Origin of the sequence: Parasphingomonas puruogangriensis (assembly GCF_036663635.1) — a bacterium.
Classification (GTDB): Bacteria; Pseudomonadota; Alphaproteobacteria; order Sphingomonadales; family Sphingomonadaceae; genus Sphingomonas.
The window spans coordinates 1-55150 of the sequence record NZ_JAXOJI010000007.1; the positions used below are offsets into that span (position 1 = coordinate 1).

62 protein-coding genes (1 of these 62 cut by a window edge) are annotated in these 55150 nt (G+C 64.2%); 45 read left to right on the forward strand and 17 right to left on the reverse strand.

Features of this window, described 5'->3' with window-relative positions; translation table 11 throughout:
* The first annotated feature begins 174 nt into the window (after positions 1–174).
* From trbJ to U1739_RS15765, 7 genes are read left to right on the forward strand one after another with little or no spacing between them, the layout of a single operon-like run.
* Complete coding sequence (gene trbJ, locus U1739_RS15735; RefSeq protein WP_332709779.1) at positions 175–933, forward strand: P-type conjugative transfer protein TrbJ; 759 nt, start codon at positions 175–177, stop codon at positions 931–933.
* 1 nt (position 934) lies between these two features.
* Entirely contained in the window at positions 935–1291 is a 357-nt protein-coding gene (gene trbK-alt, locus U1739_RS15740; RefSeq protein ID WP_332709530.1) for a putative entry exclusion protein TrbK-alt, read from the forward strand.
* A 1-nt stretch (position 1292) separates the two neighbouring features.
* Entirely contained in the window at positions 1293–2699 is a 1407-nt protein-coding gene (gene trbL / locus U1739_RS15745; RefSeq protein WP_332709531.1) for a P-type conjugative transfer protein TrbL, read from the forward strand.
* Positions 2700–2704: 5 nt separating this feature from the next.
* Positions 2705–3388, forward strand: coding sequence for a conjugal transfer protein TrbF (gene trbF, locus U1739_RS15750; RefSeq protein ID WP_332709532.1), 684 nt, complete (start codon positions 2705–2707; stop codon positions 3386–3388).
* Entirely contained in the window at positions 3385–4392 is a 1008-nt protein-coding gene (gene trbG, locus U1739_RS15755; RefSeq protein WP_332709533.1) for a P-type conjugative transfer protein TrbG, read from the forward strand. Before trbF ends, trbG begins: the two co-directional genes overlap by 4 nt.
* The gene (locus U1739_RS15760) at positions 4389–5603 is read left to right on the forward strand and encodes a TraB/TrbI/VirB10 family type IV secretion system protein (RefSeq protein WP_332709534.1); all 1215 of its coding nucleotides are present in this window, start codon (positions 4389–4391) and stop codon (positions 5601–5603) included. Before trbG ends, U1739_RS15760 begins: the two co-directional genes overlap by 4 nt.
* Positions 5600–5827, forward strand: coding sequence for a DUF2274 domain-containing protein (locus U1739_RS15765; protein ID WP_332709535.1), 228 nt, complete (start codon positions 5600–5602; stop codon positions 5825–5827). Before U1739_RS15760 ends, U1739_RS15765 begins: the two co-directional genes overlap by 4 nt.
* A 234-nt stretch (positions 5828–6061) precedes the next feature.
* Here the strand turns inward: U1739_RS15765 and U1739_RS15770 are convergent, their stop codons facing one another.
* Positions 6062–6247 carry a hypothetical protein gene (locus tag U1739_RS15770; RefSeq protein ID WP_332709536.1) on the reverse strand — a complete coding sequence of 62 codons (186 nt, stop codon included), beginning with the start codon at positions 6245–6247 and terminating at the stop codon, positions 6062–6064.
* Positions 6248–6440: 193 nt separating this feature from the next.
* Entirely contained in the window at positions 6441–6740 is a 300-nt protein-coding gene (locus tag U1739_RS15775) for a putative quinol monooxygenase (protein ID WP_332709537.1), read from the reverse strand.
* 120 nt (positions 6741–6860) lie between these two features.
* Here U1739_RS15775 and U1739_RS15780 point away from each other — a divergent pair, with 120 nt between their 5' ends.
* The 4 genes from U1739_RS15780 to U1739_RS15795 are packed head-to-tail and all read left to right on the forward strand — an operon-like array spanning position 6861 to position 11146.
* Positions 6861–8150 (forward strand): Hsp70 family protein, encoded by a 1290-nt coding sequence (locus U1739_RS15780; RefSeq protein ID WP_332709538.1) that lies wholly within the window; start codon positions 6861–6863, stop codon positions 8148–8150.
* A gap of 4 nt (positions 8151–8154) precedes the next feature.
* Positions 8155–9279 (forward strand): 8-amino-7-oxononanoate synthase, encoded by a 1125-nt coding sequence (locus tag U1739_RS15785; protein ID WP_332709539.1) that lies wholly within the window; start codon positions 8155–8157, stop codon positions 9277–9279.
* Positions 9276–9902, forward strand: coding sequence for a dethiobiotin synthase (gene bioD / locus U1739_RS15790; RefSeq protein WP_332709540.1), 627 nt, complete (start codon positions 9276–9278; stop codon positions 9900–9902). The genes U1739_RS15785 and bioD overlap by 4 nt, the downstream gene beginning before the upstream one ends.
* Positions 9899–11146: an adenosylmethionine--8-amino-7-oxononanoate transaminase gene (locus tag U1739_RS15795; RefSeq protein ID WP_332709541.1), complete on the forward strand. Its 1248-nt coding sequence runs from the start codon at positions 9899–9901 to the stop codon at positions 11144–11146. The genes bioD and U1739_RS15795 overlap by 4 nt, the downstream gene beginning before the upstream one ends.
* On the opposite strand, the gene U1739_RS15800 is transcribed toward U1739_RS15795, so the two are convergent.
* Positions 11143–12405 carry a NupC/NupG family nucleoside CNT transporter gene (locus tag U1739_RS15800; protein WP_332709542.1) on the reverse strand — a complete coding sequence of 421 codons (1263 nt, stop codon included), beginning with the start codon at positions 12403–12405 and terminating at the stop codon, positions 11143–11145. The genes U1739_RS15795 and U1739_RS15800 overlap by 4 nt on opposite strands.
* A gap of 138 nt (positions 12406–12543) precedes the next feature.
* Here U1739_RS15800 and U1739_RS15805 point away from each other — a divergent pair, with 138 nt between their 5' ends.
* From U1739_RS15805 to U1739_RS15840, 8 genes are all read left to right on the forward strand, one after another.
* Entirely contained in the window at positions 12544–13218 is a 675-nt protein-coding gene (locus U1739_RS15805) for a queuosine precursor transporter (protein WP_332709543.1), read from the forward strand.
* Between the two features lie 44 nt (positions 13219–13262).
* Complete coding sequence (gene argB / locus U1739_RS15810; RefSeq protein ID WP_332709544.1) at positions 13263–14162, forward strand: acetylglutamate kinase; 900 nt, start codon at positions 13263–13265, stop codon at positions 14160–14162.
* A gap of 107 nt (positions 14163–14269) precedes the next feature.
* Entirely contained in the window at positions 14270–14629 is a 360-nt protein-coding gene (locus U1739_RS15815; protein ID WP_332709545.1) for an energy transducer TonB, read from the forward strand.
* Between the two features lie 92 nt (positions 14630–14721).
* The gene (locus U1739_RS15820) at positions 14722–15030 is read left to right on the forward strand and encodes a YggT family protein (protein WP_332709546.1); all 309 of its coding nucleotides are present in this window, start codon (positions 14722–14724) and stop codon (positions 15028–15030) included.
* A complete protein-coding gene (locus tag U1739_RS15825) occupies positions 15030–15332 on the forward strand; it encodes a DUF167 domain-containing protein (protein ID WP_332709547.1) in 303 nt (100 codons plus the stop codon). The genes U1739_RS15820 and U1739_RS15825 overlap by 1 nt, the downstream gene beginning before the upstream one ends.
* Positions 15329–16204, forward strand: coding sequence for a bifunctional methylenetetrahydrofolate dehydrogenase/methenyltetrahydrofolate cyclohydrolase FolD (gene folD / locus U1739_RS15830; protein ID WP_332709548.1), 876 nt, complete (start codon positions 15329–15331; stop codon positions 16202–16204). Before U1739_RS15825 ends, folD begins: the two co-directional genes overlap by 4 nt.
* Positions 16201–16821: a MarC family protein gene (locus U1739_RS15835; protein ID WP_332709549.1), complete on the forward strand. Its 621-nt coding sequence runs from the start codon at positions 16201–16203 to the stop codon at positions 16819–16821. The genes folD and U1739_RS15835 overlap by 4 nt, the downstream gene beginning before the upstream one ends.
* A 974-nt stretch (positions 16822–17795) precedes the next feature.
* Positions 17796–18890 (forward strand): hemerythrin domain-containing protein, encoded by a 1095-nt coding sequence (locus tag U1739_RS15840; RefSeq protein ID WP_332709550.1) that lies wholly within the window; start codon positions 17796–17798, stop codon positions 18888–18890.
* Between the two features lie 269 nt (positions 18891–19159).
* Here U1739_RS15840 and U1739_RS15845 read toward each other — a convergent pair whose 3' ends face one another.
* Positions 19160–20947 (reverse strand): AcrB/AcrD/AcrF family protein, encoded by a 1788-nt coding sequence (locus U1739_RS15845; protein ID WP_332709551.1) that lies wholly within the window; start codon positions 20945–20947, stop codon positions 19160–19162.
* Between the two features lie 104 nt (positions 20948–21051).
* On the opposite strand from U1739_RS15845, the gene U1739_RS15850 reads away from it, so the two are divergent.
* Both U1739_RS15850 and U1739_RS15855 read left to right on the forward strand, forming a co-directional pair.
* A complete protein-coding gene (locus U1739_RS15850) occupies positions 21052–21435 on the forward strand; it encodes a GtrA family protein (RefSeq protein WP_332709780.1) in 384 nt (127 codons plus the stop codon).
* Entirely contained in the window at positions 21435–22166 is a 732-nt protein-coding gene (locus tag U1739_RS15855; RefSeq protein WP_332709552.1) for a class I SAM-dependent methyltransferase, read from the forward strand. Before U1739_RS15850 ends, U1739_RS15855 begins: the two co-directional genes overlap by 1 nt.
* Positions 22167–22189: 23 nt before the next feature.
* Here U1739_RS15855 and U1739_RS15860 read toward each other — a convergent pair whose 3' ends face one another.
* Together U1739_RS15860 and U1739_RS15865 are read right to left on the reverse strand one after the other, a co-directional pair.
* Positions 22190–22939: a sulfite exporter TauE/SafE family protein gene (locus U1739_RS15860; protein ID WP_332709553.1), complete on the reverse strand. Its 750-nt coding sequence runs from the start codon at positions 22937–22939 to the stop codon at positions 22190–22192.
* A complete protein-coding gene (locus tag U1739_RS15865) occupies positions 22936–23451 on the reverse strand; it encodes a sterol desaturase family protein (RefSeq protein ID WP_332709554.1) in 516 nt (171 codons plus the stop codon). Before U1739_RS15865 ends, U1739_RS15860 begins: the two co-directional genes overlap by 4 nt.
* Before the next feature lie 44 nt (positions 23452–23495).
* Between U1739_RS15865 and U1739_RS15870 the strand changes: the two genes are divergently transcribed.
* The 6 genes from U1739_RS15870 (at position 23496) to U1739_RS15895 (ending at position 27434) form a co-directional block, all read left to right on the forward strand.
* Positions 23496–23810 carry a hypothetical protein gene (locus U1739_RS15870; protein ID WP_332709555.1) on the forward strand — a complete coding sequence of 105 codons (315 nt, stop codon included), beginning with the start codon at positions 23496–23498 and terminating at the stop codon, positions 23808–23810.
* A 74-nt stretch (positions 23811–23884) separates the two neighbouring features.
* Positions 23885–25084, forward strand: coding sequence for an ADP-forming succinate--CoA ligase subunit beta (sucC, locus tag U1739_RS15875; RefSeq protein ID WP_332709556.1), 1200 nt, complete (start codon positions 23885–23887; stop codon positions 25082–25084).
* Positions 25085–25103: 19 nt separating this feature from the next.
* Positions 25104–25343 carry a hypothetical protein gene (locus U1739_RS15880; RefSeq protein ID WP_332709557.1) on the forward strand — a complete coding sequence of 80 codons (240 nt, stop codon included), beginning with the start codon at positions 25104–25106 and terminating at the stop codon, positions 25341–25343.
* Between the two features lie 54 nt (positions 25344–25397).
* A complete protein-coding gene (locus tag U1739_RS15885) occupies positions 25398–26144 on the forward strand; it encodes an electron transfer flavoprotein subunit beta/FixA family protein (RefSeq protein ID WP_332709558.1) in 747 nt (248 codons plus the stop codon).
* A complete protein-coding gene (locus U1739_RS15890; RefSeq protein WP_332709559.1) occupies positions 26141–27070 on the forward strand; it encodes an electron transfer flavoprotein subunit alpha/FixB family protein in 930 nt (309 codons plus the stop codon). Before U1739_RS15885 ends, U1739_RS15890 begins: the two co-directional genes overlap by 4 nt.
* 211 nt (positions 27071–27281) lie before the next feature.
* Entirely contained in the window at positions 27282–27434 is a 153-nt protein-coding gene (locus U1739_RS15895; RefSeq protein ID WP_332709560.1) for a hypothetical protein, read from the forward strand.
* A 44-nt stretch (positions 27435–27478) separates the two neighbouring features.
* Here the strand turns inward: U1739_RS15895 and U1739_RS15900 are convergent, their stop codons facing one another.
* Complete coding sequence (locus tag U1739_RS15900; RefSeq protein ID WP_332709781.1) at positions 27479–28489, reverse strand: histone deacetylase family protein; 1011 nt, start codon at positions 28487–28489, stop codon at positions 27479–27481.
* 121 nt (positions 28490–28610) lie between these two features.
* On the reverse strand, positions 28611–29099 hold the full coding sequence (locus U1739_RS15905; protein WP_332709561.1) for a winged helix-turn-helix transcriptional regulator: 489 nt from the start codon (positions 29097–29099) through the stop codon (positions 28611–28613).
* 132 nt (positions 29100–29231) lie between these two features.
* On the opposite strand from U1739_RS15905, the gene U1739_RS15910 reads away from it, so the two are divergent.
* Genes U1739_RS15910 through U1739_RS15925 form a run of 4 tightly spaced genes read left to right on the forward strand, consistent with a single transcriptional unit; the run spans position 29232 to position 34599 of the window.
* Entirely contained in the window at positions 29232–29531 is a 300-nt protein-coding gene (locus U1739_RS15910; protein ID WP_332709562.1) for a CC_3452 family protein, read from the forward strand.
* Between the two features lie 49 nt (positions 29532–29580).
* The gene (locus U1739_RS15915; RefSeq protein WP_332709782.1) at positions 29581–31674 is read left to right on the forward strand and encodes a RelA/SpoT family protein; all 2094 of its coding nucleotides are present in this window, start codon (positions 29581–29583) and stop codon (positions 31672–31674) included.
* Between the two features lie 59 nt (positions 31675–31733).
* A complete protein-coding gene (locus U1739_RS15920; RefSeq protein WP_332709563.1) occupies positions 31734–33545 on the forward strand; it encodes a DUF885 domain-containing protein in 1812 nt (603 codons plus the stop codon).
* 31 nt (positions 33546–33576) lie between these two features.
* Entirely contained in the window at positions 33577–34599 is a 1023-nt protein-coding gene (locus U1739_RS15925) for a glycosyltransferase family 2 protein (RefSeq protein ID WP_332709564.1), read from the forward strand.
* A 7-nt stretch (positions 34600–34606) separates the two neighbouring features.
* Here the strand turns inward: U1739_RS15925 and U1739_RS15930 are convergent, their stop codons facing one another.
* Positions 34607–35110, reverse strand: coding sequence for a 2'-5' RNA ligase family protein (locus tag U1739_RS15930; RefSeq protein WP_332709565.1), 504 nt, complete (start codon positions 35108–35110; stop codon positions 34607–34609).
* A 23-nt stretch (positions 35111–35133) separates the two neighbouring features.
* Positions 35134–36069 carry a ribose-phosphate pyrophosphokinase gene (locus tag U1739_RS15935; protein WP_332709566.1) on the reverse strand — a complete coding sequence of 312 codons (936 nt, stop codon included), beginning with the start codon at positions 36067–36069 and terminating at the stop codon, positions 35134–35136.
* Positions 36070–36170: 101 nt separating this feature from the next.
* Between U1739_RS15935 and gltX the strand changes: the two genes are divergently transcribed.
* The 8 genes from gltX (at position 36171) to U1739_RS15975 (ending at position 43724) form a co-directional block, all read left to right on the forward strand.
* Entirely contained in the window at positions 36171–37499 is a 1329-nt protein-coding gene (gene gltX, locus U1739_RS15940) for a glutamate--tRNA ligase (protein WP_332709567.1), read from the forward strand.
* Positions 37500–37680: 181 nt separating this feature from the next.
* Positions 37681–38358, forward strand: a complete 678-nt coding sequence (locus U1739_RS15945; protein WP_332709568.1) for an energy transducer TonB — start codon at positions 37681–37683, stop codon at positions 38356–38358.
* A 33-nt stretch (positions 38359–38391) separates the two neighbouring features.
* Entirely contained in the window at positions 38392–38760 is a 369-nt protein-coding gene (locus U1739_RS15950) for a hypothetical protein (protein WP_332709569.1), read from the forward strand.
* 14 nt (positions 38761–38774) lie between these two features.
* A complete protein-coding gene (ribD, locus tag U1739_RS15955) occupies positions 38775–39749 on the forward strand; it encodes a bifunctional diaminohydroxyphosphoribosylaminopyrimidine deaminase/5-amino-6-(5-phosphoribosylamino)uracil reductase RibD (protein WP_332709570.1) in 975 nt (324 codons plus the stop codon).
* A gap of 4 nt (positions 39750–39753) precedes the next feature.
* The gene (locus tag U1739_RS15960) at positions 39754–40371 is read left to right on the forward strand and encodes a riboflavin synthase (RefSeq protein WP_332709571.1); all 618 of its coding nucleotides are present in this window, start codon (positions 39754–39756) and stop codon (positions 40369–40371) included.
* Between the two features lie 49 nt (positions 40372–40420).
* Positions 40421–41722 (forward strand): 3,4-dihydroxy-2-butanone-4-phosphate synthase, encoded by a 1302-nt coding sequence (gene ribB / locus U1739_RS15965; protein WP_332709572.1) that lies wholly within the window; start codon positions 40421–40423, stop codon positions 41720–41722.
* Positions 41723–41800: 78 nt separating this feature from the next.
* Positions 41801–42223 (forward strand): 6,7-dimethyl-8-ribityllumazine synthase, encoded by a 423-nt coding sequence (gene ribH / locus U1739_RS15970; protein WP_332709573.1) that lies wholly within the window; start codon positions 41801–41803, stop codon positions 42221–42223.
* A 127-nt stretch (positions 42224–42350) separates the two neighbouring features.
* Entirely contained in the window at positions 42351–43724 is a 1374-nt protein-coding gene (locus U1739_RS15975) for a cytochrome P450 (RefSeq protein ID WP_332709574.1), read from the forward strand.
* Positions 43725–43742: 18 nt separating this feature from the next.
* On the opposite strand, the gene U1739_RS15980 is transcribed toward U1739_RS15975, so the two are convergent.
* From U1739_RS15980 to U1739_RS15990, 3 genes are all read right to left on the reverse strand, one after another.
* Complete coding sequence (locus tag U1739_RS15980) at positions 43743–44213, reverse strand: hypothetical protein (protein ID WP_332709575.1); 471 nt, start codon at positions 44211–44213, stop codon at positions 43743–43745.
* A 32-nt stretch (positions 44214–44245) separates the two neighbouring features.
* The gene (locus U1739_RS15985) at positions 44246–45187 is read right to left on the reverse strand and encodes a hypothetical protein (protein ID WP_332709576.1); all 942 of its coding nucleotides are present in this window, start codon (positions 45185–45187) and stop codon (positions 44246–44248) included.
* A gap of 166 nt (positions 45188–45353) precedes the next feature.
* Positions 45354–46442: an alkene reductase gene (locus U1739_RS15990; protein ID WP_332709577.1), complete on the reverse strand. Its 1089-nt coding sequence runs from the start codon at positions 46440–46442 to the stop codon at positions 45354–45356.
* Between the two features lie 83 nt (positions 46443–46525).
* On the opposite strand from U1739_RS15990, the gene U1739_RS15995 reads away from it, so the two are divergent.
* From U1739_RS15995 to U1739_RS16020, 6 genes are all read left to right on the forward strand, one after another.
* Complete coding sequence (locus U1739_RS15995) at positions 46526–47449, forward strand: DMT family transporter (protein ID WP_332709578.1); 924 nt, start codon at positions 46526–46528, stop codon at positions 47447–47449.
* Positions 47446–48111: a COQ9 family protein gene (locus U1739_RS16000; protein ID WP_332709579.1), complete on the forward strand. Its 666-nt coding sequence runs from the start codon at positions 47446–47448 to the stop codon at positions 48109–48111. The genes U1739_RS15995 and U1739_RS16000 overlap by 4 nt, the downstream gene beginning before the upstream one ends.
* 191 nt (positions 48112–48302) lie before the next feature.
* Positions 48303–48569 (forward strand): FeoA family protein, encoded by a 267-nt coding sequence (locus U1739_RS16005; protein WP_332709580.1) that lies wholly within the window; start codon positions 48303–48305, stop codon positions 48567–48569.
* A 6-nt stretch (positions 48570–48575) separates the two neighbouring features.
* On the forward strand, positions 48576–50432 hold the full coding sequence (feoB, locus tag U1739_RS16010; protein ID WP_332709581.1) for a ferrous iron transporter B: 1857 nt from the start codon (positions 48576–48578) through the stop codon (positions 50430–50432).
* 26 nt (positions 50433–50458) lie between these two features.
* Positions 50459–51040, forward strand: a complete 582-nt coding sequence (gene ssb, locus U1739_RS16015) for a single-stranded DNA-binding protein (RefSeq protein ID WP_332709582.1) — start codon at positions 50459–50461, stop codon at positions 51038–51040.
* 89 nt (positions 51041–51129) lie between these two features.
* The gene (locus U1739_RS16020; RefSeq protein ID WP_332709783.1) at positions 51130–52608 is read left to right on the forward strand and encodes a sensor histidine kinase; all 1479 of its coding nucleotides are present in this window, start codon (positions 51130–51132) and stop codon (positions 52606–52608) included.
* 51 nt (positions 52609–52659) lie between these two features.
* Here U1739_RS16020 and U1739_RS16025 read toward each other — a convergent pair whose 3' ends face one another.
* From U1739_RS16025 to metX, 4 genes are all read right to left on the reverse strand, one after another.
* Complete coding sequence (locus U1739_RS16025) at positions 52660–53061, reverse strand: response regulator (protein WP_332709583.1); 402 nt, start codon at positions 53059–53061, stop codon at positions 52660–52662.
* A 64-nt stretch (positions 53062–53125) separates the two neighbouring features.
* Positions 53126–53713, reverse strand: coding sequence for a methionine biosynthesis protein MetW (metW, locus tag U1739_RS16030; protein ID WP_332709584.1), 588 nt, complete (start codon positions 53711–53713; stop codon positions 53126–53128).
* Positions 53710–54144 carry a GNAT family N-acetyltransferase gene (locus tag U1739_RS16035; protein WP_332709585.1) on the reverse strand — a complete coding sequence of 145 codons (435 nt, stop codon included), beginning with the start codon at positions 54142–54144 and terminating at the stop codon, positions 53710–53712. Before U1739_RS16035 ends, metW begins: the two co-directional genes overlap by 4 nt.
* Positions 54141–55150 carry the 3' portion of a homoserine O-acetyltransferase MetX gene (metX, locus tag U1739_RS16040; protein ID WP_332709586.1) on the reverse strand. It continues 124 nt past the right edge of the window, so the window shows 1010 of its 1134 coding nt (coding positions 125–1134); its start codon lies off the right edge, out of view; it ends in the stop codon at positions 54141–54143. The genes U1739_RS16035 and metX overlap by 4 nt, the downstream gene beginning before the upstream one ends.

Consider the following 55150-nt stretch of genomic DNA (forward strand, 5'->3'; position numbering starts at 1 on the left):
CGCTTCGATCGCTTTTCAAATCCAGCCATCCGGCTGCGGCTCGCTTGGGTCCACATCCCAAGCTTGAATCACGCCAGAGCCGCCGCATCAACACATTCTCAAACGGTCTCTAAGCGCCTGCGGCCTGGAGTGGGCAGCGGGTCTCCTGCCTTTCACGCACCCGGAGTGTTTATCATGACCAGATCGCCGCTTCGCCACTACGCGCTTTCCGGCGCCTCGGCCCTGCTGATCGCCTACGCTACGCCACCTGCGCACGCCCAGTTCGGCGGGATCGTCTACGACCCGACCAACTATGCGCAGAACGTGCTGACCGCGGCGCGCACGCTAGAGCAGATAAACAATCAGATCAGATCGCTGCAGAACGAAGCGGCCTCACTGATCAATGACGCGAAGAATTTGACCTCGCTGCCCACCTCCGCACTCGCCGAGTTCCGGGCGCAGATCCGTCAAACTCAGCACCTCCTCGGCAACGCGAAGCGTATCGCCTATTCTGTCCATTCGATCGATCAGGTTTTTACCGACCGGTATCGTGGCGCCTCCATGTCAGCGACAGACCAAGCTTTGGTCAAAAGCGCCCGCGCCCGCTGGGAAGACACGGTCGCCGGTTTCGAGGATGCCCTTAAGGTCCAGGCCGGCGTGGTCGGCAATATCGATGGTTCCCGCGACGCGATGGACCGGCTGATCGGTTCCAGCCAGTCGGCAGTGGGGGCCTTGCAGGTGGCACAGGCCGGGAACCAGCTCCTCGCTCTTCAGGCAAGACAGCTTGCGGACCTGACCGCCGTTGTGGCGGCCCAAGGCCGTGCCCAGGCGCTCGATGCCGCGCAACGCGCCGCCGCACAGGATCAGGCTCGTGAGCAGCTGCGTCGCTTTCTTGCACCCGGGACTGGCTACCGGCCGGTCCCGGTGCAGATGTTCCACCGCCGAGGCCAGTGAGGTGGACCTGCGGATTCCGGCTCGCATTGGTGCCTTTGCGTGTCTTGGTGTCGCGCTGGCAATGGGCCTGCTCGCCCTGCGCGAGGAACCTAGAACATCATCGCCACTGGACACCTTCTCGACCGTTCCTCCCGTCGACCCGCTCCAGGCAAAGCTTCGGCGCTGCCAGCTGGCCGGGCAGATGGCGGGCTCGGATCAGGGCTGCCTCGCGGCCTGGGCCGAGAATCGCCAGCGGTTCCTCGGACAGCAGCCAAGGCGACCAGAGGCGCCCGACCTACCCGGGGGGGGGGGCGACAAAATCTCCGAACCGGCGATCGTCGCGAACGAAGCCGTGGCTAACTTCCAGCAGGAGCAGTGACGTGGGCGGAACAGGCGTCGTCGATCGATTTCTCCAGGTCTTTACCTCCTACATCGATTCGGGGTTCGGCCTGCTTCAGGGTGAGGTCGCGTTCCTCGCGACTACGTTGATCGTGATCGACGTGACCCTTGCCGCGCTGTTCTGGACGTTCGGGGAGAGCGAAGACATCGTTGCGCGCCTCGTCAAAAAGACGCTTTTCGTCGGCGCGTTTGCCTACATCATCGGCAACTGGAACATGCTTGCGAGGATTGTCTTCGAGAGCTTTGCCGGCCTGGGCCTGAGGGCCTCGGGCACCGGATTTACAACGGCCGAATTGCTGCAGCCCGGCCGCGTCGCGCAGGTCGGCCTCGACGCCGGCCGCCCCATCCTCGACTCGATCTCCGGCCTGATGGGCTACATCAGCTTTTTCGAAAACTTCATCCAGATCATCGTGCTACTGTTCGCCTGGGCATTCGTCCTGCTCGCATTCTTCGTCTTGGCCGTGCAGCTGTTCGTGACGCTGATCGAATTCAAGCTGACCGTGCTGTGCGGGTTCGTGCTGATCCCATTCGGCCTGTTCGGGAAGACCGCGTTCATGGCCGAGCGGGTGCTTGGCAACGTAGTGTCTTCCGGCATCAAAGTTTTGGTGCTCGCCGTGATCGTTGGGATCGGCTCGACGCTCTTTTCAGAGTTCACCAATGCGATCGGCGGCGCGCAGCCGACGATTGAGGATGCCATGGCGATCGTGCTCGCCGCGCTGTGCCTGCTCGGCCTTGGAATTTTTGGGCCCGGCATTGCCAGCGGCATTGTCTCGGGCGGTCCGCAGCTCGGAGCAGGCGCAGCGGCAGGGACGGTACTCGCCGCTGGCGGTGTGATCGCGGCCGGCGCGACGGCTGGCAGTGGTGCCCTCGGGGCCGCTGGTGGTGCGCTGGCTGGCACGGCTCGGACCGTGGGCACCGCGGCCGGCGCCTATCACGCTGGCGCCGCCGGAAAATCGGGCATGTCCGGGGTCGCATCGGGCCTCGGCAATGTCGGCCGCAGCGCCGCCAACAGCGCTATATCGCCACTCCGACGCGATACCGTGGCGTCAGGCGGCAGGGCCGGTCGCGGTACTGCCGGGAGCCAGAGCGCCGATACCGATCGTGCTGGACCTGCTGCGGTCGCCGGGCCGGAAGTCAAAGGGGACTCGCCCGCTGTTACCGATGCCCAAAACGCAGACCGGGTCGGGCAAGACCGTGGGGGCACTGTCCCGCCGTTGCAGGCCAGGCCTGACGGGGGCGAAGTGCCACCAAGCGCGCGACCTGCCTGGGCCCAATCGATGCGTCGCAATCAGGCGATCGTCCACGGACTGAGCGCCGCCACTCACACGCTGCAAGGCGGCGACAGCCGCGGATCCGGAGCCTCCGTCACCGTGACCGACAAGGAGTGAAGAGTATGTTTCGACGATCGACCGTACGCTACGGCGTAAGCCCCGAACCCGAAACACCCTATCAGCGAGCCGGACAGGAATGGGATGACCGCATCGGCTCCGTGAGGGTTCAGGCCCGAAACTGGCGCCTCGCCTGCTTTGCCGCGCTCGCCCTGCTCGCCGGAACGATCGCCGGACTGGTTGGCATGGCCATGCGCGGCACGGTCACGCCGTGGATCGTCCAGGTCGACAAGATCGGGGAGGCGCACGCGGTAGCGCCAGCCGACGCCGATCATCATCCCAGCGACCCGCAGATCGCCTATCATCTAGCCCGCTTTATCGAGAATTTCCGGGGCATTCCCGCCGACCCGGTCGTGCTCCGTCAGAACTGGTTGCGCGCCTATGACTTCACCACCACCCGGGGAGCGCTCGCGCTCAACGACTTTGCGCGCAACAATGACCCGTTTGCCCAAGTGGGCAGGGTTCAGGTCGCCATCGACGTCTCGACCGTGATCCGTGCGTCCGACAACAGCTTTCGCATCTCATGGGCCGAACGGCGTTATCAGGACGGCAGCCTCGCTGCGACTGAACGATGGTCAGCGATCGCCACCGTGGTGATCCAGACGCCGCGCACTGCCGAGGCCCTCCGCAAAAACCCGCTTGGCGTGTTCGTCAACGCTCTCAACTGGTCGAAGGAGCTCGCGCAATGACCCCCAGCAGCACGGCGATCTTGCCAACTTTGGTCGCGCTTGCGGTGTGGCCGCTCGTTCTACCCGGTTCCTCGCATGCTCAAGGCCGCGAGGTGGGGTCGGACACCGCCCCCGCCACAGTTCCGGTCCTGGAACGGCCCAAGGCCATTGAGATCATCCGCATCCCCGAGCCATTGCCGCTTCCCGGACAGCTGAAGCGCATCTCGGCCCGGGCTTTGCCCCAGTTGATTGATCCAAAGGCCCTCGTCGGAAGCGCCAATGCCGCGGCACGCACGCAACCCGTTCGTGACGGTTTCCTCAACGCGATCCAGCTCTATCCCTGGGCTGAAGGCGCGCTCTACCAACTTTACGCCGCGCCTGGGCAGGTCACCGACATAGCGCTGCAGGAAGGCGAGCAGTTGGTGGGTCCCGGACCCGTTGCTGCCGGCGATACCGTTCGGTGGATCATCGGCGACACGGTCAGCGGATCCGGGCCATCGCAGCGCGTCCACCTCCTGATCAAGCCGACGAGGACCGGCCTCGTTACCAACCTTGTGATCAATACCGATCGACGTACCTATCATCTCGAGCTGCGTTCCACGCCTGACACGTACATGGCCTCGGTGTCCTGGACCTATCCTCAGAATGCGTTGATCGCTCGTGTTGGGCGCCGTCCCGATGACACGATGACCGCCCCAGTCATGCCAGCTATCGACTTCGATGCGCTCAATTTCCGCTATCGGATCGAAGGGGATCGCCCGGCCTGGCGTCCGCTCCGCGCATTTGATGATGGTCGACAGGTTTTGGTCGAGCTGCCGGCTAGCATCAGCCAGGGCGATCTTCCGCCGCTCTTCATCACCGGCGCCAAGGGCGAGGTGGAGCTCGCCAATTACCGCGTGCGCGGTCGCTATCTCGTGGTCGATCGCCTGTTCAGCAGCGCCGAACTTCGGCTCGGGGCGGGCAAGTCCGAGAAACACGTGCGGATCCAGCGGGACGATGCTCTCCCGTCTGAGAAGTCCAGATGACCGCCGCTGTTGAACCAGCCCCGATGGGGGCGGTTGATCTGCGGCTTCGCGGTGATCCACCTCACGTGATGCGCCTGTCACGCAAGGCCCTGTCCGTCGCCGGGCTGATCGCGACTGTCGGCATTGGCGGCGTGCTGGTCTATGCCCTGCAGCCCTCGGCTCCGAAAGGTCGCACCGAGCTCTACCAGACCAACAATCCGACAGCCTCCGACAGTCTGGCCGGGGCGCCCAAGGACTATACTCAGGTGCCCAGGCTCGGTCCGCCGTTGCCGGGCGATCTCGGCCGGCCGATCCTGTCGGCGCAACAGCGCGGTGTCGGCGTTACGCCGCCCCAAGTCGAAACATCCTCTTCGGCTCCGGTTGCACCAGCGGCAGACGCGGTTCAGTCGGGGCGCGAGCGAGTACGCCAGGAGCGCGATGCCGCGCGCGTCAGCAAGGTATTTGTCGGTGTGACGAGCGCGGCCGCGACAACCGGCATGGTTTCCAATCTACCGTCTCAGGCGAGCGTGCCAGCCAATGCCGACGACACATCTGTGATGCCGCCCAATAACGGTGGTGCATCTGAGCCTACCAAGAGAACGTTCCTGAGCGTCTCTGCAGGCGGACCAACCGAGAGCGTTTATCGGGTGGTCCGGCCGAGTTCGCCCTACGTCGTCCAGGCAGGAAGCATCATTCCAGCCGCGTTGATCACCGGCATCCGTTCGGACCTCCCCGGCCCGATTACAGCGCAGGTAACGCAAAACATATACGACACCGTGACAGGCAGGCACCTCCTGATCCCGCAGGGGAGCCGGCTGATCGGCGAATACGACTCCCAGGTATCTGTCGGTCAGAACCGCGTGCTCCTCGTATGGGACCGGCTCATCATGCCGGATGGGCGATCGATCCAGCTCGACCGGCTCATCGGCGCTGATCCCGCGGGCTATTCCGGACTGCAAGACCGCGTAAACCAGCATTGGGGTGGGATGCTGCGTGCTGCGCTCGTGTCGACGCTGCTTGGTGTTGGTACCGAGGTAGGATCTAGTGGCGACGACGATCTCGTCCGCGCGTTGCGTCAAGGCACCGCCGAGTCAGTCGGGCGGACCGGTCAAGATCTCGTACGCCGTCAGATGGGCGTACGACCGACGCTGACAATACGGCCGGGATACCAGCTTCGCGTGATCGTGACGCGCGATATCGTAGTGGCGCCAGCGGAAGGAAGTGCAAAATGACGCTCAGGCTAGGGCCGATCGCCGACGACAAGCCGGTTAAGGTAACGATTGATCTGCCGTCAGACGTTTATCGGGATTTGGCCGTCTATTCGGAGGCGCATACGGCCGCCACGGGTCAACCTTCCTCAGGTCCCGCAAGACTGATCGTGCCGATGTTGATCCACTTCATGGCAAACGATCGTGGCTTCGCAACGGTCAAGCGAAAGCGCTTAAGGGACGGCTAGATCCCACTGTCGAGCTGCAACTGGGCCACCCTCTTAAGAATTGCGTGGCGGAACGCCTGAGCTGGCTGCGATTGCCGTATACAAACCTCGGGGGCCTGAAATGCGAAGCTGAAGACCGGAGGCGTCAATGAGCATGCATTCAGCTGCACTCGCTAGCGATGCATTCGTCAATAATGCCATACAGGAAGGCGTCGCCGCCGGCGTTCATCTTGTCCCGTTAGTTGTTCGTTAAGATCAGATAACGTGCCATTGGTCACACTCATCGCACAGCTTTTCGCCCTGCTCGACTGGTATACCGCATTGCGAACAGTGCTTGCCATCTTTTGAAAGTTCTCCGGCTGCTTTGAACTTTCCATATTCCGCGGCGACATGTGTTAGCGCCGTTGTCGGAAGCAGGAAGAGGGCTTTAAGCAAATTCATCTCATAGCTTCTCGGTCGGGGGTGCCGTCCAAACAATGGTCAGCCAGCAGCTCCACTACAGGTTTCTTAGGATACCGCCAAATCGGCCAGCCAGAACCGTAGGCTGCGGGTGCGGGCCAATCATAGGGGTGTTGCCCGTCAGCACCGATCACGCTTATGCTTGGCACGATGCCGCATCAGCGAGCGGATTGCCTTAGTCGGTAACATCTACCGGCTGCGTTACAATGATCACCGGGCGGGCGGCGGCAAGATCGCGCGCGGCCAGGCCGAACGCCTTGAAATGATCCGACGCCATATGCTGCTGTACCGCGGCGTCATCAACATACAATTCGTTGAATACATAGCGGCGTTGGCCATCGACTTCGCGCCACAGATCGTAGTGCAGCACGCCCGGCTCGGCGCGCGATGCGGCGACGCAGATCTGCGCGGCCGCGACGAACGCATCCTCCTGGCCCGGCTTCACCTCGACAAATGCGACAACCTTTACCGTCATGTCTCTCTCCACCGGGGCGACCGCCGCGCTCAGCCTCGCCTGAGGTTCGAGGCTAACACGGTCGGTATCAAGCTGCGACCCCTTTGCGGATCGCCGGCAGGCGTGTAGCGCCCAGCGCCCATGCATGACTCCGCTCCCTTTGCCATCGGTCTCGATTTCGGCACCACCAATTCGGTTTTGGCCAGGGCGCGCGACGACGTGTCCGATCTGGTCCTACTCGACACGCCTGCGGGGCAGGAAGCGGCGTTCCGCTCGGCTTTGTGCTTGTGGGAAGATGAGGATAGCAAAGGCGGCATTGCGGCCGAGGCGGGGCCGTGGGCGATCGCCGAATATCTCGATTTTCCGCAAGGCAGCCGCTTCCTCCAATCGTTCAAATCGGTCGCCGCCAGCGCCAGCTTCGAACATGCCACGATCTTCGAGCGGCGCTACCGTTTCGAGGATCTCGGCCAGCTGTTCCTCGACAAGCTCGGCGCGCGGGCCGGCGGCGCGATGCGCGGCGCCGCCCGCATCGTCGTCGGGCGGCCGGTCGAATATGCCGGGCACCGGCCCAACGAGGCGTTGGCACGGGAGCGCTATGACGCGATGTTCGGGGAACTCGGCGAGGTGCACTACGTCTACGAGCCCTTAGGCGCGGCGTTCAGCTACGCCTCGCGGATCAGCGACCCGGCAACGATCCTGGTGGCCGATTTCGGCGGCGGGACGAGCGATTTCTCGGTGGTCAGGATCGAGGCACCAGGCGCGGCGCGACGTTGCCTCCCGCTGGGCCATGCCGGCATCGGCATTGCCGGCGACCGCTTCGATGCCCGCATCGTCGATCATTTGGTCATGCCGTTGCTCGGCGCAGGCGGCCTGTACCGCTCGTTCGGCAAGGAATTGGAGATCCCGCGCGGCTATTTCGCCGATTTCTCGGATTGGTCGCGACTTGCCTTGATGCGCAACCGTCGGACCATCGCCGAACTGGAAAAGTTGCGCCGCTCGGCGCTCGACCCGGACGCGATCGGCCGGATGATCGCGGTAATCGAGGAAGAATTGGGCTTTGCCTTGTACGAGGCGGTCGGGCGGGTGAAGCGCGACTTGTCGCTGGCCGAGCAGGCCAGTTTCAGCTTTGCCGGCGCCGGACTGTCGATCGAGGCCGAGGTAACGCGCGCGCAGTTTGAGGGGTGGATCGCACCGGATATTGCGCGGATCGAACAGGCGATCGATCGGGCGTTGGCGATGGCGGCGGTGGAGGCCGGTCGGATCGACCGCATCTTCCTGACTGGCGGCTCGTCGCTGATTCCGCGCGTGCGACGCATGTTCGTCGAGCGCTTCGGCGACGAGCGGATCGCCACTGGCGGCGAATTGACTTCGATCGCGCATGGTCTGGCGCTGATCGGACTACAGGACGATGTCGCCGCTTGGGCGGCATGAGGAGATGAGCTGGTTCGAAGCTCAGCGCGCCGATCTGCAGAGTCTCGAGACACAGTCTCGCTTGCGGCGGCTGCAGCCGAGGACGGGCGTCGATTTCAGCTCGAACGACTATCTCGGCCTGGCACAGGCGCCGCGATTGCGCGCAGCGGTTGGCGCGGCGCTGGCGCGGGGCGTGGGTGTGGGATCGGGCGGGTCGCGGCTGCTGCGCGGCAACGATCCGGAGCACGAAGCGCTGGAAGCGGAAGCAGCGACCTTCTTCGGTAGCGAGACGGCGTTGTTCTTCTCCACCGGCTATGCCGCCAATGCCGCGCTGCTGGCGACCTTGCCGCAACGCGGCGATCTGATCGTGCATGATACGCTGGTCCATGCCAGCGCGCATGAAGGCATGCGCCTCGCGCGCGCCGAGCGGGCCGCTGTGTCGCATAACGATGTCGATGCCGTCGCCGATGCGATCAACGCGTGGCGGGCGGGTGGCGCGACCGGGCAGGCATGGATCGCGGTCGAGAGTCTGTACAGCATGGATGGCGACCGAGCGCCGCTCGGCGATCTGCTCGCGCTGGCTGACCGGTTGGGGGCGATGCTGCTGATCGACGAGGCGCATGCCACCGGCGTGTTCGGCGCGCGCGGGCGTGGCTTGGCTGATGGGCTGGACGGGCGCGACAACGTCATTACGTTGCGTACCTGTGGCAAGGCGCTGGGTTGCGAGGGTGCGTTGCTGTGCGGTCCGGCGGTGGTGCGCGATATGCTGATCAATCGCGGCCGGGCGTTCATCTTCTCGACGGCACCGTCGCCGCTGATCGCCGCCGCAGTACGCGAAAGCTTGCACATCCTGGCCGACGAGCCCGAGCGACGCAGCGCACTCGCCGGGCTTATCGATCACGCCGCGCGCGTGCTGGCCCCACAGGGCGTGGTGGCGACGGGATCGCAGATCATGCCGCTGGTGCTGGGCGAGGATGCGCGAACAATGCGGGTCTCAGCGGCGCTGCAGGCGGCCGGGTTCGACGTGCGCGGGGTGCGCCCGCCGACTGTGCCGGCGGGAACGTCCCGGTTGCGCATTTCGCTGACGTTGAACGTTGGCACGGCCGAGATTGACGCGCTTGGCATGGCACTCGAGGAGGCTTTGCGATGAACGGACCGGCGATCGTCGTGACGGGCACCGATACCGAGATCGGCAAGACCGTATTCGCCGCCGCGCTCACCGCTGCAATGGGGGCATTCTACTGGAAGCCGGTCCAGGCCGGGCTCGACGATGGCAGTGATGCCGAACGCGTCGCGGCGCTCGCCAGGGCGCCGGCCGACCGCATCCTGCCCGAAGCCTATCGCCTGACCACGCCATGCTCGCCGCACCGCGCCGCGGCGATCGATGGCGTGATGATCGATCCGGCCCGACTCGACCCGCCCGCCTTGCGGCCACTGGTAATCGAAGGGGCGGGCGGGGCGCTGGTGCCGGTGACGCCGGACCTGCTGTTCGCCGACCTTTTTGCTGGCTGGCAGCTTCCCGTCGTGATCGTCGCGCGCACCGGGCTTGGCACGATCAACCATAGCCTGCTGACGATCGAGGCTCTGCGCGCGCGGGACGTGCCGATCCTTGGGATCGCGTTCATCGGCGACGCGGTAGAGGATAGCGAAGCGACCATTGCGCGGCTCGGGCGGATCCGCCGGCTCGGTCGCCTACCCTTGCTGGATCCGCTGAGCGGCGAGGCGCTGGCGCAGGCGTTCGGAGCCAATTTCGATCTGGAAGATTTCCGATGAGCTCGATCTGGCATCCCTTTACGCAGCATGGGTTGGGCGAGCCGATCCCGCTTGTCACACATGCCGAAGGAGCCGCCCTGTTCACCCAGGATGGTCGCCGCATCATCGATGGCATCTCCTCCTGGTGGGTGACGACGCACGGTCACAACCATCCGCGCATCGTCCATGCAATCGCCGAGCAGGCGCAGCGGCTCGACCAGATCATCTTCGCCGGCTGGACCCACGAACCGGCCGAGACGCTTGCGGCCGGGCTGCGCGCGGTCATGCCAGCGGCGCTGACCCGCATATTCTTTTCCGATTCGGGGTCGACCAGTGTCGAGGTCGCGCTGAAGATGGCGCTCGGCTTCTGGGTCAATCGCGGTGAGGGGCGGCATCGCATCCTGGTGCTAGAGCATAGCTATCATGGCGACACGATCGGCGCGATGTCGGTCGGCGCGCGGGGTGTGTTCAATAAGGCCTATGCCCCGCTGCTGTTCGATGTCGGCACGATCCCGTTTCCCGCCGCCGGCGCTGAGCAGGCAACGCTCGACGCGCTGGAGGCCGCGTGTCGCGAGCATCCGGCGGCGTTCATCGTCGAGCCGCTGATCCTGGGGGCAGGCGGAATGCTGATCTATCCGCCGTACATCCTGGCCGAGATGCGCGCGATATGCGCACGATACCACGTGCTGTTCATCGCCGATGAAGTGATGACCGCCTGGGGCCGTACCGGCACGCTGCTGGCATGCGAACAGGCTAGGGTGGTGCCGGATATCCTGTGCCTGTCGAAGGGGCTGACGGGCGGCGCGGTTCCGCTTGCCGTGACGATGGCACAAGAAGAAATATATGAGGCGCATCTGTCCGACGATCGGGCGCGGATGTTCTTCCATTCGTCGAGCTACACAGCAAATCCGATCGCCTGCGCTGCGGCTAACGCCAATCTGGCGATCTGGCGCGATGAGCCAGTGCGGGAACGGATCGCTGTGCTGGCTGAGCTTCAGGAGCATCAGCTGGGCAAGCTCGCAGCAATTCCCGGCGTCGGACAGGCGCGGGCCATTGGCACGATCGCAGCGCTCGATGTCGCTGATTCCGCTGGCGGATATCTCTCGCAGTTCGGCCCGCGCCTGCTCGCCAATTTCCGCGAGCGCAATCTGCTGCTGCGCCCGCTCGGCAACACGATCTACGTCATGCCGCCATATTGCATCGGCGAGCACGATCTTGACCTGATTTACGACGGCATTGCCGACGCGATCACAGGGCTGCGTTAGCCGATCAGCAATCCCGCCAGTGCCGCCGACATCAGATTGGCCAGGCTGCCTGCCGCCAGCGCGCGCAGACCGAGCTTGGCGATCATCGGGCGCTGGTTAGGTGCGAGGCTGCCGGTGACCGCCATCTGGATCGCAATCGAACTGAAATTCGCGAAGCCGCACAATGCGAAGGTGATTACCGCGATGGTGCGTGGGCTGAGGCCGGTCTGCGTGCCGAGCGAGATATAGGCAACGAATTCGTTGAGCACGATCTTCTGCCCGAACAGGCCGCCAGCGATGCCCGCCTCGTTCCACGGCACGTTGAGCAAGAACATGATCGGCGCGAAGACATAGCCAAGCAGCCCCTGAAAGCTGAGCGTAGGATAGCCGAACCACGCGCCGATGCCGCCGAGCAGCCCGTTGGCCAAGGCGACCAGGGCCACGAACGCCAGCACCATCGCGCCGACCGCCACCGCCAGCTTGACGCCGGTTTGCGCACCTTGTGCGGCGGCCATGATGAGGTTGGCCGGTTTTTCCTCGTCATGCGTCGCCTGAGGCAGCGGTTCGCCGGCGCTGTTGTCGGGCAGGTCGCCGAGCGCTAGCTCGCCTTCGGGCGCGCCGAGGCGATCGGGCATCATGATCTTGGCCATCAGGATTCCGCCCGGGGCGGCCATGAAGCTGGCGGCGAGCAGATAATCGATGCGGATGCCCATCGACGCATAAGCGGCGAGGATCGTGCCGGCGACACCGGCCATGCCGCTGGTCATCACGGTGAACAATTGCGGCGGGGTAAGTCCGGCGAGATAGGGGCGGATGACCAGTGGCGATTCGCTCTGCCCGACGAAGATATTCGCCGCCGCGCACAGGGATTCGACCTTCGAGACGCCGATGACCCATTCGATCGCCCCGCCGACCCAGCGCACGACGAGCTGCATGATGCCGAGATAATAGAGGATCGAGACCAGGCTGGCGAAGAAGATGATGACCGGCAGGGCGGCAATGGCGAAGCTTTGCCCGCCGATCTCAGGCGTGGCGAGCTTGCCGAACAGGAATTCCGTGCCCTTTTGCGAATAGCCGAGCAGATTGGCGACCCCGCCCGACATTTCGCCGAGGATCATCTTACCCGCGCTGGAATAGAGAACGAGAACGGCGATGCCGACCTGCAGCGCAAAGGCCGCACCGACCACGCGCAGGCGGATTGCGCGGCGGTCGCTCGACAATAGCACGGCAATGCCAAGGATCACCGCAATGCCCGCAATACCGATCAAGAACCTGTTCATTGCGTGCCCGTCACCCCTGGATTTCGGCCAGCTTCACCCAGTTTTGCGCAGATGCGCAAGATAATTGCGGCATGGGCCGAACGATCTTGCACCCCGGACCCGATTGACGCGGGGGCGAAAGGCGGTAGCGTCGCGGCGATGAACCAGACGCCACCGGCCTTTCCACGCTCGCTTTTCTTCTTTTCGATCTTCTACGGCGGCATGGTGTGCATCGCCGGCGTGCTCGGCAACAAGCAGGTGTCGCTCGGGCCGCTATCAGCACTTGGGCCGATGTTCGGGCTCGGGCCGCTGGCGGTTGAGGCCGGCATCTTCGCCTTCCTGCTGCTCGTCATCGTATCGAGCGCGGTAGCCGAACTGCACGGGCCAAAGGCAGCGAACACGCTGGTCCGGATCGGCTTCGTGCCCTTGATCGTATCGATCATCTTATCGTGGATCGTGCATTTCCTGCCCGCCTCCCCCGATATGCAGCCGGCCAATCGCGACGCGATCCAGCTCGTGCTGGGTGCTACATGGCGCATCTGGTTCGGCGGCATTGTCGCCTACGGTATCTCGCAGACGCTCAATGTGACGATCTTTGCGGCACTCAAGGGACGCGAAGGCGGGCAGCTGCTGTGGTTCCGCGCGGCGATTGCCAGCGTGCTGAGCCAGGTGGTCGATACCTTGCTGTTCGCCACGATCGCGTTTTACGGCGTGTTCCCGATCGGCGAGCTGATCGCCGGGCAGATGCTGGCCAAGATCGCGCTGTCGCTGATCTTGGTGCCGCCGTTAATCTATCTCGTCGTGGCGCTGGGGCGGCGATTGGATCGCACCTGATTTGCGCTATCGCGGAAATGACCGGGAAGGCTAAAGGGGCGCGCATGACCGATCACTCTCCCGCACCCGCTTTGCTTGCCAAGGCCGAAACGCTTGTCGAGGCGCTGCCCTATCTGCAGCGTTATGCCGGGGCGACGTTCGTGGTGAAATATGGCGGGCACGCCATGGGCAGCCCCGAATTGCAGCGCGATTTCGCCGAGGATGTCGTGTTGCTCAAGGCAGTCGGGATCAATCCGGTCGTCGTGCATGGCGGCGGGCCGCAGATCGGCGCGATGCTTAAGCGACTGGGCGTCGAATCGCGCTTTGTCGATGGCCTGCGCGTTACCGATGCCGAGACGGCGCAGATCGCCGAAATGGTGCTGGCGGGCAGCATCAACAAGGAAATCGTCGGCTGGATCGGACAGGCCGGCGGACGCGCGGTTGGCCTGTCGGGCAAGGATGCGGGGTTAGTCACTGCCGAAAAGGTCGCGCGCAGCACGCCGGACAAGTTGCAGGGCATCGAACGGCATGTCGATCTGGGGTTCGTCGGCGAGCCGGTCGGGGTCGACCGGCGCATTATCGACACGCTGTCGGCCGCCGGCATTATTCCAGTGATCGCGCCGATCGCGATCGGCGCTGACGGCCACACCTATAATATCAACGCCGACACGATGGCCGGCGCGATCGCCGCAGCCTTGGGTGCCTCACGTCTGTTCATGCTGACCGACGTGGTGGGCGTGCTCGACAAGCAAGGTGAATTGCTCACCGATCTCGATCCGGCGGCGATCGCCGAATTGCGCGCCGACGGCACGATCAGCGGCGGGATGATCCCCAAGCTCGAGACGTGCGTTAATGCGGTCGAAGCCGGCGTCGATGCGGCCGTGATCCTCGACGGGCGTGTGCCGCATGGCATGCTGCTCGAGATCTTTACCCGGCAAGGCGCGGGGACGCTGGTGCACCGGTAAGTGTTACCAAGGGGTGACGGATTCAAGTCGTTGTCGTAACGCGACTGTCGCGCTGCCTTCACACCACGATGCCATAGTTTGCTTCCGGACTTCGCAGGAGCAAGCAGATGCACGCCACCAGCCACGCGACCGATCTCAACCGCTGGATCGCCGATCTCGGCACCGCGATCGCACAGGCCGCGCTGCCCGACCCGGTGACGCCGGGTACCGAATATCGCTCGGGCACCACGCTGCTTGCCTTCACGATCGAACCCAATGGCCGGATTGCCGATATCCGTATCGTCGGCAGCTCTGGCAACGAGGCGCTCGACCGGCGCGCAATCGCCAAGCTGCGGCGCGCCGATCCGCTTCCCGCGGGCCCGGTAGGCGCCACGCGTCGTACGCAGGTCGCGGCGATCAGCGTGGCGGAACGCATCGCCCAGCCGGTCGGCGACCGTGCCAAGGTGACCACGCCTGCCTACGCCTGAGGTCTACGGCAACGCGAGTCGCGGCTAGCCTGTTGTTCCCTGGTGCCCGCATGCGCTATCGGAGAACAATAACGCCTATCCGGAGACCGTAATTGATCGTCATTCTGCAGATCGTCCAGGTGCTCCTCAACGTCATCTGGTGGATCATCGTCGTCCAGGCAATCTTGTCCTGGCTGATCGCCTTCAACGTGATCAACACGCAAAGCGATGCCGTGCGCACCATCTGGGAAGCGCTGCGCCGTATCACTGAGCCATTGTACCGTCCGATCCGCCGCATTCTGCCCGATTTCGGCGCACTCGATCTGTCGCCGCTGGTCGTGCTGCTGATCCTCTATATCCTGATGAACATCATCATTCCTAATCTGGCGATGCAGTTCAACACCCCGCCGCTCGCGGTCTGATGCCGGCCTGGGCCCTGCGCGCGGATGGCATCGCCATTGTCGTCAGGGTCACGCCGCGATCGGCGCGCGAGCTGCTCGCCGCCGGCACCGAAGACTATTTTACGGCGCGACTGACCCCGCCCCCCGTCGAGGGCGCCGCCAATGACGCATTGCTGCCATTGGTCGCCAAGTCGTTCGGCGTTGCCAAGAGTGCGGTAACGATCGTCGCCGGCACCACCGCGCGGCTCAAACGGCTGGATGTTCGCGGCGACGTCACCACGCTGGCACAGATCGCCGCGCGCCTCTATGAGCCAGCGCCATGAGCGCCCAAATCATCGATGGAAAAGCCTTTGCCGCCCGCTTGCGCGCGCGGATCGGCGAACAAGTAGTTCCGTTCCGCACCGCCGCTGGCCGCGCGCCCGGGTTGGCAGTGGTGTTGGTCGGCGAGGATCCGGCGAGCGCGGTCTATGTCCGCTCGAAGGGCAAGGCGACGCGCGATGCGGGAATGGAGAGTTTCGAGCATCGTTTGCCGGCAGATGTCGGGCAGGACGCTTTGCTGGCACTGATCGACACGCTCAACGCCGATCCCGCGGTCGACGGCATTCTCGTCCAGCTGCCGCTGCCGGCGCAGATCGACGACCGCGCCGTGATCACGCGAATCGACCCCGATAAAGATGTCGACGGTTTTCATCCGGTCAATGCCGGGCGGCTCGCGACGGGAATCGACGGGTTCGTGCCGTGCACGCCTTATGGTTGCCTGATGCTGCTTAAGGATGCCCTGGGCGACCTCTCGGGGCTCGACGCAGTGGTGATCGGGAGGTCCAACATCGTCGGCAAACCGTTGGCGCAATTGCTGATCGCGGAAAGCTGCACCGTCACGGTGGCGCATTCGCGTACGCGCGACCTCGCGTCCGTCGTGGCGCGCGCCGACATTGTCGTAGCGGCGGTCGGGCGGCCGGAGATGGTGCGCGGCGAATGGCTCAAGCCGGGCGCGACGGTGATCGATGTCGGCATCAACCGCACCGACGCAGGGCTGGTCGGCGATGTCGATTTCGCCGGCGCGATGAGCGTGGGCGGCGCGGTGACGCCGGTGCCGGGCGGGGTCGGGCCGATGACCATTGCCTGCCTGCTCCGCAACACCCTGATCTCGGCGCATCGCCGCGAAGGAATCGCGTTCGACGAGCGCGTATTGTGATCGAACTTTATATCTCGTCGCTCATCACTTTCTTCGTGGTGATTGATCCGCCGGGCTGTGCGCCGATTTACGCCGGGCTGACGGCCGGCGCGAGCGGAGCGCAGCGCCGCGCGATGGCGGTACGCGCGGTGCTTGTGGCCAGCGCAATCCTCATCGTGTTCGCACTGTTCGGCGAGGACCTGCTCCGTGCCCTCGGCATTTCGCTTGCGTCGTTCCGCATTGCGGGCGGTATCATGTTGTTCCTGATCGCGCTCGAGATGGTGTTCGAAAAGCGCACGCAGCGCCGCGAGGACCGCGCGCAAAAGATCATCGAGACGCCCGAAGTGGAGGACGTCTCGGTCTTTCCAATGGCCATGCCAATGATCGCCGGGCCGGGATCGATCGCCTCGGTGATGTTGCTGATGGGGCGCAATGACGGGCTCGAACGCTCGGCGGTGGTGCTCGGCGCGCTGGCCACGATCCTGCTGCTGACCTTGCTGGCGCTGCTTGCCGCGGGACCGATCATGCGGGTGCTGGGGGCCAAGATCGAGGCAGTGATCACGCGACTCTTAGGCGTGCTGCTGGCCGCGCTGGCAGTGCAGTTCGTGATCGACGGGATCCGGATCGCGTTGCACTGAAAAATCCCTCCCCCGAGCTCGCGGGGGGATTAACCGATTAGCCGATCCTATTTGCCGGGGGGCGCCTCGTATTAGCTTCGCGGGCGTTGCCGTGGTGTGTTCGCCGGCCAGGCAGGCTCGCCACAACCGCCCAGAACGTTCGCAAGATGGCCAAGCTTATCTCGCTGACAGTACAGCCGCTGCAGGCCTGTCACGGTTAGAGTTCCTTTAGCGCAATGCCGCGGCAGCCAGCCCGTGGCCTGTGGCATCTTCGACTTCTTGAACACAATCGCGCGCCTGCTGACCTGCTGCCTTTTCAAAGGCTGAGCACCTCGCGGAGTACTGCAGTGGTTCGTTAGGACCGTTTAAGGTTGATCGCGTTTGACATAGGCACTTTTTCCAACTGATGATCGCCGTGTGGCATTCTCATTAATGTCACGTCGTGACAAGCGGCGCTTTTTGGGCTCGCGTGAACATCTTCGCGGCAGACAATATTGCCGCCCGCCGGCGACTATAGTGTCCGCCGCAACACGCCCCTTTGCATGGTAAAATCTGCCAGCAATGCCGAAAATATTCAGGGCTTCTGGTGACTGGGAAAACGAGTCGAAGCCTACGCCTACTGCCCGGATCGATTGGCTCATCTCCAAGGAGGATCCTCGGTCCATATCTCCCGCGGTGGCTATGTCGATACCGTGCAGGGCACCCCCCAGGCGCCGTACTTTGACTTCCAGTTGTAAACGCCCCAGCGCTGATCCCGTGTTTGCGGCGCAGGTCAGTCATCTTCACGCCTCCCTCATGCTTGCGCAACGCGCCAATGATCTGACCTTCAATAAATCGGGCCCGCCACATTACTCGTCTCCATCCCACGAGCTAACCATCTGTGGCGGGTTTCTGGGGAGTCGGTCACTATCACCGCTCGGCCCTTGCCCTCTTATGGGGCTCGGAACTCTACCGCCGGTCAGGCTTTGGGTGTTAAATCTTCAAGGAGACCGGACATGGCAGACGACAAGGACAACCGTGGCGCGCGCGATCAGGCGACGGTGTCGGCAACCGAGACCTATGAGGTCGACTACTTTGCGAAAAAGCATGCCATAAGCCGCGAGGAAGCACAGTCGCTTATCGATCGCGTAGGGAATAACCGGGAGGCGCTGGAGGCCGCAGTTGCCGCTAGCTCAACAACCGCGCCGAAGAAGAGGGGGCGGCCTGCTAAGGCCGCCGGCGCGTCCGGTTCTGCGACCGTTAAGCGCACGACCGCGGCTAGGAACTCGAAAAAGCCATCAGCCAAGGATACGACAACATCGCTTGCTGGGACACTCGCCCAGGTCACTACTCCTGTCACTGCAGCGATCGGTGCTGCAGCGAAGCCTGTGGTGGCACCGGTGACGAAGACCATCGCGCCCGCCGTTGAGGGCATCGTCACTGCTCCGCGGAAGGTAGCGAAAGCCGCCACTCGTGGTGCAGCGTCCGCCCGCAAAGCTGCGGTTACCGCACCCCGCGCGACGTCGAAGCGTGCAGACGCGGCAGTCCAGAGCGCAAAGTCGGCGGTGACAGGCCGCAAAGCTTCGATCGTCGGGGCGGCTGCCGCCGGTCTTTTAACCGGGCTCGCAGTCAACTTGGGCCGCAAGATGGTGGTGCAAGCGCCTAGCGCCCTTGCGGGCGACTGGTTGGACGCGCTGAAGTTAGAACACAAGCTCGCACTGGCGCTGTTTGACAAGCTTCAAGCGTCAGGAAGCGACGATGCCGGCGGGCGCACGGTACTGCTGACACAGCTCAAGCATGCGCTTGGCAAGCACGCCTTCACGGAGGAGAATGTGATCTACCCAGCACTCCGCGCGTGGGGCGACAAGGCCGATGCGGACAAGCTGAACCATGACCACGGGTACGTGAAGCAAAATCTCTACGACCTTGAAGAGATGGACAACGCGTCGCCCGCCTTCCTGGAGAAGGTGGCCTCGTTCCGCGCCGAGATCGAAGATCACATGCGCGAGGAAGAGGACTTGATATTCCCGCCGCTCCACGCAGCCCTCGGCCAGGTCGGAAACGCAAAGGTAACCGCACAGGCGAACAAGGAGGGGTTCAAACTCGCCTGAGAATTGCCACATTTGAGACGACCGGCTGATGCGGGCCGGTCGTCCCTGTCGAGATGCCGACGCGCACGGGTGGCGGAGTTCGACGTGCCACATACTCGACTTGGATATAGCCCTGCACGAGCACGCGAAGGCGACCGGCTATTGCCAGCCACGGCGATCATGCCGCTTTCTGTCCGGCGCCAAGGGTGGCGTAAGCACCCGCTATTCACTCAAGTCAGAGACTTAGACCATGTCGTCGCCACCGATTGGCCCCTCGGTTGATAATCGGGCTAGCTGATCTTGAACAATCGGAACGGTGACTTTTTCGGTAGCAGTACCGGGGTCAACCACGTCGGCACCTTCTTATGCGCCAATTGATCGTAGAAGCCGCCTGGGTTGCGCGCACGATATACGGTCGATTCCGACATGTTCGGGCAGACCAGCAATAGCGTCGCACCGTATTTTTTCGCGGTAGCGCGGAAATTCTCCGGCGAGCGCGAGAAAGCGTGCTGCACGTCGAGGATCGCGTCGCCGTTGCGGTGATAGGGGCCGGCAATCGCATCGTGGTGCGTCACGGTGATCAAGCGGGGTCCAAGATCGACGAAGGTGAAGATCACCTGCTTGGGGAAGCGATCGAGTGGTTTGAGCGCCGGTACGGTCATGCACAGGCCGGTGGCGCGGTTAACCACCTGGACGCGTTTACTCGGCCGGTCGATCGACAGATATTTCATCATCGAGCCCGAAAACAGCACGCCGAGCGCCGCGAGCACGACGATCACACCCGCGACGCGCACGCCGATGCCGCGGTGACGCACCAGCCACGGCAGGCCGATCCACGCCAGCGCGACCATCCCGGGCACCGCCAGCAGCTGCGCCGCCGGCCCGGCGCGGGCCTGCCACAGCAGCATCAGACCAGCAAAGGTCGAGAACATCAGCACCGGCACCCAGCCGGTGATGCTCGGTCGCCGCCGTGCGGCCCAAGTCGCCAGGCAGGCGCCGATCAGCCCGATCACCGGCAAAGCGACGATCGGGAAGGCCATGCGCAGCGGGTGTTTGTAGATCGGCCGCGCCTCGCGGACATTGTTGAGCCAGGTACGCGCCAGTTCCGGCGAGACCTGTTCCGGCCGGCCCAGGCATTGCGGGAACAACAGGGCAAAGCCGGTGCCGATAATCGCAGCAGCGACCAGCGCCAGCGTCAACCGCACCCAGCGTTCGGCTGGATTCAGGCGTGCGAGCAGGAACAGGAAGCCCCCGCCGACGACCATCACGCTCAGCCATACCGGTGTCAGCGCGTCGCACCGCAGCACCTGATTGGCGTTTGAGGCGAACAGCACGAAACCGATCCCGCTGCCGCCGGCCAGCGTCAGCCCGTAGACCGCCAGCCGCGCCGTCTCGTCCCGCGTCCACACCCAGCGCAGCGTGATGATCGCGCCGGCCATCCCGGCATAGGGCAATAGTTCGAGCCCGATATTGAGCGACACTGCGCTCGATAGGCCGACGACCAGCCCGCCACGGCGCTGCTGCGGATCGGCGAGGCCGGCGACGGTCAGGCTGAGCATCGCCAACTGCCACCCGTGATGATCGATGCGATCGGGCATGAACATCGACATGGTCGTCGCGCAGCACAGCAGCAGCACGATCGCGAGCGGCCAAGCGATCGGGCTGATCAGTCGGCGCACCGTCGCCGCCAACCCGAGCAAAGCGATCGACAGCGGCAGCAGCGGCGCAATGCCGCAGGCCAGCCGCTCGGCTTCAGCTTCGCCGACGAACGGGCGCAGCAGCAGGATCAGCCCAGCCAGCGGTAGATCGACGATTCGACTCCAATGAATGTCGAACCCGGCCGGCGGGCTCAGGCGATATTGGCGCAGATCGTACCAGCCCTGGCCATTGAGCAGCGCGCGGACCTGCGACAGGCGCATATTGTCGTCGGTATCACCAAGCGACAACCAGCGGATCATGTTCCACCGGTCGACCATGAACCATAGCAGCAGGATCGCCCAGGCGATCAGCGTGAGGCGCAGCCAATGGCGGTCCAGCACGCGCTTCAGCCAGATCCCGGTTTTTGCCAAATCGTTCAAAATGCTTCCCTCGCCAGCCCCCGCGCTCTAGTGCGACGCGCGTAAAGGGCAAGGCGCACGTGACCGCGATCATCAGACAGATAGACAGCATGCGCGCGAGCGGGATGCTCGGCCAATTGGTCCGCTTCGGCATTGCCGGGTTGATCTCGACGCTCATTTATTCGGCAGTCTATCTGCCGATGTCGGCGCACGTCTTCGCGCCCAACCACGCCGTCTATGCCGTGCCGTTCGCCTTTGCGGTGGCCGTGACGGCCGGCTTTTTCCTGCACAGCGCGTGGAGCTTCAAGGGCCATGGCACGCGTGACACGAGCGGGCGGCAGCATCTGAAATTCATCGCTGTGCAGGGCTTCGGCCTGCTGCTCAATGCGGGCTTCACCTGGGTGCTGACCGGTATATTGCATCAGCCTAATTGGGTGCCGCTGATCCCTGTCGTGCTGATCACGCCAATCGCGACCTTCGCCCTCAACCGCCAATGGGTTTTCGGATAATGGACCGTATTGTCTACGACCGCATGGCGGCGCATGATTCGACGCATTGGTGGTATCGTGCCCGGCGCGACATCCTGGCCGACTATCTGACCCGGGAGGGCGATCTGCCGCCGCAGGCGCGGATCCTCGAAATCGGCTGCGGCACGGGGCATAATCTGCCCATGCTGGCGAGTTTCGGCGCGGTCGACGCGATCGAGATCGATCCCGCCGCGCGCGATATCGCCGCGCTGCGGCTGGGCCGCGACATCAGCGACGCACCGCTGCCGATCCTGCCGGGCGTGGAGCGGGGCGCCTATGACCTGATCGCGGTGCTCGACGTGGTCGAGCATATCGAGGACGATGTCGCGGCGCTCGAAGCGATGGCGACCTGCCTCAAGCCTGGCGGCAAGATCCTGATCACCGTGCCCGCGCATCAATGGCTGTGGAGCGCGCATGACGTGGTCAACCACCATCACCGCCGCTATTCCAAGAAGAGCCTGGCGGCGGCGATCCGCCAGGCGGGGCTCGAACCGCGCAAGCTCGGCTATTTCAACTCGCTATTGTTCCCGCTCGCTGCCGCTGCGCGGCTGCTCGGGAGGATGACGGGGCGGGACGACAGCGACGATTCGCCGCCGCCGGGCCCGGTCAACGCGCTGTTCGAGAAGATCTTCCGGCTCGAGCGGCACATGGTCGGCCGCGTCCCGATGTCCCCCGGCGTGTCGATCATCACGCTGGCGGCGCCGAGGCGCTGATCAGGGCCACTACGGCCTAACCTTTAGAATGCTGCATCCCAGATCAGCTTGCCACCGACGAGCATCATCAGGACATAGATCGCCGTATAGAAGCGCTCCGGCGCGATGCGGCGGACCAGCCAGACACCAGCCAGCGTCGAGAGGATCGCCACCGGCATGAGCAGGCCCGCGGCGACCAGATTGGCCCGGTCGAACTGCCCCAGCGCCCAATAGGCCGGCACTTTGATCCAGTTTACCGCGGCGAAGAAGATCGCCGTGGTGCCGACCAGCACGTCGCGCGGCAGGCGGCGCGGCAGCACCCAGAGCTGGAACGGCGGCTGCCCGGCATGCGCGACCTGGCTGGTGAAGCCGGACGCGACGCCACAGAGCGCGCCGACCCAGCCGGGCGCATTGGCCGCCGCCGCGACGGCATGGCCGCGCTCGCGCCATAGGCGGTAGCCGCCGAACACGAGCGAGATCGCGCCGACCAAGCCAAGCACCGCATCCGGCGAAACCTCGGCGGCGAACCAATAACCAAGCGCGATGCCGATCGCCGCGCCGGGCAATGTCCAGGCCAGCACGTAGCGGTCCCAGCTTTTGCGGAACGCCCATACGCCGACCACGTCCTGCACGATCAGGATCGGTAGCAGGATCGCCGCCGCGCGCACCGGCGAGATGGCCAGCGCCAGCATCGGCAGTGACAAGGCGCCCATCCCGGCAAAGCCGCCCTTGGCCAAGCCAAGCAGGATCACCGCTGGCACCGCCAGCGCGAAGAATAACGCGCCTTCGTTCAATCGACGGGCGAATCGGCGCGAGTGGGCGCGCGCACGCCGGCGCGGTCGCGGCGCTTCAGTTCGGCCTTGAGATTTTCAGGTTTGGGCGCCCACAGGAAGCCGAAGCTGACCGTGCCATGCTTGGTCTCGACCACATGGTGCAGCCGGTGCGCCTGGATGATGCGCTTCATATAGGTGGATTTGGGCAGGTAGCGGTGGTTGAGCCGTTTGTGCACGATCACGTCGTGAAAGCCGAAATAGATCGCGCCATAAGCGGCGATCCCGGCGCCGATCCAGGCACAGCCCGGCCACCAGCCGAGCTGCACGCCGCCGAGCAGCAGCACGAACGACGGCACCGCGAAGATCGCCGCGTACAGATCGTTAAGCTCCCAATTGCCATGCCGGGGGCGATGATGGCTTTCGTGCAGGAACCAGCCCCAGCCATGCATCACCCAGCGGTGCGCCACATAGGCGAAGCCCTCCATCGCGATGACGGTGGCGAGGAACAGCAGGAGTCCGGTTGCCCAATTCATGGGAGCGATATAGCGGCGGTGTCCCCTGGTTGCGAGGTGAAGCAGTGTTTTTCCGGATTTCTCCGTGGCGCCCGGCGGTCCTGCTGCCGCTGGCGCTCACTGCCTGCGCCTCGCCCGAGTCGCGGACGCGCGACGCGCTGATCAAGGCCGGACTGTCGCACGACGTGGCCGAATGCATGGCCGATCAGCTGGTCGATAACCTGTCGATCGCGCAGCTGCGCCGCCTGTCCGCGCTTGGCAAAGCGGAGAAGAAGGGGGTGAAACACCTGCTCCGCCGTATCCGCGACCTGCACGATCCGCAGATCGTCTCGGTCACCGCCACTGCCGCTGCGACCTGCGCGATCGGGCTGCCCGGTTAGCGAAGGGTGGATTCACTTGGCCGGCTGTGCTTTAGGCCGCTGCAAACCCATTCCACTGAAAAGGCGCGCGCCCCATGAACATTCATGAATATCAGGCCAAGGAAGTGCTGGCGAAATACGGCGTTCCGGTTCCCGCAGGCTATGCCGCGCTGACCGTCGAAGAAGCCGTCGAAGCATCGAAGAAGCTGCCCGGGCCGCTCTATGTCGTCAAATCGCAGATCCATGCCGGCGGCCGCGGCAAGGGCAAGTTCGTCGAACTGCCGCCGGAAGCCAAGGGCGGCGTGCGTCTCGCCTGGAGCGAAGAAGAAGTCCGCGCGGCGGCGACCGACATGCTCGGCAACACGCTGGTGACGATTCAGACCGGCGATGCCGGCAAGCAAGTCAATCGCCTATACGTCACCGACGGTGCCGATATCGACAAGGAATTCTACCTCGCCTTGCTCGTCAACCGCGCCACCGGCCGGGTGTCGATGGTCGTCTCGACCGAAGGCGGCATGGATATCGAAACCGTCGCGCATGACACGCCGGAGAAGATCCAGACGTTCGACATCGATCCCGCGACCGGCTTCATGCCGCATCACGGTCGCGCCGTCGCCAACGCGCTAGGCCTGGACGGCGATCTCGCCAAGCAGGCATCGAGCACCGCTTCGAAGTTGTATGACGCGTTCATCGGCACCGATGCCGAGCAGATCGAAATCAACCCGCTGGCCGTGACCAAGACCGGCCAGTTGCTCGTGCTCGATGCCAAGGTGGCGTTCGATGGCAATGCCATGTTCCGCCACAAGGATCTGATGGAACTCCGCGATGAGACCGAGGAAGATCCGGCCGAGCTGGAAGCCTCGAAGTACGACCTCGCTTACATCAAGCTGGATGGCGATATCGGCTGCATGGTCAATGGCGCGGGTCTGGCCATGGCGACGATGGACATCATCAAGCTCAACGGCATGTTCCCGGCCAACTTCCTCGACGTCGGCGGCGGCGCGACGACCGAGAAGGTCACGGCGGCGTTCAAGATCATTCTCAGCGATCCTGCCGTGAAGGGCATCCTGGTCAACATCTTTGGCGGCATTATGAAGTGCGACATCATTGCCGATGGCATTGTCGCAGCGGCCAAGGAAGTGAACCTTTCGGTGCCGTTGGTGGTTCGGCTGGAAGGCACCAACGTGGAAGAGGGCAAGCGCATCCTCTCCAATTCGGGCCTGGCGATCGTTCCTGCCAACGATCTGGGCGATGCGGCGCGCAAGATCGTCGCGGAGGTGCAGAAGGCGGCGTAAATTCTGCTATGGGTGCTGGATGACCGAGAATGTCGAGCAATTGATTCTGGGCTATCTCAACCGCATTCAGGCAACGTTCGATCGCATGGATCGGGTGATGGATGGGGATATGGTCCGTCTTTCAACCTTGAAGGGCGGACCGTCCTCGATTGCTCAGTCTGGGGTGCCTGTCGTGGCCGCCACCGAAGCGCAGCAGTCTCTGAATGCGATCAGCCTGCGGCTCGATCGCATCGAGCGCCGGCTCGAATTGAACGACTAGAGTATTGGACCGCGCCTCCCCGGGAAGCGGAACAACCTTAGGAGTGGAATGCAGATGAAAGTCATAGTGCCGGTCAAGCGCGTGCTTGATTACAACGTGAAGCCCCGCGTGAAAGCGGATGGGACGGGCGTCGATCTGGCGAACGTCAAGATGAGCATGAACCCGTTCGACGAGATCGCGGTCGAAGAAGCGATCCGCCTCAAGGACAAGGGAGTGACGGAAATTGTCGTCGTCTCGATCGGCGAGCAAAAGAGCCAGGAAACGCTGCGCACCGCGCTCGCGATGGGCGCGGATCGCGCGATCCTGATCGTCTCGGAAGAGAAGGTCGAGCCGCTCGGCGTGGCCAAATTGCTCAAGGCGATCGTCGACGAGGAAAAGCCCGATCTGGTGATCCTCGGCAAGCAGGCGATCGACGATGACAACAACCAGACCGGCCAGATGCTCGCCGGCCTGCTCGGCGTCGGCCAAGCGACGTTCGCCTCTAAGGTCGAACTGACCACCGACAGCGTCACCGTGACGCGCGAAGTGGATGGCGGCGCCGAAACCGAAACGCTCAAGTTGCCGGCGATCATTACCGTCGATCTGCGGCTCAACGAACCGCGCTACGCGTCGCTGCCCAACATCATGAAGGCCAAGTCCAAGCCGATGGCGCAGAAGACGGCGGCCGATTACGGCGTTGATATCGCCCCGCGCCTGACCACGCTGAAAGTGGTCGAGCCGGCCAAGCGCTCGGCCGGCGTCAAGGTCGCCGATGTCGATGAACTCGTCGGCAAACTCAAGGCAATGGGAGTGACCAAATGAAGACGCTCGTCTGGGTCGAACATGACGGCGCCACCGTCAAGGATGCCACGCTCGCTGTGGTTACTGCCGCTTCGCAGCTCGGCGAAGTGCATCTGATCGTCGCTGGCCAAGGCGTGGACGCCGTCGCGGCCGAAGCCGCCAAGATCGCCGGCGTGGGCAAGGTCCATGTTGCCGACGACGCTGCCTATGCACATGCGCTGGCGGAGAATGTCGCGCCGCTGATCGTCGAGCTGATGGGCCATCACGATGCCGTGCTGTTTCCCGCCACCTCGGGCGGCAAGAACATCGCACCGCGCGTCGCTGCCTTGCTCGACGTGATGCAGATCTCCGACATCCTGTCGGTCGAGTCGGAAGATACGTTCACCCGGCCGATCTATGCCGGCAACGCAATCGCTACGGTGCAGACCAAGGACGCCAAGAAGGTCATCACCGTGCGCGGCACGGCGTTCGAAAAAGCGGCGACCGAGGGTGGTTCGGGCACGATTGAGGCGGTTGCCACGACCGGCGATGCCGGTGTCTCGACCTATGTCGGCAGCGAGATTGCCAAGTCCGAACGGCCAGAACTGACCAGCGCCAAGATCATCGTCTCGGGCGGCCGTGCGCTCGGCTCGGGCGAGCAGTTCCACGCGCTGATCGATCCGCTGGCGGACAAGCTGGGTGCCGGCGTCGGCGCCAGTCGCGCGGCGGTGGACGCCGGTTATGCGCCGAACGACTATCAGGTCGGCCAAACGGGCAAGATCGTCGCGCCTGAAGTATATGTCGCGATCGGCATTTCCGGCGCGATCCAGCATCTGGCGGGGATGAAGGATTCGAAGACGATCATCGCCATCAACAAGGACGAAGATGCGCCGATCTTCCAGGTCGCGGACCTCGGCCTGGTCGGCGACCTGTTCAAGATCGTCCCGGAGCTGACCGAAAAGCTCTAAGGCCATACGCTTTGGCTTTGACGCTAGAACATGACGGGGCGGCGCGATTGGATCGCGCCGCCCTTTCGGTTTTATCCCAGTTATGCGGCATGGCGGAGACCTCGCTGCGCGGCGCCGGTATCCGCCTCCCGTTGCGGCCGCTGCTCTTCGGGTCGAGTGTCTGAAGCAACTCGTTGCCCGCTCTCACGTTGTAGCGGCAGAGGAGACGAGCATGCCAGACCAACCCAACAAGCCCGCCGGTGCGTTCGAGACTGACGGCGCACCGCGCCCGGTCGAGGATCAACAGGCGGTGAAAAACCAGTCGACGGTTACTCCCGAAGACTATCCTGAACCCGCCGCAGGCGAAGCACCACCCAAGAAGTAAGTCCCTGCCTCTCCCGGGTGGGCGCTAGGCGGCGGAAGACTTGATCAGCGTGCAAAGCCGGCGAGCAGGCTGGCGACATTGGCGGCGAGCGCGGTGACGGCATAGCCACCCTCCATAGCGATCACCGTCGGCCAGCCGCGCGCGGCAATATCGGCGGCCAGCACTTCGTAGTCTGTGGTGGCGAGCGCGAAGCTCGAAATGGGATCGCCGTCCCAAGTGTCCGCGCCGAAACTCAGTACCAGCATGTCGGGAGCGAACCGCGCGATCGCATCCAGTGCTTGACCCTGCGCGGCGCGGAACGCGGCCAGCGTCGAGCCTTGCGGCAAAGGCAGGTTGAGCGTGGCGCCCGCGCCGTCGCCCGCGCCGGTTTCGTCGGCATGGCCCCAGTAAAAAGGGTAATCGGTCGCCGGATCGGCGTGCAGGCTGGCGAAAAACACGTCGCCGCGCTGCCAGAAGATATCCTGCGTACCGTTGCCGTGGTGATAGTCGATATCGAGGATTGCGACACGCTTGCAGCCCGCATCGCGCGCATGTTGCGCGGCGATCGCCGCGGTGTTGAGATGGCAATAGCCGCCGAGATAGTCGGCACCGGCGTGGTGCCCCGGTGGGCGGCACAAGGCGAACGCGGCGAGGTCACCGCCCAACACGGCATCGGTCGCAGCAAGCACGCTCTGTGCGCTCCAATATGCCGCGTCCCAGGTATCGGCGGTGAGCGGGGTGGACGCATCGAGGCTGTAATAGCCGGCTAGCGCATCGATCCGCGTCAGGTCGAGCGGACGGCGGCGCGCGATCGGCCAGATATAGCCCATCACGCTGCCAGGTCGGCCGGCGGTAGCCCAACGTGCCGGCGCTGTCTGAAGGAAATCGACATAGCCGGCATCGTGGATCGCAAGGATCGGTGCGATGCCGTGATCGCTCGGGCACTCGATATCGGGCAAGGCGGCCAGGATCGCCGTGGCCCGAGCGGGTGTCTCCGAATAAGCGATGAAATCGCCATTGTGCAATTCCTTAGCCGGGGCATGTGCCAATTGTCGGGCGTCGAAGAAACTGCGCATCGTCATCCTATTCGCTGTATTTGCCGCACCTGCGGGCTTTCGGTGCCGTCCCGCATACCCGAGGAAGCAGCGGCAGGGTGATCCCGGTGCTGACGGGCGCCTCGGATCGCCAGCGCGGCGGCTATTCGGCCGCTTCGGCGGGCCGATCCCGTACTACGTCCTCGGGCAGCGCCCAATGCAGTTCGCTCTTGCTCAAGGGCCGGCCATCCCAGGCATGGACCCGGATCGGCTGGATCGCCCGCCCATCACGATTATCGACCAAGACGGGCGTTGAAGGCATGCCGGTTTCCCAACGCTCTCCCCATTGCCGAAGTGCGAGCATGGTTGGTAGCAATGCCTCGCCCTTTTCGGTCAGGCGATATTCGATCTTGCGACGATCCTCCGGCAGTGCATCGCGCTTAAGGATGCCGTGCCCGACCAGACGCGAAAGGCGATTGGCCAGGATATTGCGCGCGATGCCCAGTTCGGATTGATATTCCTCGAAATGGTGCAGGCCGTTGAACGCCGCACGCAGGATCAGGAACGACCAGCGCTCACCCATCGCCTCGAGCGCCGCCGGCAGGCTGCACTCGGCCAGATCGCGCAAGGGCTCGCGTAATTTTCCACCCATAATCCACGCAACCTATCTCAAATACGAATGGCGAAGCAATGACTTATCAGTTTCCAGTTGCAACTGATTTATTCGCGTAGTAGGTATTCATTAGCAACCTATTGTGCTGCGCAACATCAGGAGGACCTCCCCATGACCCGTTCGATTGCTTTTGTCACCGCATTCGCCGCTTCCAGCCTGTTCGCCTCCGCTGCGGGCGCCGGTTATTACAGCGCCACGCCGGTTGCCGCGCCGGCCAAGCCAAGCCTGATCGCGGGCAGCATGATGTGGAAGTGCGATGGCGGCGTGTGCAGCGCACCGAAGGCGACGTCGCGCGATGCGATCGTGTGCGAACAGGTGGTCAAGCGCATCGGTACGGTGAGCACGTTCAGCGCCAATGGCGCGGCGTTCGACGAAGCCGCACTCGCTAAGTGCAACGCACGCGCAAAATAACCACAACATTGTGTTGCAAAGCAACAGCACGCGGCCCCATTTGGGTCGCGTGCTGCGGCAATATGAACTTGTCGATCGGGTCCTGAGCTACGATCCCGACGCCAATGAGGCGTTGCTCAACCGCGCCTATGTCTTTTCGGTCAACGCACATGGCTCGCAGAAGCGCGCATCGGGCGACCCCTATTTCAGTCATCCGATCGAGGTGGCCGGCATCCTGACCGAGCTGCATCTCGACGACGAGACGATCGCCACGGCGATCCTGCACGACACGGTCGAGGATACCGTCGCTACTATCGAGCAGATCGAGCACACGTTCGGCGCCAATGTTGCGCGATTGGTCGATGGCGTGACCAAGCTTTCCCGGATCGAGGCGCAGACCGAAAACGAGCGCGCGGCGGAGAATCTGCGCAAGTTCCTGCTCGCCATGTCGGGCGATATCCGCGTGCTGCTGGTGAAATTGGCCGATCGGCTGCACAATATGCGTACGCTGCATCACATCGCCAAGCCGGAGAAGCGCCGCCGCATCGCCAAGGAAACGATGGATATCTACGCGCCGCTGGCCGAGCGGATCGGGATGTACGAGTTCATGAAGGAGATGCAGACGCTCGCCTTCGCGCAACTCGAACCGGAGGCGTATGAATCGATCACGCGCCGGCTGGAGCAGCTGAAGACCGGCGGGGGCGGGGACCGCATCGCCAAGATCGGCTCGGGGCTGAAGCTATTGCTGTCGCGCCACGGCGTCGATGCCGACATATCGGGGCGCGAGAAGCACCCGTACAGCATCTGGAAGAAGATGGCCGAGCGGCACATCAGCTTCGAACAGCTTAGCGACATCATGGCGTTCCGCGCCATCGTGCCGACCGAGGAGGATTGCTACGCCGCGCTGGGGCATATCCACCGCCGCTGGCCGATGGTGCCCGGGCGGTTCAAGGATTATATCTCGACGCCCAAGCGCAACGGTTATCGCTCGCTGCACACCACGGTGATGCATGCCGACAATACCCGCGTCGAAATCCAGATCCGCACCGAAAGCATGCACGAAGAGGCCGAAATGGGGCTCGCGGCGCATTGGGCGTACAAGCAGGACAAGGTCAAACCTGAGACGCAGGTCAGCTGGATCCGCGACCTGGTCGAGATCCTCGACACGGCGGAGAGCCCGGAAGAGCTGCTCGAACATACCAAGATGGCGATGTATGCCGATCGTATCTTCGCCTTCACGCCGAAGGGTGAGCTGATCCAGCTGCCCAAGGGCGCGACACCGATCGATTTCGCTTATGCCGTGCACACCGATCTCGGCGACCAGGCGGTCGGCGCCAAGATCAACGGCCGTGTGGTGCAATTGCGCACCGGCATCGACAATGGCGACCAGGTGCAGATCCTGCGGTCCAAGGCGCAGGAGCCGCAGCCGGCCTGGCTGAATTTCGCCATCACCGGCAAGGCGCTGGCGGCGATCCGCCGGCATCTGCGCCAGAAGGAACGCGACGAGACCCAGGCGCTGGGGCGCAAAATCTATGACGAGATCGTCAGCCGCCTGCCCGCGACGATGGCGGCGGATGCGCAGAAAGCGGCGCTCAAGCGGCTCAAGATCGCCGATGAAGCGGGGCTGATGAAAGCGATCGCGCGGCGGCAGATTACCGATGCGCAGGTTATGGAGGCGCTCATGCCAGGCTCGGCCGGGGCCGAGGCGCTGCGCGACATGCCGCCGCAATCCAGCGCAATCTCGATTCGCGGGCTGACCCCGGGGGTGGCGTTCGACCTCGCCGAATGCTGCCATCCGGTGCCGGGCGACCGTATCGTCGGGCTGCGCCGCCCAGATGCGGGAATCGAAGTGCATACGATCGACTGCCCGGTGCTTGCCGCAGCGGACGATGCCGATTGGGTCGACCTGTCGTGGGGCGAGAAGACCGAGGGCGCGACCGGGCGCATCTCGGTCGAGGTCAAGAACGAGCCGGGCGCATTGGGCACGATCGCGACGATCATCGGCGCGCAAAAGGCCAATATCGTCAACCTGCGGCTCGATAATCGTGACGACGGCTTCCACACCAACACGATCGATGTCGAGGTCCATGACGTGCAGCATCTCGCACGGGTGATCGCGGCGCTGCGCGCCGCCGATGCGGTGAACGGGGTCGAGCGGGTTTGAACTTGCCCGGCCGAGCCGGTGTGTTAGGTTGACTCTACACCCGTTCGAAAGGCTTCCCTGTGGATCGTCGTAGCTTCCTTGCGTCAACTACCGCCGCCACTGCCCTGTCGCTGTTGCCCGCGCGCGCGCTGGCCGCCACCGCCACGGCGGGCGATGCCGCGCTCGATGCGCTGTTCGTCAACATTTTCGACGAGGGACTGCTTGAATCGCCGGAGGGCGCGACCGGTCTCGGGCTCGACAAGGGCGCGCTCGCACCACTCAAATCGCGGCTTGACGATCGCTCGATCAAGGCCCGCACTGCCGACCTGGCGCGAACCAAGAAGTCGATCGCGCGGATCGAAAGCATCAAGCCCGAGACGCTGTCGCACGCTGGCAAGCTCAACCGCGAAGTGGTGCTTTATTCGCTGAACAGCGGTACGGTCGGGCCGGAAAAGTTTGGCCTCGGATCGGCGGTGCGCCCCTATACGATTACACAGCAGCAGGGCGCCTATTTCGACTTGCCTGATTTCCTCAATTCGCAGCACACGATCAAGACTGCAGCGGACGCCGAGGCGTATCTGTCGCGGCTGGGCGCTTTCGCCACTGCGCTCGACCAGGATAGCAAGGTGCAGCGCAGCGAAGCCGCGCGCGGCATCCTGGCGCCCGATTTCTCGCTCGATCTCGCACTTGGGCAGATGGCGGCGTTGCGCAGCGCGGCGCCGGCCGAGAGCGGCCTGGTCACCTCGGTCGCCTCGCGCACGGCGGCTTTGGGCATCAAGGGCGACTGGGCCAAGCGCGCGAGCGAGATTGTCTCGGCCAAGGTCTATCCCGCGCTCGACCGCCAGATTTCTTTGATCAAGCAATTGCGCACCACGGCAAGCGACAAGGCCGGGCTGTGGCGGCTGCCGCAGGGAGAGGAAATCTACGCCGCCGCGCTGGCCGCCGCGACGACGACCGATTTCACGCCCGACGAGGTGCATAAGATCGGGCTCGAACAGGTCGCCCAACTCACCGCGCAACTCGATACGATCCTCAAGAGCCAGGGCCTGACTCAGGGCAGCGTCGGCGAACGGCTGACCGCGCTCAACAAGCAGCCGGCGCAGCTTTATGCCGACAGCGCGGCGGGTCGGGCCGAACTGATCGCCGGGCTCAATCAGGGCGTCGCAGCGATGCAGGCGAAACTGCCGCAGATGTTCATCGATCCGCCCAACGCGCCGCTGGAAATCCGCGCTGTACCGACCGAGATCCAGGATGGCGCGTCGAACGGCTATTACAATCTCGCCGCGCTCGATGGCTCGCGTCCGGCGATCTACTGGATCAACCTCAAGAGCGTTGGCGACTGGCCAAAATATACCTTGCCGTCGCTGACCTATCACGAAGGCGTGCCCGGGCATCATTTGCAGCTCAGCCTGGTCGCTGCGTTGAAGACGCCGCTGCTGCGCAAATTCAGCTTCTTCGGCGCCTATGTCGAAGGCTGGGCGCTCTACGCCGAACAACTGGCCGACGAACTGGGCGGCTATGCCGGGCCGATCGAGCGCGCCGGGTATCTGCAAAGCTTCCTGTTTCGCGCGGCGCGGCTGGTGGCCGATACTGGGATCCACACCAAGCGCTGGACGCGCGAGCAGGCGACGGATTATTTCGTCGCCACGGTCGGCTTTGCCCGTGGACGATCACAGCGTGAGATCGAGCGTTACTGCACGATGCCGGGCCAGGCGTGCAGCTACAAGCTCGGCCATATTAGCTGGCTGCGCGCGCGCGACAACGCCCGGAAAATCATGGGTGACAAATATGACGTGAAGCAGTTCCACGAGGTGCTGCGTGACGGGGCGGTGCCGCTGACGATCCTAGAGCGGTTGGTCGAGGAGCGCGCGCGAATCGCGGTCAAGACGTGACGTGACTGCCGCCGCACGATATGGCGGGGGCATGAACCGTCCCGCGCTGTCCGTCGTCGTCCCTTGTTACAATGAGGCCGCTTGCCTCGATTTGCTGCACACGCGTATTTCAAATGCGGCGCGGGCGGCGGTGGGGGACGATTACGAGATCGTCATGATCAATGATGGATCGAAGGACGAGAGTTGGCCGGCAATGCAGCGCCTCGCGGCCGCCGATCCGCGGCTGGTAGCGATCAATCTGTCGCGCAATCATGGCCATCAGCTGGCGTTGACCGCCGGTCTCGATTTATGCGCGGGCGCGCAGATCCTGATCATCGACGCCGATCTGCAGGATCCGCCCGAACTGCTCGGCGAGATGCGTGCGACGATGGCCGCGCAGGACGCCGACGTGGTCTATGCCGTGCGCCGCAAGCGCGAGGGCGAGACGGTGTTCAAGAAGCTCACCGCGGCCATCTTCTACCGTATGCTCGATCGGCTGACCGACACGCCGATCCCGCTCGATACCGGCGACTTCCGGCTGATGAGCCGGCGGGCGCTGGACGCCTTTTTGTCGCTGCCGGAACAGGCGCGGTTCATCCGCGGGATGGTCGCATGGATCGGCTTTCGCCAGGTGCCGTTCGCTTATGATCGCGCCGAGCGGCACGCGGGGGAGACCAATTACCCTCTCGGCAAGATGGTGCGCCTGGCGTTCGACGCAGTAACCGGCTTCTCGACTGCGCCGCTGCGTTTCGCCAGCCATGCCGGGCTGGCATTGACCGGCGTGTCGCTGCTGTTGTTCGTCTATATTGCGATCGGGTGGCTCTCGGGCAGCGCGGTGCAGGGTTGGACCTCGACCATGTTGGTCACTGTGTTCCTCGGCGCGGTGCAGATGTTCGTGCTCGGAATGATCGGCGAATATCTCGGGCGGCTATACGTCGAATCGAAGCGCCGGCCGCTCTATTTGGTGTCGGACGTTGCTGGGCCGGTGCGGGGTACGGCAACGCTTGGCTATCGCGCCGAGCCGCGCGCCTTGCCCGACGCGCTGCCGGAGACGGCGCGGGCGCCGCTCGAATAGTCGCCCGTCAGGCGTTCGGCGCGAGCGGCCAGCGCGCGATGACGTCGTGCCGACAGGCGCCGACCACGCTGTCGAGCAGCAACAGCTCGTCCACTTCCCAGCCGATCGGCAAGATTGCTTGGTCGAGCTTCTGCCGGCCGTGCAGCAACGTCATGTGCGGGTGGAAACGCCAATCCGCCCGCGGGCGCAAACCGGCCGCCCGTAACGCCAGATCTAGCTGCCGCTGGATCGACTCGAACTCACAAAGGGGATCGGTCGGCAGCAGCATGACATGGCTTTTCCTGCCCAGCGCTCGATCGAACACGACATGGAAACGGCGCAGTGGCATCGACGCAATTGCGGCCTGCGCACGGTCGGCCGTTTCTGCCAGGAAGTCCTGGCTATCCTCGAACAGCCAGGTCGTCAGGTGCAACTGCTCGTCCGGGACTAGGCCCGCCTTCTGTCCGAAGGAATCGCGCTGTTTGGCGATTTCCGGGATCACGCCTGCCGGCGGCCGCACCGCGAAGAACAAGCGGTGGAACGGCTCGCTCGGCATTAGTCGAACAGCGAGGAGACCGAGCTTTCGTCGGCGATGCGGCGGATCGCCTCGGCGAGCAATGGTGCGATGGTTAGGTGGCGGATGCGCTTGGCGTCCTTGATCACTTCGTGGCTGCCGATCGAATCGGTGATGACCAATTCCTCCAGCGCTGAGCCTTCCACGCGCGCCACCGCCCCGCCGGACAATACGCCGTGCGTGCAATAAGCCACCACGCCCACAGCGCCGGCTTCCTTGAGCGCCGCGGCGGCGTTGCACAATGTGCCCGCCGAATCCACGATATCGTCGATCAGGATGCAGAAGCGCCCCTCGACCTCGCCGATAATGTTCATCACCTCGGACTCTCCGGCACGTTCGCGGCGCTTGTCGACGATCGCCAGCGGGGCATTGTCGAGCCGCTTGGCCAGCGCGCGGGCGCGCACCACGCCGCCGACGTCGGGCGATACGACCATCAGGTTGCGGTCGCCGAAGCGGGTCAGGATGTCCGCCGACATGACCGGCGCGCCGTAGAGATTGTCGGTCGGGATATCGAAAAAGCCCTGGATCTGCCCGGCGTGCAGATCGACCGAGAGCACGCGGTCGGCGCCGGCGACGGTGATCATATTGGCGACCAACTTGGCCGAGATCGGCGTGCGCGGGCCCGGTTTGCGATCCTGCCGGGCATAGCCGAAATAGGGGATGACGGCGGTGATGCGCTTGGCCGAGGCGCGTTTCAGCGCATCGATCATGATCAGCAATTCCATCAGATTGTCATTCGCCGGATAGCCGGTCGATTGCAGCACGAAGACGTCTTCGCCGCGGACATTCTCCTGTATTTCGACGAAGATCTCCTCGTCGGCGAAGCGACGCACGCTGGCCTTGGTCAGCTCGAGCTCGAGATAGCGCGCGACATCGCGCGCGAGCGGCAGGTTCGCATTGCCGGTTAGAAGTTTCATGGTTGCGATCTCCCTGCAATCTGCCCGCGATCCTTTAGGCGCGAATCGCGGAGCGTAAAGGGGGCATTGCCGGGCCTCGGCGCGCTGCCTAGAGCATGGCCATGACTATCCGCACCCGTTTCGCCCCATCCCCCACGGGCCAGCTCCATGTCGGCAATATCCGCGCTGCCTTGCATAACTGGCTATGGGCGAAGAAGAATGATGGCCAGTTCTGGCTGCGCATCGACGATACCGACGCCGAGCGCAGCGAAGAAAAATATGTCGAGTCGATCCGCGCCGATCTCGCCTGGCTGGGGCTGGTGCCCGACGGTGAAGAGCGCCAGTCGGCCCGGTTCGATCGCTACGAAGCGCGGCTGGCCGACTTGCATGCCGCCGGTCGGGCCTATCCGGCCTATGAGACGGCGCAGGAGCTGGATCTCAAGCGCAAGATTGCTGCCGGACGCGGCCTGCCGCCGGTCTATGACCGCGCGGCATTGGCCTTGAGCGACGCGGATCGGGCGGCGTTAGAGGCGGATGGCATGAGGCCGCACTGGCGCTTCAAGCTCGATCACGACACGCCGATCGAATGGGACGATCTGATCCGCGGACAGCAGAAATTCGATGCTGCGACGATGAGCGATCCTGTCATCCGCCGCGCCGATGGGTCATGGCTCTATATGTTGCCATCGGCGATCGACGATGCCGAAATGGGCATCACGCATGTCGTGCGCGGCGAGGATCATGTCTCCAACACCGCGCTGCAATTGCAGATGTTCGCGGCGATGGGCGTGCGCGCGCCGGCCTTCGCGCATGTCGCGTTGCTGGTCGGCAGCGAGGGCAAGCTATCAAAGCGGCTGGGCTCGCTCGGCGTCGCCGCGTTTCGCGAGGCCGGGATCGAGCCGGAAGCGGTGCGCGCGTTGCTGGCGCGGATCGGCACCAGCGATCCGGTCGAGCCGATCCGCGATATGGCCGTGCTGACGGAGAGCATGGATTTTGCGCGCTTCGGGCGCGCGCCGGCGCGGTTCGACGAGGCCGAACTGGCCGCGCTCAACGCTAAGATCGTGCACAACCTGGACTATGACGCGGTCGCTCAGCGACTGCCGGCAGGCATGGGCCGGCCGGAATGGGAAGCCGTGCGGCCGAATTTGACCACCGTCGGCGAAGCGGCGGGCTGGTGGGCAGTGATTGACGGCCATATCGCGGTGGTTGGCGACACGGCCGACCATGACTTTCTTGCGGAGGCAGCGCGAGTCGCGGACACGCTCGATTGGGCCAGCGATCCCTGGCATGCGCTGACGTCCGCGTTGAAAGTGTCGAGCGGGCGTAGCGGCAAGGCGTTGTTTCTGCCCTTGCGACGTGCACTGACCGGTCGCGATCACGGGCCCGACATGGTGGCGTTGCTGCCGCTGATCGGGCGTGAGCGGGCGGTTGCGCGACTCGAGGCGATCTAGCGGCGCGTTCGCCACTCGGACGCATCCCCGACGCGTTCGTCCAGACGTTTGGCCAAGAATAGCTGCAGGTGGGCGGGCATGCAACAAAGTATCTTGCCAGCGCTAAGTGATGATGTATCATCGCAGCATCAAGCCGGCGCCAGACCGGCCCCAGCACTCGAGGAGATACGGGAGACGGCCAATGTACGCGGATCGTTACGGCAAGTCCGGGATCAAGCCCGGCGCGCTCACCATCGCGATTGGATTGAACGGGGCGATCATCGCTGCGCTGATTTTTTCAGCGCCCAATATCGTCCAATCGATCGACAAGACCTTTACCGCCAAGCTGATTCCGCTGCCGGTCGATCCCCTGCCGCTACCCGACCCCAAGCCCAAAATTGAGACCAAGATACGCAGCGACCCGCGCGTGGTTGATCCCCCGCCGCGCGAACGACCGACGGTCAGCGATCCCATCGCCCCGACCAATAGCGGCAATTTCTACGAACCCGGCCCTCCCGGCGTGGATGGCGGCGTGACCGGTGGCACCGGCACGATCGAGCCACCCTATGTCGCGCCGCATGTTCCCGTGCTGGTCGGCGCACGCCCAGATGCACGCTTCGCCAGGGCGTTCCAGCCGGCCTATCCGCCGGGCGAGCGGCGCGCCGAACGCGAGGGCCGGGTTACGGTGCGCGTGCTGATCGGCGTGGACGGGCGGGTCAAACAGGTCGAACTGGTCAGCGCGGCAAGCGAAGCTTTTTTCGACGCCACTCGCCAACAGGCGTTGGACAAGTGGCGCTTCACACCTGCCACCAAGGACGGCGTCCCGCAGGAGGCGTGGCGGACAATGAGCGTCAGTTTCGTGCTTAACGACGCGGAGTGACGCGGGGAGCGCGCAGGGCTGGCGTCTTCCACCTTGCGCGCTTATCTTGGCACTATGCAGTTCTTCCGCCATTTCAACATCGTTCGCGCGATCAACGACCTGCGCGCCTATTTCGCGCAGGAAGGGCCGCACAAGCTCGGTTTCCTGTTGCTGTCGGTCGCGCTGTTCGGCGCGTTGCTGGTCGGGTTCACGATCGATAGCCACGAAGTGCCGGTCTATCACCGCGAAGTGACGTATTTCGATCAATGGCCGGCCGATCGCAGCGATGCACAGATCATCGCGCAGCAGAAGATCGACGGCCCGCTCGAGGCCAAGCGCAAGGCCGAGGCGGCGGCCAAGCAGAAGAAGATCCAGCAGGATTACAAGAAGCTCAACGACAAGCTCGAGAAGTTCGGCATCTGAACGAGGCTCGTTTCATGGCCGCGGCGCTCGCGCTGGCCGAGCGCGGTCGCGGGCGCACGGCGCCCAATCCCAATGTCGGGTGTGTGATCGTGGCGGCGGGCCGGGTGGTCGGGCGCGGCTGGACGCAGCCCGGCGGCCGCCCGCATGCCGAGGCGATGGCGTTGGCAGCGGCGGGCGATGCGGCGCGGGGAGCGACGGTCTATGTGACGCTGGAGCCGTGCGCGCATGTCTCGCCGCGCGGGCGGGCCTGTGCGGATCTGTTGATCACAGCCGGGGTCGCGCGCGTGGTGATAGCACTGGGCGATCCCGATCCGCGTACCGATGGGGCAGGGATAGCGCGACTACAGCGAGCGGGCATTACGGTGACCACTGGTGTGCTAGCAGCGGCAGCCCGCCGCTCCATGGCGGGGTTTCTGACGCGACGGTCTTTGGGGCGTCCGTTAGTAACGCTGAAACTAGCGCTGTCTTTGGATGGCGCGGTGGCGATTGCCTCAGGCACGAGCAAGTGGATCACCGGGCCCGAGGCCCGTGCGCACACGCATGTCGAGCGGGCACGTAACGAGGCGATCCTGGTCGGGCGCGGGACGCTCAACGCTGACGTGCCGACCCTCGACGTGCGCCTGCCGGGCCTAGAGAATCGGTCGCCGGGGCGAATTGTGCTCTCCAAATCCGGTCGGCCCAGAGAAGGCCGGGATGACGATGGGGGTGGGGCGTGGACAATGATCGCTAACCCCGAAGACATCGCCGCATTGCCCGGCATCGACCACCTGCTGGTCGAAGGCGGCGCGCGGACCGCTGCCGCGTTCCTTCGCGCCGACTTGGTCGATCGCCTGTTATTATACCGTGCGCCGGTCCTGATCGGTGGCGGGCGCACGCTGCCCGATATTGGACTCACGGATCTCGCCGCGGCGCACGGGCGCTGGGCGCTGGACGACACGCGCCGGCTTGGCAGCGACCGGCTCGACATTTACCAGCGGATCAGGAGCTAGACCCATGTTTACCGGAATCGTCAGCGACATCGGCACTATCTCGCGGGTCGAGACGGTCGAAGATACGCGCGTGATCATCCGCACCGCGTATGCACCCGACTCGATCGACCTCGGTGCGTCGATCTCCTGCTCGGGCGTGTGCCTGACGGTGATCGACAAGGGGGCAGATGCCGATGGCAATTGGTTCGCCGTCGATGTTTCGGGTGAGACGATCAGCCGGACTGCGCAGGGCCAATGGACAGCTGGCCGCCGGCTCAATCTCGAACGCGCATTAAAACTTGGCGAAGAACTCGGGGGCCATATCGTCACGGGCCATGTCGACGGTATCGGCGCGGTCGAGTCGATCACTGACGAGGGCGGCTCGAAACGTATCCGCATCACCGCCGGCCCCGACATCGCGCCGTTCGTCGCCGAAAAGGGCTCGATCACGCTCGATGGCGTGTCGCTGACCGTCAACGAAGTGGTCGACAGCGCCGGAAAGGTGACGATCGGCGTCAATATCATCCCGCACACAGCCGCCGTCACCACCTTCGATGCGCTCGCCGCCGGCAATCCGGTCAACATCGAAATCGATGTGCTTGCCCGCTATCTCGGCCGCATGAAGAGCTTCTTGCCAAGTTGATGTGATTTCTTCATTTGACGATCACACTGCAGTGTGATTATCAGGCGATATGAGCACACAATTGATCAGCAAACTGCGCGCCCTTGTTACCGATGGCGGTATGTCACGGTCCGGCCTGGCCCGCGCCGCAGGGCTCCACGCCAACACGTTGCGCGATCTCGACCAGCCCGACTGGAACCCGACCGCAGATACGTTGCGCAAACTCGAGACCTTCATCTTCGCCAATGACGACACGCCGGCCTTGGTCTCGATCGAGGAGATTATCGACGAGGCGCGCAACGGGCGCATGTTCATCCTGGTCGATGACGAAGATCGCGAGAATGAAGGCGACCTGATCATTCCGGCCCAAATGGCCACGCCCGATGCGATCAACTTCATGGCCACGCATGGCCGCGGGCTGATCTGCCTGGCGATGAGCAAGGCGCGCACCGATGCGCTCGGCCTCGAACTGATGAGCCGGGCCAATGGCACGCGGCATGAAACCGCCTTCACCACCTCGATCGAGGCGCGCGACGGCGTGACCACCGGCATTTCCGCGGCCGATCGCGCGCGCACCATCTCGGTCGCGATCGATGCGTCGAAGGGCAAGGAGGACATCGTCACCCCCGGCCACGTCTTCCCGCTGGTCGCGCGTGATGGCGGCGTGCTGGTCCGCGCCGGGCATACCGAGGCAGCGGTCGATGTCGCGCGGCTGGCGGGTCTCAATCCGTCGGGCGTGATCTGCGAGATCATGCGTGACGACGGCACGATGGCGCGTATGGACGATCTCGTCGCTTTCGCCCGTATCCATAATCTCAAGATGGGCACGATCCGTGACCTGATCGCCTATCGCCGCCGCCACGACCATCTGGTCGAGAAGCGTGCGGAAATGAGCTTTGACAGCAAATGGGGCGGCGATTGGAAGGCCATGACCTTCTTCAATAAGGCCACTGGCGACGAGACGATCGCTTTGGTCAAGGGCTGGATCGATCCGAGCAAGCCGACGCTGGTGCGGATGCACACCGCCTCCTATTTCGTCGATATGTTTGGCGAGCAGAATGAGCGCGCCGGATTGCTGTCGGGCGCGATGGAATTGATCGCGACCGCCGGCAGCGGCGTGATCGTGGTGATCAACCGCCCGATGAAGGATAGCGTCTCGCGCTTCATGCGCCTGCGCGGCGAAGGCAAGGGCGCCGGCGCGCCGGAGGTCGAGGAATTGCGCGATTACGGCGTCGGCGCGCAGATTCTCGCCGAACTGGGCGTGGAGGAGATGATCCTGCTCACCAACACGCACCATACGTTGGTCGGGCTCGAAGGGTATGGCCTGTCAATCGTCGGCGAACAGCCGATTCCGGGCACCGGCGGCGACTGACTGCCGCCACGGGAGTACAAACACCTCGTCACCCCGGACCTGTTCCGGCGTGACGGTATCGAAGGTTCGGAATTACACATGGCAAAACTACTCATCGTCGAAGCGCGCTTCTACGATCATCTCAACGACCTGCTGCTTGAGGGCGCACGCAGCGCGATCGAGGCCGCCGGCCACACGCACGAGACGATCACCGTCCCCGGCGCGCTCGAAGTGCCCGGCGCGATCGCTTTGGCAGCAGATAGTGGGCGCTATGACGCCTATGTCGCCTTGGGCGTGGTGATTCGCGGCGAGACCTATCATTTCGAAATCGTCGCCGGTGAATCGGCGCGGGGGCTAATGGCCTTGTCGATGGATGGCCTGGCGATCGGCAACGGCATCCTGACCACCGAGAATGAAGCGCAGGCGCTGACGCGGGCCAAGAAGGACGACAAGGATAAGGGCGGCGAGGCGGCCAAGGCTGCGCTGGCCATGCTCGCGCTACAGGGCAAATTCGCGCGGTAATCGTCGTTCACCGCCATGCACTCTTCGGCCGCTGTCGGGGAATGGCGGGGGAAAGCGCGCCAGGCGCAACGTTATTGCACCAACTCGATCGCTTACTTATACCGATGTAAGTAACGGGAGAGAAAGCATGGCGCTCGCACATAGCTTCAAGGCCAATCCGCACTGGCTGCCGCGCCAGCCGGCCGGTGTGCTCGATGCGATTCCCGGCGAGAACGGCCTGCCGTTTATCGGCAACACGCTGCGCTTGCTGAAAGACCCGGTCGGGTTTGGCAAGCGCATGGCCGAGACCTATGGCCCGGTCTATCGCAACAACAGCTTTGGCGGGCCCAACATCGTATTGCTCGGCCCCGACGCCAACGAACTGGTGTTGTTCGATCGCGAGAAGATCTTTTCGTCCGAACAGGGCTGGGGCCCGATGCTCAACCTGCTCTTTCCGCGCGGGTTGATGCTGATGGATTTTGACAAGCATCGCGCCGATCGGAAAGTGCTGTCGGTCGCGTTCAAGCCCGAACCGATGCGTCATTATGCCGAGGCGATGGGGGCAGGGATCACCACCCAGATCGCCGACTGGGGCAACAGGCCGATCAAATTCTATTCGGCGATCAAGAAACTGACGCTCGATCTCGCGGCCGACAGCTTTTTCGGCATGCCGCTCGGGCCCGAGGCGGACCGCATCAACCAGGCCTTTGTCGACGAAGTACAGGCCTCGATCGATCCGATCCGCGCGCCCCTCCCGGGCACCAAGATGCGCCGCGGCGTCAAGGCGCGCGCCTATCTGATCGCGTTGTTCGAGCGCGAAATCCCCAAACGTCGCGCCGGCGCGGGGCAGGATTTCTTCTCGCAATTCTGCCGCGCCGTCGATGATGACGGCCAGCCGCTTTCCGACGCCGCGATCGCCGATCACATGAACTTCCTGATGATGGCGGCGCACGACACGATCACCTCGTCGGCGACCAGCCTGGTCATGCTGCTCGGCCGGAACGTCGTGTGGCAGGACAAATTGCGGGAAGAAATCCTGTCGCTCGGTCTTAACGAGGCCGGCGGGGTGCCGCATGGCCAGCTCGATCGCCTCGTGCTGACCGATTATGCCTTCAAGGAAGCGCTGCGGCTCATTCCGCCGGTGCCATCGCTACCGCGTCGCGCGTTGAAAGCGTTCCGCTTTGGCGGTTATGACATCCCCGCGGGCACCAATGTCGGCGTCAACGTTGCGCACACGCACCGCATGGCCGAGCATTGGCCCGATCCCGACACGTTCGATCCGCTGCGCTTCACCCCGGAAGCGATCCGCGCACGTCATAAATATGCCTGGGTGCCATTCGGCGGCGGTGCGCATATGTGCCTTGGCCTGCATTTCGCGACGATGCAGATCAAATTGCTGATGGCCGGCCTGCTCAGCCGCTACCGTATTGAGCTGGACCAGGGCTCGGGTGACCAGTGGCAGGCCTGGCCGATCCCGCAGCCGCGCGACGGCCTGCCCCTCAGGTTCGTCCCGCTAATCTAGGGCGCCTGCAGTAGCGGTCTATCGTGGGGTGCCTCTGCCACCGGCCGCAGCGGCTCTTTCCCACCGTCCCGGCAGCAGCGAGACGAACGGGATCAGCGTCGGGCTAGTCAGGGTTTGGCCGGCGCCATCACCGCAGCGGACTTGCCACCGGCTGATCCTACAGCGAGGTTGTGTGAACTCGCCGGTCGCTGCCGGCAGGGTCTGTATGGGAACAGCTAGCCATATGTCGTCCACCTGCCCATCGCTACGCTCGATCAATCGGTGGGTAGCATCGGCCAGGAACAGCAGCCAACCGAGCAGCAGCACAATACGAAATCGTCCGCGTAGCACCCCGGCTGCGACCAGCAGCAAACCGGCGCCGAGCAAGACGGGAGTCTTGTCGACGCCCGCGCCCCAGATTGTCCCGGGCGCGCTACCACCGGCGATAAGAACAGGCTCGAAGCTGATGCCGATCACGAACCAGGAAAGTATTCCGCCGACAACGACCAACAGTACTGACGAAAGCCAACGCCGCGGCCCGGTCAACGGCGCGCACTCGCGCGACGGACAAATCCCAACCCGACAGTCATCAACTCGTTCTTATCTTCTCCAGGCTCGACGATGCAACGTCCTCTATGCCAGAGCATCGCGCTATCGCTTCCATCAAGGAATACCGCGTCGGAAAAACCGGCGATCCCTAGAGCGTCACGAAGGCGTGAATAGCTTTGTCCGGGCGATCGACCATGGGGCTGAACACCCACCAACAAAGCCTCTTCACGGTGATGATATGCCACAACAGTCTTGCCTGTCGTAGCACCGAGTTTTTCGACACTGGCGAACGTTGCGTCGTTCCGTTGTACAAGATTGCCGCGGGCTCGGGGCCCAGGGTCCCCGGTCGCCGGACCGCGGGTACCCGGACGATATCGGTTGCCCTGTCCGTACGGAAGTCCCCCAGACAGCAATGGTCCGAGATTGCCCAATGCCGTCACGGTCCTTGCTCCGCTCGGCGGATTTCCAAAACCAGTGACATAGCGCAATCTGCCCGGCCGACTGCCTGTACCCTGCTCGACGATCTCAGCGAGAAAAAACCGCTGAGGACGGCTATCTCCGATGGTTGGCTGCCCCGCCTGAACAACTTGTCCCTGGACGATTGTCTCCGACGCGGCCACGGAATCATGGCCTACGAACGCGTCGAGCATTCCTCCTCGGGTAACGCCGAAATAGTTTCCGTTGACCACGATGTCGAAGGAATGGGCGCGCTGGGCTACCGTTCTGGTAAACAACTCGTCTCGCGTACGCACGATTGCGCGCATCGATACCGGCTCGGTGAAAACAACAAAAATTAAAGAGCCATCGCGCTGGAGCACGCCGGACTGCCGACGCTGACGCACACGTTGGACGACATTTCTGTCCAGCATTTCAGCCGCCTCCCGCAATCCGTTTGACATCGTCAAGGACTTAACCGACCAACTGTAACTCAGCATGCCCGTGTTACGGGTTCAAGAACTATGCGGTATTACGCAAAATATCGTTTCGGCGGCTATGGCAATTGCAGCCATCGGCGTCGCCGGCCCATATACATGTGGTATTTCTATCGTGAGGGGCAATCTACGGCCAGCTTGCTTTCGCAGATGCCGGCCGTGGATCGGTTCAGGCCGTAGCCGTTTCCAGCGCGGGAAAGTCGATATAGCCCTCGGGCCCCTGGCTGTACCAAGTCCGCATTTCCGAGGTGGCGAGCGGGGCGCCGCTGCGCAGCCGCTCCGGCAGATCCGGATTGGCAATGAACGGGCGACCGAACGATACCGCATCGGCGACGCCGTGGTCGATCACTGCCTGCGCCTCTTCCGCGCTGCTATAGTCGGAATTGAGCACCAGCGGGCCGTTGAACACTTGGCGGATCGCCGGCGACAGTTTCGGCACGTCGGTGCGCCCGAACGTACCCTCGGGGCCGGGTTCGCGCAGTTCGAGGAAGGCAATGCCGATCTCGTCCAGCGCCTTGGCGGCGGCGGTGAACAACGGTTGCGGATTGCTGTCGTCGACGCCCTGCGAATCACCATTGGGGGAGAGCCGGATCGAGGTGCGATCGGCGCCGGCGACGCGGGCCACGCGCTCTACCACCTCGCGCATCAGGCGCACGCGATTCTCGATGCTGCCACCATAGATATCGTCGCGGAAATTGGCATTGTCGCGTAGGAACTGGTCGATCAGATAGCCATTCGCGCCGTGCACCTGCACACCGTCGAACCCGGCGGCAAGCGCGTTCTTGGTGGCCAGCGCATAATCCTCAAGCAGTCGCGGGATTTCGTCCAGCTGCAGGGGGCGGGCGGTCTCGAACGCCTGCTTGCCTTCATACGTATGGGCCTGCCCCGCGGTCGCGGTGGCGGAGGAGGATACCGGCTGCCCGCCGATCACCGAGGAATGCACCTGGCGGCCCATATGCCAGAGCTGGGCAACGATATGCCCGCCAGCCGCATGCACGGCAGACGTCACGGGCTTCCACGCTTCGACCTGCTCATCGCTCCACAGGCCCGGCGCGAACGGCCAACCCAAGCCTTCGCGGCTGACGCCGGTGGCTTCGCTGATGATCAGGCCGGCGCTGGCGCGCTGCGTGTAATATTCCACCATGATATCGCTCGGCACGGCCCGCTGGTCGGCGCGGCCGCGCGTCAGCGGCGCCATCAGGATGCGGTTGGGGGCAGTGATCGCACCCAGCTGGATGGGATCGAACAGACTCGGCATTGCGTTTCCTTTTGATACCTGACGCCACGGAGATAGGGCGCTACAGGGCGGCATGCATCCTCTCGTCCCCAAGAAAATCTAGCATGGTCGATACCACCGCCACGCGCGGGGCGTCCCGGCTGGCCTTCGCTGCGTTGATGGGGGGCAATGTCGCGCTGGCGTTCGGGCCGTGGTTCGTGCGGCTGGCCGATACCGGGCCGGTCGCCGCCGGCTTTTGGCGCGTGGCGCTAGCTGCGCCGTTGCTGCTCGCTATCGCCTGGCGCGGTGGCTGGCGCCCGGCGGGGCTGGGCCGCGGCCTGTGGTGGATGATCGGTATCGCCGGGGTGAGTTTCGCGGCCGATCTGGGCAGCTGGCATCTCGGTATCCTGCGCACGACGATGGCCAACGCGACGCTGTTCGGCAATTGCGCGACTTTGATCTATCCGCTTTACGGCTTCCTCGTGCTGCGCGCCTGGCCCAGCCGGATGCAGGGGCTGGCGCTGCTGCTGGCGGCGATCGGCGGCGGCTTGCTGATGGGCCAATCGTACAGCCTGAACCCGCGCAACCTGGCCGGGGATCTGCTCTGCCTGTTCGCTGGCATACTCTACACGCTCTATTTCATCATCATGGCGCGGGTGCGCGAGACGACCGCGCCGCTGCCGGCGCTGGCGCTGGCCAGCTTCGCCGGGATCCTGCCTTTGCTGCTTGCTGCTTGGCTGCTGGGCGAGCGGATCTGGCCGCATGATTGGTGGCCGTTGCTCGGGCTGGTGCTGGTCAGCCAGCTGATCGGGCAGGGCCTGATGATCTATGCGCTGGGCAAGCTTTCGCCGTTGGTGATCGGCCTTGCGCTGCTAACGCAGCCGATCGTGGCGGCGGCGGTCGGTTGGATCGTTTATGATGAAACGCTGGGCCCGGCCGATCTGGTCGGGGCGATCTTGGTCGCTGTGGCATTGGTGCTGGTCAGCCGCACGCCGGCGGTTGCGCCGGCGCTCGGCGGGTCTAGAATGACGGCGAAGGAACCGCGATGACCGATGCTCTCCCTGCCGATCCAACCTTGGATGAGATCCGCGCCGGGCTGGCGCCGCTGATCGCCGCCAATGCCGCATTTGATGGCTGGGGCGTTCCGGCGCGCGATGCCGCCGCCGATGCGCTTGGCGTCGATCGCGACGTCGCCTTGCTCGCCTTTCCCGACGGTGCGTTCGAGATGATCGCCGCCTGGTTCGCCCATATCGATCGGGCCATGCTCGCTGCGCTGCCGTCGGAGCGACTCGCCGCGATGAAGATCCGCGAGCGCATCGCCGCGCTGGTCGAGGCGCGCCTGGCCGCGGTTGCCGCTGACCGCGAGGCACTGCGCCGGGCACTGGCGATTCTCGCCATGCCGCAGAATTTCGCGCGCGCCGCCAAGCTCGGCTGGCACGCGGCGGACGTGATGTGGCGCGCCGCTGGCGACACTGCCACCGATTACAATCACTATACCAAGCGCACGATCCTGGCCGGCGTCTACGGCGCGACGCTCACCGTGTTCCTCGACGACGACAGCGCGGGGCATGCCGATACGCGTGCTTTCCTGGCGCGGCGCATCGACGGCATCATGCGCTTCGAAAAAGCCAAGGCCGGCTTTCTCGCGCGCACCGAACACCGCCCGAGCCTGTCGCGCTTCATCGGCCGGCTGCGCTACCCGGCAGTCTGAGTCTAATCCGCCCCGTCACCCCGGGCTTGGTCCGGGCTCCAACGTGCCGCGAGCGCAGCATTCAAATACAATCGACCGGCCAGGCCGCTTATTGGACACCGGACCAAGTCCGGGGTGACGGCTGGGGCAAAGCATCCCCCAATCAATTTGCCGCTGGCGCTTCCCGCTAGTTATTGATAATCAATCGCATCATGAACGCGACCGCCACCTTTGCGACTCCCGTCAGCCTCGAAAAGCTGCCCCGCCACGCGCATGCGACCGTCGCGCAGATCGATTGGACCAAGCTCAGCCTTCCCGAAGCACGCCGTCTGCGTGAGCTTGGGTTTGACGAGGGGGTCGATATCGAGATGCTGCATCGCTCGCGCTTCGGCAAAGGCCCGATCGCCTGCCGCATCGGCCGTATGACCGTCGCCATGCGGCGTGCGGTCGCCGCTTCGGTGCGTGTGCTCCCTGCCTAACACCGAATGAGCATTCTTCCGCTGGTCGCGCTGGTCGGCAATCCCAATGCCGGCAAGAGCGCGCTGTTCAACGCGCTGACCGGCGCGCGGCAGAAGGTCGGCAACTATCCTGGCGTCACGGTAGAGCGTCATTCAGGGCGCCTGGCGCTCGATGACGGCCGCCCGATCGAGCTGGTCGACCTGCCCGGCGCCTACAGTCTGGATCCCAGCAGCCCCGACGAGCGCGTTACGCGCGACGTCATGCTCGGCCGGCAGGAAGGCGAACGCCTGCCCGATGCGATCGTCATCGTCGTCGACGCTTCCAATCTCGATAATCACCTGCGCTTCGCGCTGCAGCTGATCGCGCTCGGCCTGCCGGTGGTGATCGCGCTCAACATGATCGATCTGGCGACGCGCGACGGGCTGACACTGGACGCCGCCGTGCTCGAGCGCGAATTGGGCGTCCCCGTCGTGCCGACCGTCGCGGTGCGCAAGAAGGGGCTGGACGAGCTCAAGGGCCGGCTGTCCGGCATCATCGGCAGCGGCGCGCTGCGGGTGCGCGCCAATAAGGGGCATATCGACGAGGATATCGTCACGCTGCAGCGCCGCGCCCGCGCGCTTTCGGTGGCGGCGACCGTATCGGAAACCAGCGGCCGCAAATGGACGCACATAATGGATGCGGTCGCGCTGCACCCGGTGTCCGGCCCGATCCTGCTGCTCGGCCTGCTGTTCCTAATGTTCCAGGCGGTGTTCGCCTGGTCAGAAGCGCCGATCGGCTGGATCGAAGAGCTGTTCGCGCTGATCGAAAATGGCGTCACCGGCGCGCTGCCGTCGGGGTTCATCCGCTCGTTCCTGACCGACGGCATCATCGCCGGCGTCGGCGCGGTGATCGTGTTCCTGCCGCAGATCCTGATTCTTTTCACCTTCATCCTGGTGCTCGAGGCGACCGGCTACATGGTCCGCGCCGCGTTCATGATGGACCGGCTGATGGCCGGCGTCGGCCTGTCGGGCCGCGCTTTCATTCCCTTGCTGTCGAGCTTCGCCTGCGCCGTCCCTGGCATCATGGCGACGCGCACCATCGACGACGAGAAAGATCGCCTGACCACGATCCTCATCGCGCCGCTGATGACCTGTTCCGCGCGGCTCCCGGTCTACACTTTGGTGATCGGTGCGCTGATTCCCAACACGCAGGTCCTGCCGTTCGTCGGGCTGCAGGGGCTGGTGATGTTCGCGCTCTACGTGCTCGGCATCGTCTCGGCCTATATTGCCGCATTGGTCCTGCGCCGCACCGTCACCGCAGGGCCGTCTTCGGGCTTCATGATGGAGATGCCCAAATATCAGTGGCCGAGGCTCAATGACGTCGCGATCGGCCTGTGGAGCCGCGCGGTTATTTTCCTCAAGCGCGCCGGCACGACGATCGCCGTCACGGTCGCTTTGCTGTGGGTGCTGGCGAGCTATCCGGTCGCGCCGGCCGGCGTGAAGCAGAGCGAATATTCGGTCGCCGGGCGCATCGCCAGCGGCATCGAAGTGGTCGTCGCGCCGATCGGCTTCAATCATGATATCGCGCTCTCTTTGCTGCCGGCGATGGCTGCGCGCGAGGCGGCGGTTGGCGCAATGGCCACGGTCTATGCGATCGACAATCCGGAGGATGCGGCCGGCGCCGGCAAGCTTTCCGAGAACCTGCGCGGCCGCTGGAGCCTGCCGACCGCGCTCGCGTTCCTGATGTGGTTCGTGTTCGCGCCGCAATGCATTTCCACGATCGCCGTCACCCGGCGCGAGACCAATGGCTGGAAGTGGCCTGCCTTCATGGTTGGCTATTTGTTCGCGCTCGCTTACATCGCTGCAGGAGCGACCTATTGGGCCGCAGTGGGACTCGGCCTGTAGGGCCGGCAGCGTAGGAATTCGATAATATGGCGGGCAGCGTCAACAAGGTGATCATCGTCGGCAATCTCGGCCGCGATCCCGAAAGCAAGAGCTTCCAGAATGGCGGCAAGGTGGTCAATCTGCGCATTGCCACATCCGAATCGTGGAAGGACAAGAATACCGGCGAGCGCAAGGAAGCGACCGAATGGCATTCGGTGGCGATCTTCAACGAAGGCCTGGCCAATGTCGCCGAGCGCTATCTGCGCAAGGGCTCCAAAGTCTATATCGAAGGCGCGCTGAAGACGCGCAAATGGCAGGACGCGCAGGGCCAGGATAAATATTCGACCGAGATCGTGCTGCAAGGCTTCAACAGCGTCCTGACGATGCTCGACGGCGCGCCCGGCGCTGGTGGTGGCGCCGGCGGCGGCGGTGGTTCGGGCGGCGGCTTCGGCGGCGGTCCGGGTGGCGGACCGCGCGACGATTTCGGCGGCGGTAACGACTTTGGCGGCGGTTCGGGCGGCGGCGGCTATGGCGGCGGCCGGGGCGGCGCGCCGAGCGGCGGCGGGGCGTCGTCGGGCGGCGGACGCGGCAGCTTCGCCGACGATCTCGACGACGATGTGCCCTTTTGAAGTTCGACAGCACAACCGATACCCGTGACGTCACCGCGCCCGATCTGCTCACCGCTAGCGGCTGGCAGATCGATGAGGGCGCACGTGCCATGACGATCGCCAGTCACGACATCGAATCGCTGCGTGATGCGGCGAATCTCAAGTCGATCACCGATTTCGCCGCGGCGTTGTGCGATGCGCCGATCGCCCTGGTCAGCCTGGTCGAGGAACAACGCCAAACGTTCCTTGCACGGACCGGCCTGGAGGCGACGGAAACGCCGCGCGGCACGAGCTTTTGCGCCTTCGCGATGCGCGAGGACGACATCATGGTGGTCCCCGACGCGACGCTGGATCCGCGCTTCGCCGACAATCCCCTGGTCACCGGCGCGCCGGACATCCGCTTTTACGCCGGTGCACCGCTCGTTGCCGACGATGGCACGCCGCTCGGTTCGCTGTGCGTGATCGACACCAGCCCCCGCGCGGGCCTTACCGCATTGCAGCGCCAGGGCCTCAGCACGCTGGCCGAGCAGGTCATGGCCCGCCTGCGCGACAGTCGCGACGCGGCGTCGTGGCGCGATACTGAAAACGCCAACCACCGTGCGCTGACCGAGAGCCATAACCGCTTCCGCGTGCTGGCCGATTCGATGCCGCAGATGGTCTGGTCCACCCTGCCCGACGGTTATCACGATTATTATAATGCCCGCTGGTACGAATTCACCGGCATGCCCGAGGGATCGACCGACGGCACGGAATGGAACGGCATGTTTCATCCCGACGATCAAGAACATGCCCGCGACCTGTGGCAGCACAGCCTGGCGACCGGAGCGCCGTATCAGATCGAATACCGCCTGCGCCGCTATGATGGCGCCTATCGCTGGACGCTCGGCCGGGCGCTGCCGTTGCGCAATGAGGCGGGCGAGATCGTGCGCTGGTTCGGCACCTGCACCGATATCCACGAGGCGAAGGAAGCGAGCGAGGAACGCGAGATCATCGCGCACGAGCTGAGCCACCGCATCAAGAACATCTTCGCGGTGATCTCCGGGCTGATCAGCTTCGCCGCACGCGCCAATCCCGGCTTTCGCGGTATTGCCGATGATCTGCGCGAACGCGTCACCGCGCTTGGCCGGGCGCACGATTTCGTCCGCCCGCACAGCGCGCATTCGCGACCCAATGCCGATCAGAACAGCCTGCACGGGCTGCTCGACGAACTGTTCCGACCCTACCAGCCTATCGGCGGCGCCCGCGTTATCGTCACCGGCGGCGACGTGGCGATCGATGATCGCTCGGCCACGCCGTTGGCCTTGCTGTTCCACGAACTCGCCACCAACGCGACCAAATATGGCGCCTTGTCCAACGACGACGGGCAGGTCGAGGTCGATATCGCAATGGATGGTGAAACGACCGTGCTGACGTGGAGCGAGACCGCCGGCCCGGCGATCGACACGCCGCCTGAAGCGAGCGGGTTCGGTTCGCAGCTGATCGAGCTCAGCGCGGTGCGTCAGCTTGGCGGCACGGTGGTGCGCGATTGGCGATCTAGCGGCCTGGTGGTCACGATGCGCATCCCGGCCAAGGCGTTTAGCCGAGGCTGATCACCACGTCGCCCTGGCAAACTTTCGGATGACCGAGTTTGTCTGGACCCCTTAGGCCTCGAGCGCGCCGGCCTCTATCAACACCAGATCATCATTGGCCGCCGCAGCGCCCGCGCTGGCCAGGGCCGCCGCGGCCAGGATCGCCGCTTCGCTGAACGGTTTGCGCACATAGCCCAAGGCGACGGTATCGGTGCCGATCTGCGCCGGATTGGCGGTGACAAACACGACCTTCATCCCGTAGTCGCGCGCCAGCGTATCGGCCAGCGCGGGGCCGGTCGGTCCGTCCCGCAGGTTGATGTCGACCAAAGCGAAGCTGCACTCGTCGGCTTCCTCGATCGCCGTTACGCGATCCGCCGCGATCGCCTTCACCTTATAGCCCGCATCGGTGAGGATACGTTCCAGGTCGAGGGCAACGAAGATTTCGTCTTCGACGATCAGGGCGGTGGCAGACATGCGAGTTCCGATACGTTGATGCGATGGAAACCATCGACCAATCGTTCCGTTCCACTGATTTCGATCAATGTCGAAGCAGGAACACCGCATGCTCCGCGCGGAAATTGGCCGCTGCCGAACTGGTCTGCACACCGCGCGAGAGAAACCACGCCCCCTCCACCGTAATCCCGCGATCGTCGACAAAGGCGCGGAAGTCGTCGATCGTCAGGTGATGAATGTTAGGCGTGTCGTACCAGCGCTCGGGCAAAAGCTTGGTCACCGGCATCCGCCCGCCCCAAAGAAGCGAGGCGCGTACCCGCCAATGCGCGAAGTTGGGGAACGACACGAACGCCTGCCGGCCGATGCGCAACAGGTGATCGAGCACGACGTCCGGTCGTCGGGCGGTCTGCAGCGTCTGGCTGAGGATCGCATAATCGAAGCTGGCGTCGGGATAATCGGCCAGATCGACATCGGCATCACCCTGGATCACCGACAGGCCGCGCGACACGGCGGCAGCGACATTGCCGCCGTCGATCTCCAGCCCGCGTGCATCGACGCCGCGCGTATCGCGCAATGCCGCCATCAGCGCGCCATCGCCGCAGCCGACATCGAGCACCCGCGTGCCCGGCGCGACATGATCGGCGATGATCGCAAGGTCGGACCGCAGAGTCATGGCTGAGCGCGTAGCCGATCGGCGACGCCGGGGCCGAGCCGCTCCATATAGCGTTCGGGCCGTATCGGTGCGTGGAAGCCGATGCCCTCATAAACGCCGTGCGCATCGAGCGTGACCAGCGCGATGCGGCGGATGCCGGCAAACTGCGGATGATCGATGAACCACTGGACCATCCGTCGCCCCAGTCCCTGTCCGCGCGCGGGCTGGTCGATCCACACATCGGCGATCCAGGCGAAGGTCGCATGATCGGTGATCGCGCGCGCATAGCCGACCTGCACGTCGCCGCGATACGCGCCGAGACAATGCGACCCGGCAATCGCCCGCTCGACCAAAGACCGCTCGATCCCCGGCGACCAATAGCTCGACGCCAGCCAGCCATGGACGCGTGGGACGTCAAGCAGCGCCTTGTCGTCGGACATTTCGATCGTCATGCCCTGGCCCTCAGGAAACCATCGACCACCCGGTTCAATTCCGGCGATTCGAGCAGGAACGCGTCATGCCCGAACGGACTCGACAGTTCGACGAAGCTGGCCGGCGCGCCCGCGGCGTTCAACGCATGGACGATCGCGCGCGATTCGGCGGTGGGGTACAGCCAGTCGGTATCGAAGCTGACCAGGCAGAAGCGCGCCCGGCTGGCCTTGAAGGCATTGGCGAGGTGGCCATTATGCTCTTCGGCCAGATCGAAATAATCCATCGCCCGCGTGATATAGAGATACGAATTGGCATCGAAGCGATCGACGAACGCGATCCCCTGGTGGCGCAGATAGCTCTCGATCTGGAAGTCCGCGTCGAACCCGAACGTCTTGGTCGCGCGCGCCTGCAGCTTGCGGCCGAATTTTTCGGTCAGCCCAGCTTCGGAAAGATAGGTGATGTGCGCCGCCATGCGCGCCACCGCGAGCCCCGCCGCGGGCGGATCCTGATCGGCGTAATAGGCCCCGCCGCGCCATTTCGGATCGGCCATCACCGCTTGGCGGCCGACCTCGTGAAAGGCGATGTTCTGCGCCGTGTGCCGCGCGGTCGAGGCGATGACCACGCACGCCTTCACCCGTTCCGGGAAGGTCGCCGGCCAGCTCAACGCCTGCATCCCGCCCATCGATCCACCGACCACCGCCAGCAAGCTGCCGACGCCAAGGTGATCGAGCAGCATGGCTTGCGCGCGCACCATGTCGCGGATCGTGATCACCGGAAACGCCATGCCCCAGGGCTGGCCGGTCGCCGGATTGACGCTCGCCGGCCCGGACGAGCCCATGCAGCTGCCCAGCACGTTGGCGCAGACGATAAAATGGCGCGCCGGATCGATCGGCTTGTCCGCGCCCACCATCCGCGCCCACCAGCCGGGCTTGCCGGTGGTCGGATGATGGCTGGCGACATGCTGGTCGCCGGTCAGCGCATGACAGATCAGGACCGCATTGCCGCCATCGGCATCGAGCGTACCGT

Excerpts from the sequence above, each read along its gene's own strand:
- trbJ (WP_332709779.1), top strand. The coding sequence starts at position 175 with ATGACCAGATCGCCGCTTCGCCACTACGCGCTTTCCGGCGCCTCGGCC.
- trbF (WP_332709532.1), top strand. The coding sequence starts at position 2,705 with ATGTTTCGACGATCGACCGTACGCTACGGCGTAAGCCCCGAACCCGAA.
- trbG (WP_332709533.1), top strand. The coding sequence starts at position 3,385 with ATGACCCCCAGCAGCACGGCGATCTTGCCAACTTTGGTCGCGCTTGCG.
- U1739_RS15760 (WP_332709534.1), top strand. The coding sequence starts at position 4,389 with ATGACCGCCGCTGTTGAACCAGCCCCGATGGGGGCGGTTGATCTGCGG.
- U1739_RS15765 (WP_332709535.1), top strand. The coding sequence starts at position 5,600 with ATGACGCTCAGGCTAGGGCCGATCGCCGACGACAAGCCGGTTAAGGTA.
- U1739_RS15770 (WP_332709536.1), bottom strand. The coding sequence starts at position 6,247 with ATGAATTTGCTTAAAGCCCTCTTCCTGCTTCCGACAACGGCGCTAACA.
- U1739_RS15775 (WP_332709537.1), bottom strand. The coding sequence starts at position 6,740 with ATGACGGTAAAGGTTGTCGCATTTGTCGAGGTGAAGCCGGGCCAGGAG.
- U1739_RS15780 (WP_332709538.1), top strand. The coding sequence starts at position 6,861 with ATGCATGACTCCGCTCCCTTTGCCATCGGTCTCGATTTCGGCACCACC.
- U1739_RS15785 (WP_332709539.1), top strand. The coding sequence starts at position 8,155 with ATGAGCTGGTTCGAAGCTCAGCGCGCCGATCTGCAGAGTCTCGAGACA.
- bioD (WP_332709540.1), top strand. The coding sequence starts at position 9,276 with ATGAACGGACCGGCGATCGTCGTGACGGGCACCGATACCGAGATCGGC.
- U1739_RS15795 (WP_332709541.1), top strand. The coding sequence starts at position 9,899 with ATGAGCTCGATCTGGCATCCCTTTACGCAGCATGGGTTGGGCGAGCCG.
- U1739_RS15800 (WP_332709542.1), bottom strand. The coding sequence starts at position 12,405 with ATGAACAGGTTCTTGATCGGTATTGCGGGCATTGCGGTGATCCTTGGC.
- U1739_RS15805 (WP_332709543.1), top strand. The coding sequence starts at position 12,544 with ATGAACCAGACGCCACCGGCCTTTCCACGCTCGCTTTTCTTCTTTTCG.
- argB (WP_332709544.1), top strand. The coding sequence starts at position 13,263 with ATGACCGATCACTCTCCCGCACCCGCTTTGCTTGCCAAGGCCGAAACG.
- U1739_RS15815 (WP_332709545.1), top strand. The coding sequence starts at position 14,270 with ATGCACGCCACCAGCCACGCGACCGATCTCAACCGCTGGATCGCCGAT.
- U1739_RS15825 (WP_332709547.1), top strand. The coding sequence starts at position 15,030 with ATGCCGGCCTGGGCCCTGCGCGCGGATGGCATCGCCATTGTCGTCAGG.
- folD (WP_332709548.1), top strand. The coding sequence starts at position 15,329 with ATGAGCGCCCAAATCATCGATGGAAAAGCCTTTGCCGCCCGCTTGCGC.
- U1739_RS15840 (WP_332709550.1), top strand. The coding sequence starts at position 17,796 with ATGGCAGACGACAAGGACAACCGTGGCGCGCGCGATCAGGCGACGGTG.
- U1739_RS15850 (WP_332709780.1), top strand. The coding sequence starts at position 21,052 with ATGCTCGGCCAATTGGTCCGCTTCGGCATTGCCGGGTTGATCTCGACG.
- U1739_RS15855 (WP_332709552.1), top strand. The coding sequence starts at position 21,435 with ATGGACCGTATTGTCTACGACCGCATGGCGGCGCATGATTCGACGCAT.
- U1739_RS15865 (WP_332709554.1), bottom strand. The coding sequence starts at position 23,451 with ATGAATTGGGCAACCGGACTCCTGCTGTTCCTCGCCACCGTCATCGCG.
- sucC (WP_332709556.1), top strand. The coding sequence starts at position 23,885 with ATGAACATTCATGAATATCAGGCCAAGGAAGTGCTGGCGAAATACGGC.
- U1739_RS15880 (WP_332709557.1), top strand. The coding sequence starts at position 25,104 with ATGACCGAGAATGTCGAGCAATTGATTCTGGGCTATCTCAACCGCATT.
- U1739_RS15885 (WP_332709558.1), top strand. The coding sequence starts at position 25,398 with ATGAAAGTCATAGTGCCGGTCAAGCGCGTGCTTGATTACAACGTGAAG.
- U1739_RS15890 (WP_332709559.1), top strand. The coding sequence starts at position 26,141 with ATGAAGACGCTCGTCTGGGTCGAACATGACGGCGCCACCGTCAAGGAT.
- U1739_RS15895 (WP_332709560.1), top strand. The coding sequence starts at position 27,282 with ATGCCAGACCAACCCAACAAGCCCGCCGGTGCGTTCGAGACTGACGGC.
- U1739_RS15900 (WP_332709781.1), bottom strand. The coding sequence starts at position 28,489 with ATGCGCAGTTTCTTCGACGCCCGACAATTGGCACATGCCCCGGCTAAG.
- U1739_RS15905 (WP_332709561.1), bottom strand. The coding sequence starts at position 29,099 with ATGGGTGGAAAATTACGCGAGCCCTTGCGCGATCTGGCCGAGTGCAGC.
- U1739_RS15910 (WP_332709562.1), top strand. The coding sequence starts at position 29,232 with ATGACCCGTTCGATTGCTTTTGTCACCGCATTCGCCGCTTCCAGCCTG.
- U1739_RS15925 (WP_332709564.1), top strand. The coding sequence starts at position 33,577 with ATGAACCGTCCCGCGCTGTCCGTCGTCGTCCCTTGTTACAATGAGGCC.
- U1739_RS15935 (WP_332709566.1), bottom strand. The coding sequence starts at position 36,069 with ATGAAACTTCTAACCGGCAATGCGAACCTGCCGCTCGCGCGCGATGTC.
- gltX (WP_332709567.1), top strand. The coding sequence starts at position 36,171 with ATGACTATCCGCACCCGTTTCGCCCCATCCCCCACGGGCCAGCTCCAT.
- U1739_RS15945 (WP_332709568.1), top strand. The coding sequence starts at position 37,681 with ATGTACGCGGATCGTTACGGCAAGTCCGGGATCAAGCCCGGCGCGCTC.
- ribD (WP_332709570.1), top strand. The coding sequence starts at position 38,775 with ATGGCCGCGGCGCTCGCGCTGGCCGAGCGCGGTCGCGGGCGCACGGCG.
- U1739_RS15960 (WP_332709571.1), top strand. The coding sequence starts at position 39,754 with ATGTTTACCGGAATCGTCAGCGACATCGGCACTATCTCGCGGGTCGAG.
- ribB (WP_332709572.1), top strand. The coding sequence starts at position 40,421 with ATGAGCACACAATTGATCAGCAAACTGCGCGCCCTTGTTACCGATGGC.
- ribH (WP_332709573.1), top strand. The coding sequence starts at position 41,801 with ATGGCAAAACTACTCATCGTCGAAGCGCGCTTCTACGATCATCTCAAC.
- U1739_RS15975 (WP_332709574.1), top strand. The coding sequence starts at position 42,351 with ATGGCGCTCGCACATAGCTTCAAGGCCAATCCGCACTGGCTGCCGCGC.
- U1739_RS15985 (WP_332709576.1), bottom strand. The coding sequence starts at position 45,187 with ATGCTGAGTTACAGTTGGTCGGTTAAGTCCTTGACGATGTCAAACGGA.
- U1739_RS15990 (WP_332709577.1), bottom strand. The coding sequence starts at position 46,442 with ATGCCGAGTCTGTTCGATCCCATCCAGCTGGGTGCGATCACTGCCCCC.
- U1739_RS15995 (WP_332709578.1), top strand. The coding sequence starts at position 46,526 with ATGGTCGATACCACCGCCACGCGCGGGGCGTCCCGGCTGGCCTTCGCT.
- U1739_RS16000 (WP_332709579.1), top strand. The coding sequence starts at position 47,446 with ATGACCGATGCTCTCCCTGCCGATCCAACCTTGGATGAGATCCGCGCC.
- U1739_RS16005 (WP_332709580.1), top strand. The coding sequence starts at position 48,303 with ATGAACGCGACCGCCACCTTTGCGACTCCCGTCAGCCTCGAAAAGCTG.
- feoB (WP_332709581.1), top strand. The coding sequence starts at position 48,576 with ATGAGCATTCTTCCGCTGGTCGCGCTGGTCGGCAATCCCAATGCCGGC.
- ssb (WP_332709582.1), top strand. The coding sequence starts at position 50,459 with ATGGCGGGCAGCGTCAACAAGGTGATCATCGTCGGCAATCTCGGCCGC.
- U1739_RS16020 (WP_332709783.1), top strand. The coding sequence starts at position 51,130 with ATGACGATCGCCAGTCACGACATCGAATCGCTGCGTGATGCGGCGAAT.
- U1739_RS16025 (WP_332709583.1), bottom strand. The coding sequence starts at position 53,061 with ATGTCTGCCACCGCCCTGATCGTCGAAGACGAAATCTTCGTTGCCCTC.
- metW (WP_332709584.1), bottom strand. The coding sequence starts at position 53,713 with ATGACTCTGCGGTCCGACCTTGCGATCATCGCCGATCATGTCGCGCCG.
- U1739_RS16035 (WP_332709585.1), bottom strand. The coding sequence starts at position 54,144 with ATGACGATCGAAATGTCCGACGACAAGGCGCTGCTTGACGTCCCACGC.